Source organism: Parabacteroides sp. TM07-1AC (assembly GCF_003480915.1).
Classification (GTDB): domain Bacteria; phylum Bacteroidota; class Bacteroidia; order Bacteroidales; family Tannerellaceae; genus Parabacteroides; species Parabacteroides chongii.
The window spans coordinates 326,244-383,914 of sequence record NZ_QUKD01000004.1 but is presented as its reverse complement, the minus strand read 5'-3'; the positions used below and the strand labels follow the sequence as shown (position 1 = coordinate 383,914).

At 43.7% G+C, this 57,671-nt stretch carries 51 protein-coding genes and 1 tRNA gene (2 of these 52 cut by a window edge); 30 read left to right on the top strand and 22 right to left on the bottom strand.

The window, feature by feature from the left end:
- The 7 genes from DXD68_RS11470 to DXD68_RS11440 all read right to left on the bottom strand — a co-directional run.
- On the bottom strand, positions 1-2,310 hold the 5' portion of the coding sequence (locus tag DXD68_RS11470; protein WP_122361628.1) for a family 16 glycoside hydrolase. Its footprint begins 1,152 nt before the window's first position; the window shows 2,310 of its 3,462 coding nt (coding positions 1-2,310); it begins with the start codon at positions 2,308-2,310; its stop codon lies beyond the left edge, outside the window.
- 60 nt (positions 2,311-2,370) lie between these two features.
- Positions 2,371-3,627, bottom strand: coding sequence for a Gfo/Idh/MocA family oxidoreductase (locus DXD68_RS11465; RefSeq protein WP_122361627.1), 1,257 nt, complete (start codon positions 3,625-3,627; stop codon positions 2,371-2,373).
- 100 nt (positions 3,628-3,727) lie between these two features.
- Entirely contained in the window at positions 3,728-4,618 is an 891-nt protein-coding gene (locus tag DXD68_RS11460; protein WP_122361626.1) for a sugar phosphate isomerase/epimerase family protein, read from the bottom strand.
- Between the two features lie 84 nt (positions 4,619-4,702).
- Positions 4,703-6,496 (bottom strand): RagB/SusD family nutrient uptake outer membrane protein, encoded by a 1,794-nt coding sequence (locus DXD68_RS11455; protein WP_122361625.1) that lies wholly within the window; start codon positions 6,494-6,496, stop codon positions 4,703-4,705.
- 20 nt (positions 6,497-6,516) lie between these two features.
- Positions 6,517-10,041, bottom strand: coding sequence for a TonB-dependent receptor (locus DXD68_RS11450; protein ID WP_199715632.1), 3,525 nt, complete (start codon positions 10,039-10,041; stop codon positions 6,517-6,519).
- Positions 10,042-10,138: 97 nt separating this feature from the next.
- Entirely contained in the window at positions 10,139-11,119 is a 981-nt protein-coding gene (locus DXD68_RS11445; RefSeq protein ID WP_122361624.1) for a FecR family protein, read from the bottom strand.
- A 57-nt stretch (positions 11,120-11,176) separates the two neighbouring features.
- Positions 11,177-11,788, bottom strand: a complete 612-nt coding sequence (locus tag DXD68_RS11440; RefSeq protein WP_122361623.1) for an RNA polymerase sigma-70 factor — start codon at positions 11,786-11,788, stop codon at positions 11,177-11,179.
- A gap of 726 nt (positions 11,789-12,514) precedes the next feature.
- Here DXD68_RS11440 and prmA point away from each other — a divergent pair.
- The 7 genes from prmA to kdsA all read left to right on the top strand — a co-directional run bounded on the left by prmA (position 12,515) and on the right by kdsA (position 17,463).
- A complete protein-coding gene (prmA, locus tag DXD68_RS11435) occupies positions 12,515-13,366 on the top strand; it encodes a 50S ribosomal protein L11 methyltransferase (RefSeq protein ID WP_122361622.1) in 852 nt (283 codons plus the stop codon).
- A gap of 88 nt (positions 13,367-13,454) precedes the next feature.
- The gene (locus DXD68_RS11430) at positions 13,455-13,676 is read left to right on the top strand and encodes a YtxH domain-containing protein (protein ID WP_007652933.1); all 222 of its coding nucleotides are present in this window, start codon (positions 13,455-13,457) and stop codon (positions 13,674-13,676) included.
- Between the two features lie 6 nt (positions 13,677-13,682).
- Entirely contained in the window at positions 13,683-14,093 is a 411-nt protein-coding gene (locus DXD68_RS11425) for a phage holin family protein (protein ID WP_122361621.1), read from the top strand.
- Positions 14,038-14,424, top strand: a complete 387-nt coding sequence (locus DXD68_RS11420) for a hypothetical protein (RefSeq protein WP_122361620.1) — start codon at positions 14,038-14,040, stop codon at positions 14,422-14,424. Before DXD68_RS11425 ends, DXD68_RS11420 begins: the two co-directional genes overlap by 56 nt.
- A 236-nt stretch (positions 14,425-14,660) precedes the next feature.
- On the top strand, positions 14,661-15,662 hold the full coding sequence (gap, locus tag DXD68_RS11415; RefSeq protein ID WP_007652928.1) for a type I glyceraldehyde-3-phosphate dehydrogenase: 1,002 nt from the start codon (positions 14,661-14,663) through the stop codon (positions 15,660-15,662).
- A 69-nt stretch (positions 15,663-15,731) separates the two neighbouring features.
- Positions 15,732-16,673 (top strand): tRNA (adenosine(37)-N6)-dimethylallyltransferase MiaA, encoded by a 942-nt coding sequence (gene miaA, locus DXD68_RS11410; RefSeq protein ID WP_122361704.1) that lies wholly within the window; start codon positions 15,732-15,734, stop codon positions 16,671-16,673.
- Positions 16,660-17,463, top strand: coding sequence for a 3-deoxy-8-phosphooctulonate synthase (gene kdsA, locus DXD68_RS11405; protein ID WP_122361619.1), 804 nt, complete (start codon positions 16,660-16,662; stop codon positions 17,461-17,463). Before miaA ends, kdsA begins: the two co-directional genes overlap by 14 nt.
- A gap of 116 nt (positions 17,464-17,579) precedes the next feature.
- Here the strand turns inward: kdsA and DXD68_RS11400 are convergent, their stop codons facing one another.
- Positions 17,580-18,281 (bottom strand): Crp/Fnr family transcriptional regulator, encoded by a 702-nt coding sequence (locus tag DXD68_RS11400; protein WP_122361618.1) that lies wholly within the window; start codon positions 18,279-18,281, stop codon positions 17,580-17,582.
- Positions 18,282-18,443: 162 nt separating this feature from the next.
- Here DXD68_RS11400 and DXD68_RS11395 point away from each other — a divergent pair, with 162 nt between their 5' ends.
- Positions 18,444-20,624 carry a DUF5686 family protein gene (locus tag DXD68_RS11395; RefSeq protein WP_199715648.1) on the top strand — a complete coding sequence of 727 codons (2,181 nt, stop codon included), beginning with the start codon at positions 18,444-18,446 and terminating at the stop codon, positions 20,622-20,624.
- On the opposite strand, the gene DXD68_RS11390 is transcribed toward DXD68_RS11395, so the two are convergent.
- The 5 genes from DXD68_RS11390 to DXD68_RS11370 all read right to left on the bottom strand — a co-directional run bounded on the left by DXD68_RS11390 (position 20,618) and on the right by DXD68_RS11370 (position 27,403).
- A complete protein-coding gene (locus DXD68_RS11390; protein ID WP_122361616.1) occupies positions 20,618-21,478 on the bottom strand; it encodes an N-acetylmuramoyl-L-alanine amidase-like domain-containing protein in 861 nt (286 codons plus the stop codon). The genes DXD68_RS11395 and DXD68_RS11390 overlap by 7 nt on opposite strands.
- 226 nt (positions 21,479-21,704) lie before the next feature.
- Positions 21,705-23,726, bottom strand: a complete 2,022-nt coding sequence (gene uvrB / locus DXD68_RS11385) for an excinuclease ABC subunit UvrB (protein WP_122361615.1) — start codon at positions 23,724-23,726, stop codon at positions 21,705-21,707.
- Complete coding sequence (locus DXD68_RS11380; RefSeq protein WP_122354091.1) at positions 23,726-23,929, bottom strand: PspC domain-containing protein; 204 nt, start codon at positions 23,927-23,929, stop codon at positions 23,726-23,728. Before DXD68_RS11380 ends, uvrB begins: the two co-directional genes overlap by 1 nt.
- Before the next feature lie 64 nt (positions 23,930-23,993).
- Positions 23,994-26,657 carry a DUF5916 domain-containing protein gene (locus tag DXD68_RS11375; protein WP_122361614.1) on the bottom strand — a complete coding sequence of 888 codons (2,664 nt, stop codon included), beginning with the start codon at positions 26,655-26,657 and terminating at the stop codon, positions 23,994-23,996.
- Positions 26,658-26,665: 8 nt separating this feature from the next.
- A complete protein-coding gene (locus DXD68_RS11370) occupies positions 26,666-27,403 on the bottom strand; it encodes a copper homeostasis protein CutC (RefSeq protein WP_122361613.1) in 738 nt (245 codons plus the stop codon).
- 139 nt (positions 27,404-27,542) lie between these two features.
- Here DXD68_RS11370 and DXD68_RS11365 point away from each other — a divergent pair, with 139 nt between their 5' ends.
- From DXD68_RS11365 to thrC, 9 genes are all read left to right on the top strand, one after another.
- The gene (locus DXD68_RS11365; protein ID WP_122361612.1) at positions 27,543-28,499 is read left to right on the top strand and encodes a DMT family transporter; all 957 of its coding nucleotides are present in this window, start codon (positions 27,543-27,545) and stop codon (positions 28,497-28,499) included.
- Between the two features lie 2 nt (positions 28,500-28,501).
- The gene (gene bla, locus DXD68_RS11360; RefSeq protein ID WP_122361611.1) at positions 28,502-29,569 is read left to right on the top strand and encodes a subclass B1 metallo-beta-lactamase, long type; all 1,068 of its coding nucleotides are present in this window, start codon (positions 28,502-28,504) and stop codon (positions 29,567-29,569) included.
- A 40-nt stretch (positions 29,570-29,609) separates the two neighbouring features.
- The gene (locus DXD68_RS11355) at positions 29,610-29,801 is read left to right on the top strand and encodes an alpha/beta hydrolase family protein (protein WP_122361610.1); all 192 of its coding nucleotides are present in this window, start codon (positions 29,610-29,612) and stop codon (positions 29,799-29,801) included.
- Positions 29,802-29,868: 67 nt separating this feature from the next.
- Positions 29,869-30,894 carry an HlyD family secretion protein gene (locus tag DXD68_RS11350; RefSeq protein WP_122361609.1) on the top strand — a complete coding sequence of 342 codons (1,026 nt, stop codon included), beginning with the start codon at positions 29,869-29,871 and terminating at the stop codon, positions 30,892-30,894.
- Positions 30,894-32,444 (top strand): DHA2 family efflux MFS transporter permease subunit, encoded by a 1,551-nt coding sequence (locus DXD68_RS11345; RefSeq protein WP_122361608.1) that lies wholly within the window; start codon positions 30,894-30,896, stop codon positions 32,442-32,444. The genes DXD68_RS11350 and DXD68_RS11345 overlap by 1 nt, the downstream gene beginning before the upstream one ends.
- 69 nt (positions 32,445-32,513) lie before the next feature.
- The gene (locus DXD68_RS11340; protein ID WP_122361607.1) at positions 32,514-32,807 is read left to right on the top strand and encodes a nucleotidyltransferase family protein; all 294 of its coding nucleotides are present in this window, start codon (positions 32,514-32,516) and stop codon (positions 32,805-32,807) included.
- 362 nt (positions 32,808-33,169) lie between these two features.
- A complete protein-coding gene (gene thrA / locus DXD68_RS11335) occupies positions 33,170-35,611 on the top strand; it encodes a bifunctional aspartate kinase/homoserine dehydrogenase I (protein ID WP_122361606.1) in 2,442 nt (813 codons plus the stop codon).
- Between the two features lie 104 nt (positions 35,612-35,715).
- The gene (locus DXD68_RS11330; RefSeq protein ID WP_122361605.1) at positions 35,716-36,918 is read left to right on the top strand and encodes a cofactor-independent phosphoglycerate mutase; all 1,203 of its coding nucleotides are present in this window, start codon (positions 35,716-35,718) and stop codon (positions 36,916-36,918) included.
- Positions 36,915-38,228 carry a threonine synthase gene (gene thrC / locus DXD68_RS11325; protein WP_122361604.1) on the top strand — a complete coding sequence of 438 codons (1,314 nt, stop codon included), beginning with the start codon at positions 36,915-36,917 and terminating at the stop codon, positions 38,226-38,228. Before DXD68_RS11330 ends, thrC begins: the two co-directional genes overlap by 4 nt.
- A gap of 113 nt (positions 38,229-38,341) precedes the next feature.
- On the opposite strand, the gene DXD68_RS11320 is transcribed toward thrC, so the two are convergent.
- Positions 38,342-38,698 (bottom strand): DUF488 domain-containing protein, encoded by a 357-nt coding sequence (locus tag DXD68_RS11320; protein WP_122361603.1) that lies wholly within the window; start codon positions 38,696-38,698, stop codon positions 38,342-38,344.
- Between the two features lie 147 nt (positions 38,699-38,845).
- Between DXD68_RS11320 and DXD68_RS11315 the strand changes: the two genes are divergently transcribed.
- Positions 38,846-39,253, top strand: coding sequence for a DUF5856 family protein (locus DXD68_RS11315; protein WP_122361602.1), 408 nt, complete (start codon positions 38,846-38,848; stop codon positions 39,251-39,253).
- Positions 39,254-39,357: 104 nt separating this feature from the next.
- Here the strand turns inward: DXD68_RS11315 and DXD68_RS11310 are convergent, their stop codons facing one another.
- From DXD68_RS11310 to DXD68_RS11280, 6 genes are all read right to left on the bottom strand, one after another.
- Entirely contained in the window at positions 39,358-39,795 is a 438-nt protein-coding gene (locus DXD68_RS11310; protein ID WP_122361601.1) for a DUF695 domain-containing protein, read from the bottom strand.
- Positions 39,796-39,909: 114 nt separating this feature from the next.
- Complete coding sequence (locus DXD68_RS11305; RefSeq protein WP_122361600.1) at positions 39,910-40,863, bottom strand: transporter; 954 nt, start codon at positions 40,861-40,863, stop codon at positions 39,910-39,912.
- Positions 40,864-40,961: 98 nt separating this feature from the next.
- Entirely contained in the window at positions 40,962-41,486 is a 525-nt protein-coding gene (locus DXD68_RS11300) for a GNAT family N-acetyltransferase (RefSeq protein ID WP_122361599.1), read from the bottom strand.
- A gap of 78 nt (positions 41,487-41,564) precedes the next feature.
- Complete coding sequence (gene gcvT / locus DXD68_RS11295) at positions 41,565-42,650, bottom strand: glycine cleavage system aminomethyltransferase GcvT (protein WP_122361598.1); 1,086 nt, start codon at positions 42,648-42,650, stop codon at positions 41,565-41,567.
- A gap of 14 nt (positions 42,651-42,664) precedes the next feature.
- Positions 42,665-43,885 carry a peptidase T gene (gene pepT / locus DXD68_RS11290; RefSeq protein WP_122361597.1) on the bottom strand — a complete coding sequence of 407 codons (1,221 nt, stop codon included), beginning with the start codon at positions 43,883-43,885 and terminating at the stop codon, positions 42,665-42,667.
- Positions 43,886-44,144: 259 nt separating this feature from the next.
- Positions 44,145-45,548 carry an amidophosphoribosyltransferase gene (locus DXD68_RS11280; protein WP_122361595.1) on the bottom strand — a complete coding sequence of 468 codons (1,404 nt, stop codon included), beginning with the start codon at positions 45,546-45,548 and terminating at the stop codon, positions 44,145-44,147.
- Positions 45,549-46,174: 626 nt separating this feature from the next.
- Here DXD68_RS11280 and DXD68_RS11270 point away from each other — a divergent pair.
- The 7 genes from DXD68_RS11270 to DXD68_RS11240 all read left to right on the top strand — a co-directional run bounded on the left by DXD68_RS11270 (position 46,175) and on the right by DXD68_RS11240 (position 51,657).
- Positions 46,175-46,248: transfer RNA gene (locus DXD68_RS11270), tRNA-Thr, on the top strand.
- 111 nt (positions 46,249-46,359) lie between these two features.
- The gene (locus tag DXD68_RS11265) at positions 46,360-46,890 is read left to right on the top strand and encodes a DUF4199 domain-containing protein (protein ID WP_122361593.1); all 531 of its coding nucleotides are present in this window, start codon (positions 46,360-46,362) and stop codon (positions 46,888-46,890) included.
- A gap of 17 nt (positions 46,891-46,907) precedes the next feature.
- Positions 46,908-47,858 (top strand): glycosyltransferase family 2 protein, encoded by a 951-nt coding sequence (locus DXD68_RS11260; RefSeq protein WP_122361592.1) that lies wholly within the window; start codon positions 46,908-46,910, stop codon positions 47,856-47,858.
- A gap of 20 nt (positions 47,859-47,878) precedes the next feature.
- On the top strand, positions 47,879-48,442 hold the full coding sequence (locus tag DXD68_RS11255; protein WP_122361591.1) for a manganese efflux pump MntP family protein: 564 nt from the start codon (positions 47,879-47,881) through the stop codon (positions 48,440-48,442).
- Between the two features lie 11 nt (positions 48,443-48,453).
- A complete protein-coding gene (ilvD, locus tag DXD68_RS11250) occupies positions 48,454-50,199 on the top strand; it encodes a dihydroxy-acid dehydratase (RefSeq protein ID WP_122361590.1) in 1,746 nt (581 codons plus the stop codon).
- 45 nt (positions 50,200-50,244) lie between these two features.
- A complete protein-coding gene (locus tag DXD68_RS11245; RefSeq protein WP_122361589.1) occupies positions 50,245-51,270 on the top strand; it encodes an FAD:protein FMN transferase in 1,026 nt (341 codons plus the stop codon).
- Positions 51,271-51,279: 9 nt separating this feature from the next.
- On the top strand, positions 51,280-51,657 hold the full coding sequence (locus DXD68_RS11240; protein ID WP_122361588.1) for a hypothetical protein: 378 nt from the start codon (positions 51,280-51,282) through the stop codon (positions 51,655-51,657).
- Positions 51,658-51,684: 27 nt separating this feature from the next.
- Here the strand turns inward: DXD68_RS11240 and DXD68_RS11235 are convergent, their stop codons facing one another.
- Entirely contained in the window at positions 51,685-52,938 is a 1,254-nt protein-coding gene (locus DXD68_RS11235) for a hypothetical protein (RefSeq protein ID WP_122361587.1), read from the bottom strand.
- 105 nt (positions 52,939-53,043) lie between these two features.
- Complete coding sequence (locus DXD68_RS11230; protein ID WP_122361586.1) at positions 53,044-53,289, bottom strand: RNA recognition motif domain-containing protein; 246 nt, start codon at positions 53,287-53,289, stop codon at positions 53,044-53,046.
- Positions 53,290-53,722: 433 nt separating this feature from the next.
- On the opposite strand from DXD68_RS11230, the gene DXD68_RS11225 reads away from it, so the two are divergent.
- The 5 genes from DXD68_RS11225 to DXD68_RS11205 all read left to right on the top strand — a co-directional run.
- Positions 53,723-55,015 (top strand): inositol-3-phosphate synthase, encoded by a 1,293-nt coding sequence (locus DXD68_RS11225; protein ID WP_122361585.1) that lies wholly within the window; start codon positions 53,723-53,725, stop codon positions 55,013-55,015.
- 113 nt (positions 55,016-55,128) lie between these two features.
- On the top strand, positions 55,129-55,830 hold the full coding sequence (locus DXD68_RS11220) for an NTP transferase domain-containing protein (protein ID WP_122361584.1): 702 nt from the start codon (positions 55,129-55,131) through the stop codon (positions 55,828-55,830).
- Positions 55,831-55,833: 3 nt separating this feature from the next.
- Positions 55,834-56,691, top strand: coding sequence for a hypothetical protein (locus DXD68_RS11215; RefSeq protein ID WP_122361583.1), 858 nt, complete (start codon positions 55,834-55,836; stop codon positions 56,689-56,691).
- Positions 56,691-57,605 carry a CDP-alcohol phosphatidyltransferase family protein gene (locus DXD68_RS11210; protein ID WP_122361582.1) on the top strand — a complete coding sequence of 305 codons (915 nt, stop codon included), beginning with the start codon at positions 56,691-56,693 and terminating at the stop codon, positions 57,603-57,605. The genes DXD68_RS11215 and DXD68_RS11210 overlap by 1 nt, the downstream gene beginning before the upstream one ends.
- A gap of 7 nt (positions 57,606-57,612) precedes the next feature.
- Positions 57,613-57,671, top strand: the start of a protein-coding gene (locus DXD68_RS11205) for an HAD family hydrolase (RefSeq protein ID WP_122361581.1). The gene runs 664 nt beyond the window's last position; 59 of the gene's 723 nt are visible here — the first part of the coding sequence; the start codon lies at positions 57,613-57,615; the stop codon falls past the right edge of the window.

Sequence of the window (57,671 nt, the reverse complement as noted above, 5' to 3'; positions counted from 1 at the left end):
CATCTTCGCGCGGGCAATCGGATTCTTTACCAAGCCTTTCCAGCCTGTCAGGTCTTTGCCGTTGAAGATAGAAACGAAGCCCACTTCATCCGGCATTTCAGCCAGATGCTTTTTCAATGCATCGATATCGTAACGGGCATCTTCTCCATCGAGCATAGGCAATATGCGGTTCAGGATCGCTTTCACATTTTCACCTCTGTATTCCGGATGATTGCGTGCAATATTCCAAATGGCATACACGGCAGCCGAGCGAACTTTCGCATCTTTCGCATCCAAAAACTCAGAAGCATACATCATAGACAAGAACGTATCCGCCCGCTGGATCTGACGCAGAATCAGTACTTTCTGTTCAGCCGTCTTGGCAATATCCATCATCTTACGCAAACTCAGCAAACGATTTTCAGCAGTAAAAGAAGGATTGGAAACCAACTGCACATAACGCTTCAACGCCCGGTCGAACTGTTGTTCGGAAGAAGCAGACTGGCAAACTGCAAATAATTCATCCACAGCCTCCATACCTTTCCATGCCAGCAAAGCATCGAATGCCGCCTCTTTGGTTGCCCCCGAGCCTTCATGCAATCCTTTCACGATCGTAGCCAGTGCATCCTTCTCGCCGGTCGTAGCCAGTACGATATAATACAAATGCTTCTTGCTGTCGCCTGCCTGCAACATACGGCGGCTGATCGTTTCCATCTGTTTCGCGGGAGACATGGAAGAGATGGCAGAGATCACAGCCTGCTGGAGCGGAGCTACGGCAGACGCATCGGCAGTCTCCAGCATTCCGCAGAGATTCACCAGGTCGCCTTCCGAAACGACATCCTTCAAAGCCGTATAAGCCGCTTTCTTCACTTCCGGTGAGCCGGACTTGATCAGTTCGAGCACCGTCGTCAGGTTAGCCGTCGCCTTACGCATAGCCAGCAACTCAGCACCGGCAATCTTTCCTGCATCCGTAGCAGACGGAATCACGCGTGCCACAGCCTGGTCGATATCGCCGCCGAAAGCAGCCAGCGCATCCTGTCCCAGCAGGATTATATCTTTATTATCGCTTGTCAGCAAATCGGCCAATGCCGGGATTGCCTGCTTGTCACCGATCTTCACCAGCGTCCAGGCAGTAGCCTGCTTCACATCGAAATTCGCGTCTTTCAGCTGAGCCAGCAGCACCTGCATAGCCGTCAGGTCGAAACGGAGTTCGAGATTCTTAACCACATCGTGTTTAGACGGACATTTGGCTTCGCGGCCGATCCAGTTGGTGACATCCACCTTCACCTCCGGTTTTGCCTTCTGCATCGCCTTCATCACTTCGATATAGACTTCCTTATTAGCAAAATCAGATGCATAATTCAAAGCCGCATTACGATATTCCTTGTTACCGTCTTTCAAAGCAGAAAGCAGTAATTTGGTACTTTTTTCCTTATTCAGCGATAACAATATCTGCAGGGCAGCGTCGCGAGTCTGCGTCTGTCCGGCTTTGGTCGCTTTCTTCAACAGGTCGTTGGCAGCCTTTTCCACTTCCTTCACATCACCCTGTGCAGCCACCCGCTTCAACAACGCGATATATGCTTCGTTCGCATTCGTCTTCGTCATTGTATATCCGGAAGCCGCCGCAGCATCAGCCAGTTCCTTGATGGAAGCCTTGCTACCCACACGGCTTAATGCGTGAAGGACAGCCTTCTGCATATTTTCATCCCCCGAACCCAGCAAAGCCTTCAGAAGGTCTTCCGCACCTTCCACCTGTGCTTCACCGATCGCCACGATGATATCTTTTTGTGTCTTCGGAGTACCCATACGACGCATCAAAGCCGCTTTCAGCGCTTTGCCTGCATTCTCGCTGCCATTCGCAGCCAGCGCACGTGCAGCCGGTCCGCTCAGGCTCTCATCGCCCAGATAAGCCGACAGCGCATCGATACACTCATCCTGTCCGATGATCTGAAGCTGGCGGATGATGAACGCCTTTGTTTCCCGTTCAGTCACCAGGTCGAGCGCTTTCAGATAGGCATTCGCAGTTGCCAGGCGGGCACTTTCTTCGCCTTTCGCCATCACATAATGCGTCAGGCCGCTCAAGGCGTAATCCACCTGCGCATTGCTTCCCTTTCCGGGAGCGTTTATCATGTTGACCAACATCAGGACACCCTCTTCGCCGGTCCCTTTCAGGTCATTGATCAGTTTATTATATTCAGCCTGTTTCTCAGCAGGCATCTGGGCCAGTACATCTGCCGCAGTTGTTTTAGCTGTACGGTTTGCCGGAGACTGAGCCATCAGTACGCTGCCGAATAATAGCAAGCTGGCAATCGATATATATGCTTTTCTCATTTTATTCTCTTTTATGTAATTCCCTTAATTTTCAATTGTCAATTCTCAATTTTCAATTAACTAAATGTTCCAGGGCGCACGCATCGGCTGATCGAGCAGACGGTTGGCGGCCTCATCGTTCACAAACTCCAGTTTCACAGGATCGAATTCCAGCGTACGGTTCAGACGCAGTGCCACCGCACCCATATTCACGATCGTAGACGAGCGGAATCCGTTTCGTTCATTCAAGGCAAAAGGCTGGCGTGTCTTTACACATTCGATAAAGTCGGTCACCTGTGGTTCAGGTTCCGGGAAATCTGCCAGTTTCTTTTCCCAATCAGGGATATCACATACAAAATTCTTATATACATTACCGTTCGGACCGGAGATATACGGCGTGTTCGGATCACCGAAGTCGCCACCCCAAAGGACGATCTGACAACCGTCGTCATAAGTATAGGTAATAGAGCGCCATGTCCCTACGGCATCCGGATGCTGTTGCGGAGCATCCACTTCCACTTTCACAGGGCTGGTGTTATCTTTTCCGAGGAAATACTGTACAGGGTCGATATAATGCTGTCCCATGTCACCCAATCCGCCGCCGTCATAGTCCCAGTATCCGCGGAAAGTCTGGTGAACGCGGTGCGCGTTATAAGGTTTATAAGGAGCCGGGCCTAACCACATGTCATAATCCAGTTCGGAAGGAACCGTCTGCGGTTCGAGATATTCTTTGCCCACCCAGTAGAATTTCCAGTCGAAACCGGTATGCTTGCTGATCGTCACCTTCAACGGCCAGCCCAGCAGACCGCTCTGAACCAATTTCTTCAACGGCTTCACCGGCGTGCCCAGTCCGTAGAACGGATCGGCGAAACGGAACCAGGTATTCAATCGGAACATACGTCCGTTCTGTTTCACCGCTTCCATCACCCGCTTGCCTTCACCGATGGTACGTGTCATCGGCTTTTCGCACCAGATATCTTTTCCGGCTTTAGCGGCTTCGACCGACATGATGCCATGCCAGTGCGGCGGTGTCGCGATGTGTACGATATCTACGTTCGGATCGAGTATCAGATCACGGAAATCGTGATAAGCGGCAATTTTATCTTTCACCAGTTGTTTGCCCAGTTCAAGATGCTTCTTGTCGACGTCGCAAACGGCCACCAGGCGTGTTCCGGCATAGTCCACATGACCGCGTCCCATCCCGCCTGTACCGATAATACCTTTCGTCAACTGGTCGCTCGGAGCGATAAATCCATTCCCAAGCACGTGGCGCGGCACAATCGTAAAGGCCGCAATTCCTCCAAGGGTTTTAAGGAAGTCCCTTCTGTTTGTTCTCATAGTACAAATTAATGTATAATATTGATTAGCAATTGTAATTTTTTCCGTATTAAAAAAGACGTTAGAAAGCAAAATGTCCCTCTAACGTCTCACAAAGATATTATTTATCCAATAACTCTTGCAAATATTTACGAGTTTTTATGACATAATCATGCTGTGAACCGTTCAGTTCGCATTCGATAGTGACCGCTCCCTGAAAACCCTGTTTCTTCAATTCGGCGATGACTGCCGGGAAATTAACCTCTCCGGTCGGGATCGGCACTTCCGCCCCCAGTTCATAAGGGTTGTTGGGGTCCGGATATTTCCCGTCTTTGGCATGAAACTCCTTGATAAGGGGACCAAACAGCTTCACGGCATCCAGGGAGTTAGACTTTCCGTACATCAGCAGGTTAGCCAGGTCACAATTAATGAAGACATTCCCGGTTCCTATATCCTTTATCGCACGGATCAAGGTGGTCGGCGTCTCCTGCCCTGTTTCAAAATAGATCAGGACATTGCGTTCTTTCGCATAATTCGCCAGGTCCTGCATGACCTTGATAAAATCTTTATATTGTTCAGAGGAGGGATCTTCCGGGATAAACCCGAAATGGGAATGCATCGCCGGGATATCCGCCATTGCACAGAAATCAATCATTTCATGGTATACTCTGATCTTTTCAGCCCGTTCTTCGGTAGGCACCAGCCCGATCGTTGCCGGTCCTTTCCGGAAGTTCCACGTACTTTTGCTACCCGGTACACCGACCAAGGTTGTCACTTTGATATCATACTTCTTCGAAGCTTCTTTCACCTTTTCGGCAAAATCTTTCGTCAGCGTATTTTTCCGGTAATTGATCTCGCACGAACCGAATCCCTGCTCATGCAAGTCTTTGAAACTTTTATCGATATCAGTCAGGTCATACTGGATGACACCGATCGTGATTTTATCAGCGGCGTGTGCCGTTGTAAGGGCAAACAACAAAGCTGCTGCCACCAAACAATGCTTTACTTTCATAATGTAGAAATTTATTTTAGTCCGTACAAAGATAAGACGGAAAATCCTTTTCGTATTTTCCGTCTTAAATATTATTAGGATTAATTATTCCATGGTCGGATTAAACATTCCACCCCAGTTATTATTCTGTTCCAAATTTGGATTTTCATCCAAATTAACTTTCTGAATCGGGAAAAAGTAAAAAGATTCTTCAATCACAAACTCTCTTTCAGCCGATTCTGTATAAGGAACCTGATGAATTACATAACGGAAGTCGCCCGTAGTCAGTTCATTTTTGCTGATCTTTTCTCTCGCTTCATTCAAACTCATATCTGTTCCATCCGGATTAATCGCAATAGCCTCAAGACCATGCTTTGTCCAGCCATTCAGATGCATCATATTACGCGTACGACGCAAATCCCAAAAACGATGACCTTCAAAGCACAACTCAATGTTACGCTCATTCAGAATAGCCTGACGGATTTCTTCACGATTATTAACCTTCAAACCATACAATCCATCGCTACCAGCTTCGATACCAGCACGCTGACGGATCTGTTTCAGCATCTCTACTGCCACATCCGAATGTCCAGTTTCATTAGCAGCCTCAGCATAAATAAACATGACCTCAGCAAAACGCATCAGAATATAATCTATATCATACGTCATTACCTTTTCCTGTGTTAATGTCAGATCTGCCCCTTTATAAATATAAAAACCGGAGAAAATATCATTATTCACAGCATTTGTATGAGCGGCCGGATTCACACCATACTGATCATCCGGACTACTTACGCCCAGTGCATTATATTGTCTATAATCCGCAGATTTTCCAGCCACCGGATATTCACGACCATTATATAAACACACATTGTTAAAACGCGGATCTCTATTCTGCCAAAAAGATTTTAGAAAAGCCTCTTCATTCTCTACATAATATTTACCAGTCGGATCATCGTAGCGCTTACCGTCCATCATCGGAAATTCCTTTACAAATTCCCAAGTCGGGTTATAATAAGACTTATCGCGACTAACTGATGCCGGACGAGTCGTATATTCCCAAGATGATATTTTATTCGGATTTGAGTTTACTACAGGAAATACAACTTCTGGTCCCTGCTCCTCTATCCATATATTTCCATACTCAGGAGTTAGAGCAATTCCTTTAGCTATACAGAAATCGTACGCCTCTTTAGCGGCAATATAGGCTTCATCCCAATAAGCGTTTCCATAAGGATTGCTAGGATTAAACTGCGGAGAAGCTTTCAACAATAAAGTTTTTGCTTTCCATGCCTTAGCAAAACACTGATCAATACGACCGTAATCAGCAGAACTGCCAGCAATCTTTTCAGGCAGCAACGTAATAGCGTGATCCAAATCCTCAATCATGAACTGGAAACACTCCGGTGTAGAGTTACGCTTTACAAACAAATCATCCTGATCTTTATCCTGAGGAACTTTAATATAAGGAACACCGCCATGATGCAGAACCATCCAATAATAGGTATAAGCACGCATAAAATAGGCTTGGCCCAGCAGCCCAGCTGCTGTTTTGCTATCCAGTAAACCTTCCTCCAAGCGCTTGATGGCTTCATTGATATGACGGACCTTTGTATAATCCCATTTCTTATAAGCACTTCCGGTCTCAGTTATAGTACCTAAATACCAAGGCATACCTGTCACCTGCTCTGAATTATTATCCGCAGCCGAACTCCAATTAGTAAAGCATTCTGAATAAAGATTGTTTACATAAGCTGTGGCCAGATTGACATCGTGCCATACCATAGATTCGTCATAGCTGTCTAGGTTATCGATATCCAGTGTATTACAACTGGTCGTTATTCCACCTAAAACGAAAGCAGCACCTATAATTGTATATTTTATTTTATTCATTTTCATAATTCTTTCAGATTTAAAATTTAGAATGAGAAATTAAGACCAAAAGAGAATGTTTTCATCAATGGATATGAATCATAATATTCTTGTTCAGGATCCAAGAACTCTGTTACTGCTGAAAGACAGAACAGGTTGGTCGCATTAGCAAATACTTGTGCATGAGAAATACCCAGCGGACGAAGAATTGCTTTTGGCAAATCATAACCGATATTCAGATTCTTCAAACGAAGATAAGCTCCGTTACGCAGCCAGTAGCTCGTATTTCCTGTTCCCGATTCATACCAGTTTGAACCTGTGATACGCGGATAAACACCATCCGGATTATATTCTGGATCATATACTTTGTCGCTTGTCCAGATCGGGAAATAAGGACGAACAGCACCACCATGCTGGTTAAAACCACCATCTACACCACCAACAAAGCGATCATATTTACCTACACCTTGGAAATGAACATCCACGGTGATACCCTTCCACTTAATGCTTCCACCAAAGCCATAATTGATACGCGGAGTGCTATTTTCACTCAACAAATTATATGCGTCATTCGAATCAATACGTCCATCCGGACCTTCTGAATAACCGTCGCCACGTGTATCTTTATACAAAATACCACCCAAATACGGATCACGTCCATATTGCTTAAATCCCTGTGCTTTCAGCGCATCTACCTCAGCCTGGTCTGTCAACAAATGATCTGCAATCAGACCTGTCAAAATACCCTCAGGCTTTCCTACAGGAGACAACGCATAGAGAGCTCCACCCTCTTTATAAGTAGCAGCCACATCCAACACATCCCATCTATCACGTGCAAAACCTAAATTGACATACGCAGAATAATCAATGGATCCATTAGCAGCCTTATCCATCCAGGTAAGAGCCAACTCGCCACCTCTCCATGAACGTTCTGCATAATTCTCAGGAGCCAATGTCTGTCCATAAGTGCTCGGGATGGTCACCGTACGTGGTCCCAGAATATCTACCTCTTTACGATAGAAAGCATCAAAAGTACCTGATAAACGGTTATTGAAGAAACCAAAGTCAATACCACCATTATAAGTCGTAGAAGTAGCCCAAGTCAATGTCGGGTTAGGCGTAGCACCCGGTGTAATCGTACTACCCAAATTGCTGCCAAAGATATAGGCTTCACCCGTATTATACTTTTGTAAATAAGAAAAAGCAGTAATCTTATCAATCGGATCTTTACTCAAATCCAAGTCATTACCTGTTGTACCATAAGAGGCACGCAACTTCAAATTGCTCAACCAGCTGGAAGCTTTTTCCATAAACGGTTCCTGGCTGATTCTCCATGCAGCAGATACAGACGGGAAGAATCCCCAACGATGTCCATCCGGGAACAGCGTATTTCCATCATAACGGAAAGAGAATTCTGCTATATACTTCTGGTCGAACGTATAATTGAAACGACCAATCCATGACAGACGTCCTCCCGTATATTCTTCAGCATCTCCAAAACAACGTTCGGCATCTTGTGAATAATTGAACATCTGATCAAGATTACTCAACGGCTGTTCGGCTTTAGCCTGTGTCCATTCTCCTCCATTGGCAGCTTGTTCAAATACAATCATACCGCCTACGTCATGTTTTCCAAATGTATTTGCATAGTTTACAAACCAGTTAAACTGTTCTGTCCACAACTGCTTCATACGATAATCCAAATTCTCATAATTCTGAGAAAAGTTGAATGTATTATATTCATTCAGGTTCAGCGGAGCCGGTAAAAAGCGGTTTCCTTCAGGATCAGCCTGCTGAAACTTATAGTTCTTCTGGAAAGTCATAAATCTTTTACGAGAATAATCGTGACCAATATAGCTACCCATGATTTTCGTACTCAAACCTTTCGTGATAAAATCAAGATTAAAATCAAACGAAACAATGCCATTCATATTACGACGACGCGTTTTCAAATAACGATTGCCCACTACTTGATCTACCGGGTTCCATCCCTGCCATGATCCATAATCCTGATAAATAGGATAATCTGTAATAGTAGCAGAAGGAGTTCCATCCAAGTTAGAATAAAACGGGGTCGTCTTCATCGCATTGAATGTACAACGATACAAATCATATACAGCCTGGTCATCATCATCAGAGAACGGCCAATAGAAACGTCTGTCGTTAGACTGATTTGCATCCAGGTTTACATTCATTTTGATATATTTACTCAACTCGACGGTCAAGTTCGAACGCAAAGAGAACTTCTTGTTTTCCAAAGAGACATAAGAACCTTCTTCTGCCAGGAAAGATCCCATCACATAATATTGTACCTTTTCGCTACCTCCTGTTACACTCAAAGAATGTTTCGTATTCCAAGGATTCTGCCAAATATAATCGTTTACATTATAATTGATGTTGTTGTCGCGGAAATACGCATATTCAGCTTCGCCATTAGGTTCTTTCGTTCCCTGGAAACGGGCTACGGCATTCTGATAGTTCAAGTCATCAATCGCTGTCCATCGGTCGGCAAACAACTCCTGAGTCGATTTACTAAATGCGTAAGATCCTTGATAGTTGAACACCGGCTTCGAGTTCTTTGTACCACCTTTCGTGGTTACCAGCACAACCCCGTTACCGGCAGCCGATCCGTAAATAGAAGCCGAAGCGGCATCTTTCAGAAAACTCAACTGGTCAATTTCGTAGGGTTCCAAATTATCAAATGCCTCTTTATCGCGGATCACTCCATCGATAACAAACAAAGGATCGCCAAAACCACCACGCAGGCGGATTTCAGAAGAAGCTCCCATCAACCCTGAGTTACCTCTGATCGTAGCTCCTGGAGCACGTCCAGCCAGGGAGTTGGATAAGTTGGTATTCGGAATAACCGACAATTCATCAGCCTTCACATTGGAGATTGAACCGGTCATATTCACCTTCTTTTGTACACCATATCCTACCACCACCACTTCGTCCAGCTTTTGTGTATCTTCATGTAATGTGATCTGATAGGCCTTTTTATCATTTGTTATCAAAACCGATTGTTCAATATAACCGATATAAGTAACCAACAAAGTAGCTCCATCGGGGACATTATCCAACTGAAAATTCCCATCTATATCTGTTATCGTTCCTATATCTGTGCTACCTTTCACCACAATATTTGCACCAATAACGGGCAAACCTGTATTGTCGATAACAACACCTGTTACTGATTTTTTCTGTTGAGAAACTTCACCCCCAACAGCCCCAACAGGCTGAGCCGATTTTCTCGTTTCATCCTTCAGAAAAACACGATTGTTGACAATCTTATATGAAATACCTGTATTCCTGAAAACCTCTTTCAACACATTCTCGATATGTGTATTTTCCATGTTGACAGAAACTTTAGAGATCTTCCTCCCTAATAAACTTTCATCATAAGAAAACTCATATCCAGTTTGTTTACTAATACTTTGTATAACAGCACCGACCGTAGTCCGATTAAGCGTCAATGCCAAATTCACATACAAAGATTCAGCATCGTTTGTTGCCGTCATGGACGATGCAGCCAAAAACATTGCTAATGTAGCAATAGAAACTTTTTTAATCATACACGTGATTTGATAATGTTAGTATTTTTTTCTCAGTTAAAAAATTGCATTGTATAGTCTTTTTTTCACTCCCAATTATTTTATCATAGGCATTCTTTTATTTAGTTCGTTCATATATAAAAACTTCCTTACCTTCCACCTTATAACGGATCGGAGCCAGATATTCCAACAGATTCAGAATATCGACCAGCTCCTCGTCTTCATTGATCACACAGCGAAATTTACGTTGTGCAAGAGCTGAAGATTCGATATTAATGTTTACATTAAATTTTACGGATAACTTATTTACGATTTCGCGCAGAGTCGTATTCTCAAAAACAAACTGCCTTAACCTCCAAGCCGTCTGGATATTTATATCTACCGCCTCTGTCGTATATTCATTTTCATTGTAACTATACGTTACTTTTTCACCCGGAGAGACATCCATCACTTTATTCCGTTCCATATCCAACATTTCTATTCGTCCACTAACTAGAATCGTTTCAACTGTCTTATTTTTTTCATCCACCTTGACATCAAATGAAGTTCCTCTTACCTGAATCGTATTATAATCGGTAAAAACATTAAACAACGCCTGGGTTTTCATATTCTTCGTCACTTCAAAGAAAGCTTCTCCCTGCAAAGAAACTTGACGACTTTCGTTTGAAAAGGATTTCGGATATTTCAACGTTGATCCGCCTTTCAGCCAAACAGATGTTCCATCAGCAAGTACAACTTTTTTGATGTCAATACCCGGCTTAACGACGATGCTTATAGGTGTCTCAGACTTGAAATATTTATAACCTCCATAAGAGGAGAAAAACAAAAACAAAAGTACTGCTGCATATTGCATAACCTTATGCAGAAGCCGTTTACGACTTAAACCATCAATCTTTTTGTTAACTTCCATCAAAGCCTGATCGACAAAGGCTGTATCTTTATAACGGATTGTATCCCATGAAACATGCAAGCGCATCACTTCCGAAAATATCTTTTTATTTTCAGAAGACAAATTGCTCCAATCGATCACCTCTTCCATTTCATCGGAAGAGATATCACCTGCTAAATATTTTGCCAAAAGTCCGTAATCAAATGTCATTCGTCAATTTCTCTTTTTATAAGCGAAACGAACGAACGGGAAAAACTACGGAGATAATCAGGAAATATTTTTCAGAATCATTCCTTCTGTAAGTAGTAAAATATACAACAGGTAAAAGTCTTTTTTAGACATCTTTCCCTTCAAATATTTAAGAGTCAGATAAATGTGACTTTCCACTGTTCTTTGTGGTATTTGAGTTTGTGTAGCAACATCTTTTGTTTTCATTCCATTTATATAAGTCAGAATAAAGACTTTACGTCGCTGAGCAGGCAGTTGATCTAACAAATCATACAACCGTTTATAAAAATCTTTCGAATATAAATCTTCCATAACAGAAGATTCTACCTTAAATAATTCGTTATACTCCTTCAAATAAGCCTCTTCTACATGTAGACTGTATTTTCCTACCGATTGTTGTTTCTTTAGATGATCCAGACAACGCGTATAAGCCGATTGAAATAAGTAGGAATGAAAACCCTCTCCCGCATATAACTTCCTGCGATTTTCCCATACATATAAAAAAACATCCTGAACGATATCTTCAGCAACCTCTTGTTCCACCATAGCAGCAGTATACGCCATAACACGGGGATAATAATAACGAAAAAGACTATTAAAAGCTTCCCGGTTTCCTTCTTTTATCTGGTCTAACAAAGAAACATCAAACATAAGTGTATAATTTAGAGAGAAAGCGTAGGAGCTATTGATATTATTACATTTGAGGCTCTGGACGGCCCATCACACTATAATATACAATAGCCCCACGCTTATGATTGTATATAGATTCCTTCTTGAGGTAAGTATATAACAACATAGGCGTAGGAGCATCTTGGATATTATCCAGTGTGATGAAATTGTCCAGATTTCAAATATAGGATAATATTTAACGCTTCTACGTTTTTTCAGTATGTATGGCAAAGATACGTATCAAAAAATATAAATACAAAAATTACAGAAAAATATACTTATTGATACTGGCAATTATTTTTCTTACAGTGGAGTTTTCACGAAGACCGATCGCCCTATTCTCACGTTTTTGTGTATTTTTGTAATATTAAGCACGGAAACGGGGTAGCTCTATTTTTTATATCAAATCGAAGCTAATTCGATAATTATCAACAATATAATACATACAGGTCAATCAGGGAACCCAAATCTCGTTTTAAACGAGCGAAAACTTGTTTTAAACGAGCTTAAAATCCGTTTTAAACGAAAAAAAACTCGTTTTAAACGAAATGCGGGTTCGTTTTAAACGAGTTTTTGGAGAAACAATATAACCAACCTCGTAGGAGTAGGTTCCAAACCTGCTCTTATAACAGAATTGATCCGGCGAACAACCAACGATTTAAATATATTCGATACCTTTGTCCCCGCAAATGATTAAAGAATAGAAATATGAACTATTACGAACTGAGATTTACATACGAATCGCCTATCGAAACGACGGTCATCAGCGATGTGCTGGCATCCGAACTGGGAGAGATCGGTTTTGAAAGTTTCACTGAAAACGAAGACGGCCTGCAGGCTTATATCTCCGATCAATTATATAATGTAAAGGCATTGGACGACAAACTGAAAGAGTTCCCTCTGGAAAACGTGACGATCCGTTACACCGAACAACTTATCGAAAGCAAGGACTGGAACGAGGAATGGGAAAAGAATTACTTCAAGCCCATCCGCATCGGCAACGAATGCATCATCCGCGCCTCTTTCCACGAACCGGAACCAGGCTATACATATAATATTATAATAGACCCCAAAATGGCTTTCGGGACAGGTAACCACGAGACGACTTTCCTGATGATCAGTGAAATGCTGAAGCTGGACCTCGAAGGTAAAGACCTGCTCGATATGGGTTGCGGAACGGCTGTTCTCGCCATCCTTGCCAAAATGAAAAAAGCCGGCAAGGTGGTCGGTATCGATATCGACGAATGGGCTTACAACAATGCGCTGGAGAATGTCCGCCTGAACAATACCGAAAACATACAGGTCGCATTGGGCGGAGCCGAACAAATCCCGGCTTTCGGAACATTCGATATCGTCTTTGCCAACATAAACCGCAATATACTTTTGAACGATATACAACACTATACCAGCTGTATGAAGCCTGGAGCACTACTTTTTATGAGCGGGTTCTACACACAGGACATTCCCGCCATCGAAGACGAATGCAAACGAAACGGATTGAATCTCATCTCCCATACAGAAAAAAACAACTGGGTGGCAGTCAAAACGCAGAAACAGTAACTTTATTTAACATTAAAAGTTAATGCTGAAGTAAACTATCATCCAAAGAAAAGCGTTACTTTAGTAGACACATTTAAATGTAAGAGTTATGAAAAATGTAGATTCTAAATTATTACTAGGTTTGGTAGTTGGAGCTGCAGTAGGTGCAGCAGTCGGATATCTGGCAGCTACCGATAAGAGAGAACAGTTACTGGAAGAATTGAACGGTGTAGTTGGAAAAGTAAAAGAAGGCTTTAATTCCGCTCTCGCCAAGTACAAAGAAGGTAAGACTGAAGTTGTAAAGGCTACAGAAGAAATCGTAGCTGAATAATCATTTATGGAAAAAGATTCAGGAAAAATCTTTCGTGAGCTGAAAGAAGACGTTTCAACTTACGTAGAGTTAAAGCTTGAACTTTTAAAGTTAAGCACATACGAGAGAAGCGGGCAGTTGATCGCGGTTCTTTCGTATGGCTTAATCTTATTGTTTCTGGCTTTCTTTGCCATCCTGTTCATATTCCTGGCACTAGGGTTCTTCATGGGAGACGTTTTCGGTTCGATGGGAACCGGGTTTGCTTTCGTAGCAGTGCTGTATCTTCTCCTGATCGGACTCATTATAATGAACAAACAAAGAATCTGCAACACCGTTCTCAACGTTGTGATTGCAGCATTAAACGGTAACGACGAAAAAGACGATGCAACAACAGAGACAAAACAAGCCGCTGACACCGCTGGAGAAGCTGATTTTTGACAAAGAACAGATCCGGAGGCAATGTGTCGTACAGGAACAAAAACTGAATGACGATTTTTTGTATATCCAGGAAAATGCAGGCAGTCTGTTGATTTCCGGCTTTACCGGCTTACTCTTTCCAAACACTAAATCGAAAAAAACAGAATCGTCCGACGCTATTGCCGCCACAAACGACCAGCCGGCAACCCCGATCGGTTTCGCCGATTATCTGAGCATAGCACAAGGACTGCTCCCGGTTGCCTGGGATGTTGTCAGACCCTTTTTGCTGACATGGGGAATCCGAAAGGCCCAAAGCTGGTTCACGAATCTTCTGTTTAAGAAAAAGAAATAACTCCTAACATTTAATTTATGTTAGAGGACATATTTTTCTCCTTTTTATAAAGGAAGAATAAAAAAATAGGACTAAATTTGCAGTCGTTAAAAACAAGGATAAAAATGAAACATAATTTGATTCTCTTTATGGCATTCACCGCAATGCTGACGATATTGGCTTCATGTGCAACTCCTTGTGGCTGTTAATTGGATTTTATGTAATATTTTTAATAAACCCATAAAAGTTTTATTACAATGATTAAAGTAGGTATTAACGGTTTCGGCCGTATCGGACGTATGGTGTTCCGCGCTGCAGTTAAGAACTTCGGCAATGATATTCAGATCGTAGGTATCAACGACTTGTTGGATGCTGATTACTTGGCATACATGCTGAAATATGACTCAGTACACGGTCGTTTCGATGGTACAGTTGCTGTAGAAGGTAACAACCTGGTAGTAAACGGTAACAAAATCCGTTTGACTGCAGAAATGGATCCTGCTAACCTGAAATGGGACGAAGTTGGTGCTGAAGTTGTTGTTGAATCAACAGGTTTCTTCCTGACTGACGAAACAGCTCGCAAACATATCCAGGCTGGTGCTAAGAAAGTTATCATGTCTGCTCCTTCTAAGGATGCTACTCCTATGTTCGTTTATGGTGTTAACCACACAACTTACGCAGGTCAGGACATCATCTCTAACGCTTCTTGTACTACTAACTGCTTGGCTCCTATCGCTAAAGTATTGAACGACAAGTTCGGTATCGTTAAAGGTTTGATGACTACAGTTCACGCTGCTACTGCTACTCAGAAAACAGTAGACGGTCCTTCTAAGAAAGACTGGAGAGGTGGCCGTGGTATCCTTGAAAATATCATCCCTTCTTCTACAGGTGCTGCTAAGGCTGTAGGTAAAGTTCTGCCGGTATTGAACGGTAAACTGACTGGTATGGCTTTCCGCGTTCCGACTTCTGACGTTTCTGTTGTTGACCTGACAGTAGTTCTGGAAAAGGCTGCTACAATGGACGACATCAAGGCTGCTATGAAGGAAGCTTCTGAAGGCGAATTGAAAGGTGTACTGGGTTACACAGAAGATGCAGTTGTTTCAACTGACTTCCGTGGCTGCTCTAACACTTCTATCTTCGACGCTAAAGCTGGTATCTCTTTGGATGACAACTTCGCTAAGATCGTTTCTTGGTATGACAACGAATGGGGTTATTCAAACAAAGTTTGTGAAATGGCTCGCGTTATCGCTGGTAAGTAATCAAATACAAATCAGTATATGGAAGCCGTCCTCTGCAAAGGGGACGGCTTTTTTTGTATCTTTGTTCCCATGAGAACAACATATCAACTTATAACGATACTTGGACCGACGGCTTCCGGCAAAACACCTTTTGCAGCAGCATTGGCCGACCGACTGGATACGGAGATTATCAGCGCCGATTCCCGTCAGATTTATCGCGGCATGGATATCGGAACGGGTAAAGACCTGGCTGATTATACCGTAAACGGCAAACTAATCCCCTATCACTTAATCGACATCTGTGATCCGGGATATAAATATAATGTATTCGAATATCAGCATGATTTTTTCCGCGCTTATCAGGCGATACAGGAAAAAGGGAAACTGCCGATCCTTTGCGGAGGAACAGGGATGTATATCGAAGCGGTATTGAAAGGATACAAACTGCTGGATGTTCCGCAGAATCCGGAGTTAAGGGAATCGTTGAAGAATAAATCGCTGGCTGAACTGGAAGAGATTCTGGCGACTTACAAGGTGTTGCACAACAAGACGGATGTCGATTCGGCACAGAGGGCGATCCGTGCCATCGAGATTGAAGAATATTACAAAACACAGGCTCCGGATGCGAACGAGTATGATCCGATAGACAGTCTGATCATCGGCATAGATATCGACAGGGAGCTGCGGAGGGAGAAAATATCCAGGCGACTGCGTGCCCGCCTCGACGAGGGCATGGTGGATGAAGTGAAAGGTATCATTGCTTCGGGTGTCAAGCCGGAAGACCTTATTTATTACGGTCTGGAATATAAATACCTTACATTATATATTATAGGTGAACTTTCTTACGAAGAAATGGTTTCTCAGTTAGAGATAGCTATTCATCAGTTTGCCAAACGGCAAATGACCTGGTTCCGGGGAATGGAACGCCGGGGATGCACCATCCATTGGATCGATGCGACCCTGCCGACAGAAGAGAAAATCGAAAGGACATTGGAGTTATTAAAACAACATAACAATTATGATAACAGTTAACGATTTTAAGAATAAAGACAACTTCTTCCTGATGGCCGGTCCGTGTGTGATCGAAGGGGAAGATATGGCTCTGCGCATTGCAGAAAAGGTTGTGGGCATCACCGAAAAGCTGAATATCCCTTACATCTTTAAAGGTTCATACCGCAAGGCTAACCGCTCCCGCCTGGACTCATTTACCGGGATCGGCGATGAGAAAGCCTTGAAGATCTTACGCAAGGTCAGCGAAACTTTCAACGTTCCGACCGTTACGGATATCCATGAAACACACGAAGCAGCCATGGCTGCCGAATATGTCGATGTCCTTCAGATCCCGGCTTTCCTCTGCCGTCAGACCGACCTGTTGGTTGCCGCAGCGAAGACCGGAAAGATTGTCAATATCAAAAAAGGCCAGTTCCTTTCTCCGGGAGCCATGCAGTTTGCCGTACAGAAAGTGGCCGATGCAGGAAATGACAACGTTATGATCACCGAACGAGGCACAACATTCGGCTACACAGACCTGGTTGTCGACTATCGCGGAATCCCTCAGATGCAGGAATTCGGTTATCCGGTCATCATGGATGTCACCCATTCCTTACAACAACCCAACCAGACATCGGGTGTCACAGGAGGTCTGCCCGCCCTGATCGAGACAATAGCGAAAGCAGCCATTGCCGTAGGAACCGACGGACTATTCATCGAAACTCACCCGGAGCCTGCTAAAGCAAAATCCGACGGAGCGAACATGTTACAGTTAGACTTGCTGGAAGGTCTGTTAACCCGGTTAGTACGTATCCGGGAAGCGGTTAGATAATTGAAAATCGAGAGTTGAAAATTGAAAATTAATAGAAAATAAAAATGGATAATTGAAAAACAGAGACTACAATCTCTTCATTTTCAATTATCCATTTTCAATTTTCAATTATTCTATTATCCCATTTTACTGATCTTCCTCAGCTTATCCTCATCTATCAGCTTGATCTTCCGACCGTCGATAGCGATGATACGCTCAGCCACAAAAGTAGATAAAGTACGGATCGCATTGGAAGTGGTCATATTCGACAAATTTGCCAAATCTTCACGCGACAGGTAAATACTCAAAGTAGCCCCGTCCTCTTCCAATCCATAACTATCTTTCAGGAATAACAAAGATTCTGCCAGACGCCCCCGGATATGCTTCTGCGTCAGGTTAACGGTACGTTCGTCCGCAACCCCCAGGTCAAACGATAACTGGCGAATAAAGAACATGGCCAAGTTCGGGTTACCCATCAACAGCTCAGTAACAACCGTCATTGGTATCAGACAAACAACAGATGCCTCAAATGCAGATGCATTCGTCAGATAGTTTTCCTGAGCAAAGTTAGCACGATAACCAAAATACTGTACAGGCTTGATCATCCGGATGATCTGGCTACGACCGCCGACACCTTCCTTAAAGATTTTCACTTTGCCTTTCAGTAAGCACATCATGTCCCTTGGTTCGTCGCCCTCGCAATAGATCAACTCGTTACGTTTGAAATGCTGGATCGTCGAATTATTACGGAGAATGTCCCGTTCCTTTTCGGTCAGAACTCTCCATACTTCTGCTAAACTGGCCGACAGATCGACCTCTTCTTTTTGTTGCTTAACCACGACTGTTTTATAACATACTTATGAAGCACAAATGTACAACTTTTCTTTTGAAATAGTAAAATATTTGATACTATAAATTGTGTTACCGGATACATTTTACTTTCTTTTGCTACTCATTTCAATTTTATTCGTTACGTTTGCATCAAAAGGGGTGATAATTTGTTGAAAAGATACGTTTTGATATTTACTCTGATTTTACTGACTATAGATGCTCTCGCCAAAGTTGAAAGCAATTATAGGAATAAGGTATTGCCCGACTTGAAGGAGAAAAAAGAATCGTCGATAAAAGCCGATTCCATTATGGAAGAGGTCATTAAAAACGCTGAAAAATACCAGCATGTCCTTTCCCGGTACGAAGCGGAAATATATATAAAGGGACGGACGGAAATACTCAAGCAAAACTTTCTGATGCGTTTTGCCCATCATATTTTCCCCGTAGACCGGAAAAACAAGGATATGATCTTCGAAATGATCAGCGATTCCAAATTCAATGCCCCCAACAATTTCCTCCATAACTTCCGGGCAGTAAACGGGAATAGCATTCCCAACAACAAGAAACAGCAGGAAGCCCTGGGCTTCCTCAACATGAATGTATATTCTTCCACTATTTATAATGAAGGGATCATCACGCCCATGACCAACCAGGCATTTAAATTCTATACTTTCGACCTGGAAAGCGTGAGTGACAGCAGCGGACTAAAGATTTATAAAATACGTTTCATGCCGAAGTTATGGAGCCAAAAACTAATCTGCGGTGACCTGTATATCCGTGACCAGTCCTGGATCATCGACAAGATAGACGTGAACGGCCGCTTCGACTTTGCCGAATTCAACCTGATCATGACGTTCGGGCGCGACTACCGCCGTTTTATCCTTCCGGATAAAGCCAGCCTGTATTTGCGCTATCATGTTTTGGGGAATGCCATTGCCACCAGCTACCATTCCTCTTTCACCTATAAAGCAGTGGAATGGGTAGAAGAAGACAATGAAACGAAGCAAAAGAGATCGCTGGACCTGACCGGATATTATAAGTTATCTTCAGACACAGTCCCTATCATCACAGACACCGCTTTCTGGAACAAAGAGCGGGATCTTCCCTTAACGAAGGAAGAAGAATCACTATATCATGTAGACAACGACAACAATGAACAGAAAATAGATTCAACGAATATCACCAAATATCTGAAGTTGACGGAGAAGTTCACGAATACGATCAGCATGGACTACAAGACGACCCGTCTCAAATATTCGGGCATATTCAACCCTTTCCAGTTAGGATATTCGGGGCATAACGGAATCACATATCGCCAGCGCCTGCGTATCAGCAAGACTTTCGACAAGGACCGGCAGATCCGTTTCCGTCCGGATATCGGTTTCGTATTCAAGCGAAAGGAGATATTCTTCACCCTGTCAGGCGACTGGGAGTACCTGCCGGAGAAAAAAGGAATAGTGAGTCTCTCGATCGGTAACGGGAACCAAAGTTATTCTTCGACTATCATGAAAGAGATCAATGAACAGCTGAAAGACTCCACGTTCAATTTCGATGATTTGAATCTGGAATACTTCAAACACTATTATGCGGAAATACGTAATAATATAGAACTGTTCAACGGCTTCCAGGTGTGGGGAGGAGTTTCTTACCACCGCCGCATTCCGGTAAAGAAAAAGAGTGAGATATCGAATCCGGGAGAAGGAGTCGAAGAGATCATCAATGAGAACTATCATGATTTTACTCCTGTCATCGGTTTTTCATATACGCCGCGCCAATATTACTGGATGGACGGATATCGTAAAGAGTATCTGTATTCTTATTATCCGACTATTTCAGTCGAATTTGCCCGGGCAATTCCGGGAGTAGGCAAAAGTTCCGGTGACTACGGACGGATCGAGGCGGATATTCACCAAAGCATTGCGCTCGGTTTGTCCAGGAAACTCAATTATCATCTCAGCGGAGGTGTGTATCTGAATCCCAAGTCTATCTACTTTGCCGATTTCCGTTATTTTTCACGACGTCAGTTCCCGGAATCATGGGGAGATGAATTTGGCGGAGTGTTCAATCAGCTAAAAAGTTTCTGGTACAATGCGTCCGACAAATATGTGCAGGGACATATCATGTATGAAAGTCCCTTCATCCTGTCACAGCTTTTCAAGAAAAAAACATCCAAGTATATTTTGTCCGAGCGGTTTTACTTCAGCCAGCTATGGACTCCGGTTCTGCCGAGTTATACAGAAGTAGGATATGGTTTCGGTAACCATATTTTCAATATAGCCGCCTTTGCCGGATTCGACAGATGGAAATATCAGAACATCGGCATCAAGTTCGCCTTCGAGTTATTTCAATGATGCATTTGCGGGCGGACGATCATTATACCGCTATTCCGCTTGATACTTTCTACGTATTCCTGTAAAGGAGCTTCGTTGACTATCACTTTCTTTTGTGTAGTAGAAGCATGGATAAAGGTCAGCTCATCCCCTACCCGGCAAACGACACCGACATGAGAAATATCCAGTCCTTTGATGGTTGTAACGAAGCAGACAATATCCCCCTCCTTTATTCCTTCCGCCAGTTGGTCGATCTCCGATTCAGGAATATAGTAATAGGGACGGGCGTTGATCTCTTTTTCTTTGGCTGCGATCCGGGCGACCCGTTCCGGATGGTCTTTCAAAGGTTTGTAGCTGTCCGGATGCGCAGACATAAAAGATACATCGACCGGCAGGGAGATCCCTCCTATTTCGTGGGTAACGTCTTTTACGATTCCTTTTCGCTGGTTCTCAAAAATCCAGTCGGTCGTATAATGCAGACGGTCGGTATAATCATGGATTTCCCCGTTACGATAACGAATTGTTTGCAGGTTCTTACAAAACTCGTCAAAAGAGGGGGTGGCAGACTGCATCGTTCTCGTTAAAGCAACGACGTTCTCGACCAATGTCATACAATCCATTTCCCGAAGATTGATCACCAAGCCTTCAGGCTCTTTCTCCAAAGTGGCTGCCACATAAGGCGCATTCAGAAAGAAGCGGGCAGTTTGAACCATCAGTTCTCCGGTTGGCAACGACTTCTTCGGAATCATTTCGGAAAGATAACGGTCAAAGATGGCACGGTCGGCATCAGTATAGTATAGTTTATCTGCAGCCTGTCCCTGGAAAAAAACCAGACAGGTAAAAAGCAGGATCCAAAAGCTCTTCCTATTGTTCATCGTTTTTTTGTTTTAAATCGTTTGTCTTCCCTATCCTTTCCGGTTCAAACCGGTTAATAAGGAGAGGATTCATGCCATGCTAACGGGACTGCCATCCTATTGGCAGAGTCTTGCCATGCCTGTGGCAGAGTTCTGCCATAACCGTGGCAAAGCTCTGCCACAAGCATGGCACTAGTCTGTCATCGTCATGACATTCCTGTACTATAAGCAGATAATACAAGTTTCTTTATACCTTTGTTTTCAGTAACTCCTCCAACTTAATCAATTCGTCCCTAAACTGGGCCGCTTCGATAAAGTCGAGTTTCTTAGCAGCTTCCGTCATTTGCTTCTTCGTACGGTCGATCGCTTTTTCAAGCTGCGGACGAGTCATATACTTCACCACCGGATCGGCAACCAGGTTTGGTTCCGGTTCGACATACGCATAAGGTTCGGCTGTTGCCGGTTGCTTTTCACCCAACAAAGAAACAGAGGTCTTGATAACCTGTCTCGGGGTAATGCCATGCTTTTCATTGTAGGCAAGCTGTTTCTCCCTGCGACGGGTCGTCTCATCCATGGTCAGTTGCATACTGGCTGTTATCTTATCTGCATAAAAGATTACTTTTCCGTTCACATTACGGGCGGCACGTCCGGCTGTCTGTGTCAGGGACCGGTGGGAACGAAGGAAACCTTCCTTATCCGCATCCAGGATAGCGACCAAAGAGACTTCCGGCAAATCCAGCCCTTCACGAAGCAAGTTCACCCCGATCAGCACATCGAACAACCCCTTCCGCAGATCGTCCATGATCTGGATACGCTCCAGGGTGTCTACATCGCTATGGATATAATTACAACGTATTCCCATCCGGGTCAGATAAGCGGTCAGTTCTTCCGCCATGCGTTTGGTCAGGGTCGTTACCAAAACGCGTTCATCTTTGGCTGAACGCTGCGTGATCTCTTCCATCAGGTCGTCGATCTGATTCAATGTCGGACGAACCTCAATGACCGGATCGAGCAATCCGGTCGGACGGATCACCTGGTCGACAACAATTCCCTCACTCTTCTCCAACTCATAATCAGCCGGTGTCGCACTGACATAAATGGCCAGCGGAGTCAGCGATTCGAACTCATCGAACATAAGCGGACGGTTATCCATCGCCGCCGGCAAGCGGAAACCATATTCCACCAAATTCTTCTTTCGGGAATAATCACCTCCGTACATAGCACGTATCTGAGGTATCGTCACATGGCTTTCATCGACCACCAACAGAAAGTCTTTCGGGAAATAATCGAGCAGGCAATAAGGGCGCTCACCAGCCATACGTCCGTCGAAATAGCGGGAGTAATTCTCGATACCCGAACAATGCCCCAGTTCGCGGATCATCTCCAGGTCGAAAGTGACACGTTCGTACAAGCGCTTCGCTTCATAGTGCTTGCCGATCTCTTTCAGGAAATTCACCTGCGTACCGAGGTCGACATCGATCTGCCCGATCGCCGCATTGATGCGCTCCTGTGTAGTAACAAACAGATTGGTCGGATAGATATTCAGTTCATCCTGTTCATCTATCTCCTGCCCTGTCTTCGGGTCGAAAGAAGACAAACGGTCAATCTCATCTCCCCAAAACTCGATGCGATAAGCCACACCGTCAAACGATTCGATGGCGGGGAAAATATCGACCGTATCGCCGTTCACACGAAAACAACCGCTGTTAAACTCCAGTTTGTTGTTCACATATAAAGCGTCCACAAACCGGCGCAACAGTTTGTCGCGGTCGATCTGCATCCCCTTTTCCAGATGCGTCACCTTCTCGGCAAATGCTGTCGGGTCCGCCATACCGTACAGGCAGGAGACAGAAGAGACCACGATCACATCTTTCCGTCCCGACAACAAAGAAGCGGTGGTACGGAGACGCAGTTTGTCTATCTCTTCGTTGATCTGCAAATCCTTTTCGATATAGGTATCCGTAGAAGGCAGGTAGGCCTCCGGTTGGTAATAATCGTAATAGGAAACGAAATACTCTACGGCATTATTCGGAAAAAAGGCTTTGAACTCGCTATATAGCTGCGCGGCAAGTGTTTTGTTATGACTTAGGATCAGAGTCGGTTTCTGCACCTCCTTGATCACATTGGCAATAGTAAATGTCTTTCCCGAACCTGTCACTCCAAGCAGTGTCTGGAAAGGCACACCACTCTGAATGCCTTCCGAAAGAGCCGCTATTGCTTCCGGCTGATCCCCCGTCGGGCTGAATGGTGAAGATAACTCGAAATTCATTATTCGTATAGTCCTTTTTTAGGTATAACTATCCAAAGTATCAGATAAGCGATTACCCCGGAAAACACAGTAAATATACTCAACAGGATATAACCGACACGTACCAGTGTCGGATCCCAGCCAAAGTAATCGGCTATGCCACCGCATACTCCGGCAATCATTCCGTTATTCGAACGATAAAGTCTTCTTGGTGCTTCTTCCATGATGCTCTATTTTATTTTGTTTTTGTAAAGATACTATTTAATCTGTATAGCTGAAAAAATCGGGTTATAAATTGAACCAGTAATTCATCTTCAGCATAAATGTATTGGTAGCCGGAAGTCCGAACATACGATCCAGGTTATTCCCCCAGCCTCCTATCCTACGGCTCTCCTGATTGGACATGCGGTGTTCCCAGACAAAATACAAGGTAGAACCCGGCAAGTATTCCCAGCGCGCCACCAGGTTGGAACGGAATTCGTTAAAGCTGAAATCGGGATTTTTAAAGGAAGCCTCACGACCTTCTCTCTTTATATGATAGGTTCCGTCAGCAAAACTAAGTTCATCTCCTGAAAAGACATGGAAACGTTTGTCATAAGTAGAAGACTTCGTATCGGCAGCCTCTTTAAAATCACTGAACTTCGCTGTCGAAGTAAACGGCGAACCGTAGAACTGAATAGATATATCCGGTGTCACGTTCACCTGTAAACGCATCGTTACCCCGTATGTCTTCTGATCCATATGCCCCATCAGATAGACCGGTGAAGAATTATGCCGGTCAGATGAAGCAGCCGACGATTTCAATGTACCGACATACTGCATATCGTCCGTATTCCAGGCATAATCCACCTGTCCCGACAAATAGACATGGTTGCCTAAACGGAAAGTAAGGCTCGGCATCAGTGTATTAAAACGATTATAGCCGTCCAGGTTGTGATTTCCTTCATATTTCAGCATGAACATCATCCGCTGGGCTTTGTCCGTATTCACTTTGACCGAAGTCTGAAAATAAGGGTTCAGCCGCATGTCGGGACCACCACGAAGCAGACGGCTGTCCAGGCGGTTCCAGACGAATGTTTCCTTCATATCCACCTCATAACGTTTCATCGTCATGCTTTGCCAACGGAGGGCCACATCATTACTGAAAGGCGTTCCGCCATAATTCCACTGATTCTTCTGCGTCAGCGTAAACGCATTATACCGAAAATGTTTCCAAATATCCGTCTGCCGGAAAACGATCTCGGTTTCATTCGTCCGGTTATCGGCTTCCTTCATATATCCCATATCATTCAGGTCGAAACCGGGAGACGACCAGCTGAATGTTTCGGAAAAAGCCCATTTGGCATTTCCTTTACGACCGGCTTTCACATAGCCGCCCGTACCGTTCAGGGAGCGGCGGTTCGGATCTACTCCCAAATAATCTGAGGCGGATTCCCGCTGATAATAATGAACAGGGTTCATTTGCAGAATGGAGATCGCCTCCTTGCTGCCGTTCAGAGAACTGAACATTCCCTTTACATCTATATAATAAAGACGGTTATTGAAATACTGCGTAAAATCGATCCCGGCTGTAAACGCATTGCGAACCATAAAATCTTCCAAATAAGGTTGATCGAGCGCACGATTGACTGAAGTCAGCATTCCGCCCAGCAAGCTATTGCCTTTCCAGTTCTTCTGGACACGTGCCACCGTATAATTGGTCAGGGGCTCCACGACTTCGACATCCTCCAGTCCGTTACGGGTCACTTTCGCAGAAGAGCGGGCTGTTACACTTTGGACGACACCCAAAGTCACTCCATGCCTGTTCGTTCCCGTCAGTTTCAAAGCACCTATAATCGGCACATTGTCTTTAGTGTCAGCGAAACTGTTTATATTATCAATTCCTTGCGGAGTATAAGACGGTGCGGCACCGATACGACGGGTATAGAACATCATATCGCTTCCGTTGGCGAAATCCAGGATATGTTTTCCCTCCAGGAAGAAAGGACGCTTTTCGTCATAAAAGGTTTCATAAGCGGTCAGATTCATCACTGACGGGTCCAGTTCCACCTGTCCGTAATCAGGATTGATCGTCAGGTCCAACGTGAAATCGGAAAGGGCAAATTTGGCATCCAACCCGACGTTTCCTCCCCAACTATGTCCTTTCTGATAAGGACTGCCGGGGATCTTCGGTTCATTCCGGTATTTGCCCATGACATAAGGAAGAAATTCTATTCCGCGCGGTTTCGGCAGATCAGTCATTCCGTGCATTTCGCCGAAAGAGAAGACATGACCGTTATTCTTCAACGGGATCATACTCCAGTTCTGCACTTCGTTGTTCCGGCGGATGATACGACGGACATGAAGTCCCCATATCCCATCGTCCGAAAGCTGGTTATAACGCAACTGGCTGAACGGGATACGCAACTCAGCCGTCCAGCTCGAATCCGGCAGGTTGATATGTGTCTTTCCTTCCCATACGGCATTCCAGCTCAGATTGACATTCAGTTTATCGGTAACGACCAGGTCAGTCTTGTTTCCACCCAGGTTGATATTAAATTCCGGGGCTGCCCGATAATCATGATAAGTATCGAAAGCCACACTGATAAGGTCTCCCATGCTATTATCGTCGCGGTTGCCGATAAAACGGATCATCTTTTCCGGATGGATATCTTTACAATAGACACCGACATAGATGTATTTATTATCGTAAAACAGTTTTACCCGGGTGGGAGAATCCGGTATTTTCCGTTCATAAGGAATGATCTGGACGAAACAATCGGACCATTCTCCCTGTTTCATCCAGAAATCTTCATCCAGGCGTCCGTCCATGACCGGCTTTGTCCCGGTCACCTTCGTTATATTGTAAACCCGTTTATAAGCCTTATCAAAGGGGACGATAGAATCCTGCTGTGCCTTACAAAAAGCACAGGAAAACAACATGAAGGCAACAAAGGACAATCGGTATTTCATTCTTCTATTTACAGGTAAGCTGATACTTTTTTACGATCCGTCTCCACTGTTTCAAATTCCGAAGAAACGATGCTGCTGCCCATCGGGACATTTTCATTCCGGTACTCCATCTTGCTATAGACAATGCTGCGGGCAGATGTATGAAATTCCTTCGCTCCGGTTTCCGCTTCAATCTGTGCGATGTTATTTTCACGCACACCGCAACCAGGCATAATAATTATACGTCCGTCGGCACGTTTTACCAGTTCGGCGATCAGAGGAATGCCTCTCACTGCATCCGACTGCTGGCCGGAAGTAAGGATACGGTCGCAGCCCAGTTCTATCAGTTGTTCCAAAGCGGCAAACGGATCACGGCATACATCAAAAGCACGGTGACAGGTTACAGACAACGGTTTGGCTGCTTCTATCAGTTTCCGCATCAGAGGGACATCGATATCTCCTTCTTTCGTCAGACACCCGAAAACAACGCCATGTACTTTCAGTTGTTTACACAGTTCGATATCCAGCAACATAGAGTCTATCTCTGCCGGAGTATACAGAAAGTCACCGCCACGCGGACGAATGATCACATTTATATCGATAGAAGAAGTTAATGCCTGTGCTGTCTTGATCTCACCATAGCTGGGAGTCGTTCCCCCTTCAGGTATTCCTGCACAAAGTTCCACACGTTTAGCGCCTCCGGCTTCTGCCTCTACACAACTTTGTGCCGAGTTGGCACAGATCTCGATTATTCGGGTCGGTTTCATATATATTCTTTATTATGTTTGTTTTTTATCAAACACAAAGATAAGGATTATATTTGAATCAAGATTTACAAATCATACGGACATGAGACAGTTGTGTAAGTATTATGACTACATTTGCGTTCACTAAAGCAGCAAGACGATGAACTCAGAAAAACTAAAAGGACATATACTGATTCTGATAGCGAATATATTGTTCGCTATCAATATGCCCATTTCAAAATATCTGTTACCGGCACATGTGCAGCCCGAAGCGCTCACCATCATGCGAATGGGGTCTGCCTGTCTGCTGTTTTGGGCAGCTTCCTTGTTTATGAAACGGGAGAAAGTCACGATGAAAGACCTCGGTATGCTTTTCGTCTGCGCTCTTTGCGGCGTAGGTTTCAATCAGGGATTATTTATTGTGGGACTGAACCGGACCTCTCCGGTCGATGCGTCCATCATTGCGACAGCCGTTCCGATCTTCGTCATGCTCCTAGCTGCCGTTATCCTAAAGGAACCGATCACGAAAATGAAGGCATTCGGCGTATTATTAGGATGTACAGGTGGCATCTCGCTGATCCTGGCTTCCACCCATGCAACCGGACAGGTCAGTAGTCTGGATGGTAACCTGATGATAATCACGAGTGGCATTATCTATTCTATCTATCTGGTTTTGTCGAAACCATTGAGTCTACGCTATTCCGCCGTGACCATGATGAAATGGATGTTCCTCTTCTCTACACTCGTTTTACTGCCTTTCACGTATCAGCATGTACTCGACACACCGGCTTTTCAGCGGGAAGTGTTCGACCTAAAAGAACTGGGAGCTATCAGTTTCGTACTGATCGGGGCTACGTTTATTCCTTATTTACTCATTCCCATGTCATTGAAACGCATCCGCCCTACCACGGTGAGTATGTATAATTATGTGCAACCGATCATCGCTTCGCTGATCGCCGTCATGGTGGGACAAGACACTTTCTCATTACAAAAAGGAGTATCGGCAGTCCTTGTTTTTGTCGGGGTTTACCTGGTTACACAAAGTAAAAGCCGGGCTGATTTGGAAAAAGTAGAATTCGTTAATAACAAAAATCTCAATCAAATTAACAACATTTGAAAATGAATACATACGGCTTATATCTAAAAATATTTTTACTGGGATGTATGTTGACCTTTTTACCCGATTGTTATGCTGACACAATTAGAGTAAGCAAGAAATTACATCTGATAGAATTAAACAAACACGTATATATACATACCGAGAATGGTAATAATGGCATTGTGTATGTAAACGACAAAAAGGCCGTAATTATCTCTACTCCTGAAAATGATGAAGAAACGAATAACCTAATAAACTATATCCGTAAAGATTTAAAAGCACAGATTATTGGTTGTATTGTCGACCGTTGGCATCCGGATGCTATGGGCGGATTAAAGACAATTAAAAAAGCGGGTATTCCTTCATATGCATACGAAGGAACCAGAACAATAGCACAACATAGAAATCTACCGATTCCTGAAAAAGGATTTAACCCCAGAATGGAACTGATAGTAGGAAAAGGTAAACTAATTTGTCATTATCTGGGAGAAGCACACACAAGCGATGGTATTGTCGTGTGGATACCGAACGAAAAAATTCTTTTTGGAGGTAATGAAGTACGAAGCAAAGGATGGTATGGAAACATAGAAGATGCCAACCTGCGAGAATGGTCTAATACTATCAAACGGGTAAAAGAATTATATGGAAGTGCCGAAATTGTTATCCCGGGACATGGAGAATCCAGCAATGCGGAATTACTGGATTACACCATTAATCTATACGAGCCTTCTTTATGGGGACGAATTTTAAAATGGAATAATGAACAGGTAAAACCGATATTCAATAATTGTGGTTCTCTATTTGAAATAGCCGAAAGCGATTTTACCGATAATAATGATAGACACTTGAATAATGCCACTGTATATGTACTTCAAGAGAAAAAGAATAGATATCTGAAAATACAATCTCCCGGGATCAGACATGATAACACAGAAAGTAAGATCATATCTTCAAAAAGTGGTCGATTGCAAATATATGATATAGAAACAAATATATTGACAGAAGATTTATATTTCAAAGATTTGACTATCATATTAGAAAATGACTATGTCGATGCATTAATCATATTGAAAGAAGCTATACGATAAGAATACCCCACGTTCAGAAAAAAGCCTAAAACATTTACGCATGAACAAACTATTCCACGGGACAGCAGATGATATGATCCCGATAAATGAAACAGAAAGGGTTGTAAGCAAACTCGAAACGTATGGCCATATCCAGTTCACCCGCTTACCCGGTGAAGGACATGGCATCCAATACCTTTATAAGGATAATAATATCTTTGACTGGCTGTTACAGCATCAGAAGAAAGAGTAGTCCACACGGCAAACCCTGAACCTTTGTATATTTTATTTGTTTTATGCAATAAATATACGTCAAAACTATGGATACAGTAAGTCCCTCTAAAAAAACATCGGGCAATAGTATGGTATGGCTTATCGTCATACTGATTGTTGCTGTTGGCATTGCTTTCCTTTGGTGGTGGAACTACCGCAAATATATCTCGACCGACGATGCAAACCTCGACAGTTTCCGGGTTAGCGTTGCGGCGCAAGTTATGGCTCCGATGCTTAAACAGTATGCCTGGGAAGGCGATACGGTGAAAGCCGGTACGATCCTGGCCGAACTGGATAGCAGCACGGTTGTTGCCCAATTGCAGGAAGCCGTTGCACGCCGGGAGGAAATGGTTGCCAACCTGAAACTGGATAAAGAGAATCTCAACACGGCGATCAAGAACCTGAGCCTGGCAGAGATCGACTATCATCAGGCTGAAGTAAACTACCGCCGCGACAAAAAGTTATACGGAAGTGATGCTGTTTCGCAAGAGACATTCCAAAATACGGAAGATACCTATAAAAGTGCCGCCATAAAAGTGGATGTTGCCAAAGATCAAATCAAGATATCGCAAGCACGGATCGCCGCCGGAGAAGCAGCTATCGTTTCGGCAAATGCCGCTATCGAGTCCACCCGCGTATCCCTGGGATATTACCGGATCACGGCTCCGGTCGACGGGGTGATAGCGAAACGCTGGTCGCTGCCCGGCGATATCATCCAACCGGGACAAACGCTTTTCACCATCAACGAAGGTAAAGACCTGTGGGTTGCCGTCTATCTCGAAGAGACTAAATTCGACCACATCAGGATGGGACAACCGGCAATCTTCACGCTCGATGCCTTCCCCGACCTGACCTTCTCCGGAAAGATCTTCTATATAGGTACGAATACGGCCTCGGAGTTTTCGCTTATCCCTCCCAACAATGCTTCGGGCAATTATACGAAAGTGGCACAACGTATCCCTCTGAAAATATCCATCGACAAGACCGTAGGGAAAAAAGACAAAGTAGAAAAGCCGAAACTTGTCTCCGGAATGTCTGCAACCGTTAAGATCGAAAAGGAAAAGTCAAAATGATGGACAAGACGGATAACACAAGCAACAGTTCGTATAAATGGCTGGTACTGGGCAATATTATGATCGGTACATTCATGGCTGTGCTCGACTCGACCGTTGTCAATACCGGACTGCCTGCCATTATGGGTACGCTCGGGGCAAGTATCAATACGGCCGAATGGGTGCTTACCGGTTATATGCTGGCAATCGCCAGTATCCTTCCGGCAGCTGCCTGGTTATCCGACCGCTTCGGATATAAAAAGATTTATTTCCTCTCCCTGTTGGTCTTCACTTTCGGCTCGTTCATGTGCGGCAACTCCACCTCTATCGAGGAATTAATCTTCTGGCGCGTGATCGAAGGACTCGGCTGCGGGGCTATCATGCCGGTGGGTATGGCTATCGTGAGCAATGTATTCCCTCCCGAACAACGAGGGATGGCACTGGGGTTTTGGGCGATCGCTTCGGCAGCATCGGTATCGTTCGGCCCGTCTATCGGGGGTAACCTGGTAGATAATATGAACTGGAACTATATATTTTATGTAAACGTTCCGGTCGGGGCACTGGCCTTGTTCTTTACGGCTATTTTGCAGAAAGAGTATAAAGCGCAGACGGTACAGCCTTTCGACATACCGGGATTTATTACATCAGCTATCTTCCTTCCTTTATTTATGTATGGCCTGTCGGAAGTCAACTCGTCGACCAACACACAGGGGTGGAACAGTCCGACAGTATTAGGTTCCATGTGGGTATCGGCTATCATGTTTATTCTGTTCATCTACTTCGAACTGACTGTGAAATACCCGCTTATCAACCTGCGTATATTTAAAGATCGTAATTTCGCACTCTCCAACCTGATGATGTTCATATTCGGTATCGGAATGTTCGGAAGTACGTTCCTGATCCCTCTTTATCTGCAAAACAACCTGGGATATTCGGCGTTTCAGGCCGGAATGTTCTTTATCCCAGTGGGGATCATCCAGGGTTTCTGTTCGCCCGCCGCCGGCGCCTTAGGACAGAAGATCAACCCGAAGATACTGATTGCCGCCGGACTGATCCTAATGTCACTCAGCTTCTATCTCAACTTTTACCTGTCTTTTCTTACGGAGAAATGGTATATCATGCTGAGTCTTTACCTGCGCGGCATCGGCATGGGAATACTTTTCACCCCATTATTAACCTTGTCGCTGGCCAAAATCGGAGTGGATATGATGGCACAGGCATCCAGCATCACCAATATCGTCCGCCAAATGGGTGGCAGCTTCGGCGTTGCAATCTTCAGCCACATGCTTACCGGGCGTACCAGTTATCATACCCAGCGCTACAGCGAAGCCTTGAACTATACCGGAAAAGTCTACCAGCAGACTATCGACAAGCTAAGTGCCTTCGCCTCACAAACCGCCGGAGCCACCGAACAGTCCGCCCGCTCCCTGGCCGAACAACTTATAACCAAACGACTCGAACTCGAAGCATACATCGGCGGTATCAACGACGATTTCTACATCGCATTCATCGTCACAATGATTTGTATCCTCCCGGTTTTCTGGCTTCGCAGGGTGAGAAAAACAAAGTGACTCTACTTGCTTTTATCCAAACTAAAACATATCTTTGTTTCCATATAAAGTAATAAAGAATATAGCCAAATGGAAACTACCCAGGAAATCCTCAATAAATTGCGCGACTATAAAGCCGCTTTTGCTGAGAAATACGGGATTGAACGTCTCGGCTTGTTCGGTAGTTGTGCCCGTGGAGAGCAGGATGACCGCAGTGATATTGATGTGGTTATAAAAATGCAGCAGCCTAGTTATTTCACACATTTCTATATCCGGGAAGACCTGGAGAATTTATTCAGAAACAAAGTCGATGTTATAACTTTACATGAAAACCAAACCGCCGCTTTTCGCCAAAATGTAGAACGAGATATAATCTATATCTGATATCTATTTAGTAATCCCTTACACCCTTTTTCCTGTCAACTTTCCACTATTTTATCACTTTCTACTGAAAAAATGCTTGCATTTGAAAAATAATGTGTAATATTGCCCCTGCAATAAGATATGAAAACTAGAAAAAGAAAAGAATGATTGCAGGTATAGCATATTATACATGGGCATTGATGACCCCTTGGGGGGTTAGAATTTACAAATAAACAAGCGCAGCGGCCACGTCCTGCATTGTTGCAATCATTTGTATTGCATCCTTTATGCCGGTTCCATCCGGTTCTTATTATCAATTAATTTAGTTACAAATAAATTGTCAATTGTCAACCGTCAATTGTCAACTAAAATAATACATACCGATGAAAGTATTGAAATTCGGCGGAACGTCCGTAGGTTCCGTGAATAGTATTCTGAGTGTAAAGAAGATAGTAGAGGCTATTGAAGAGCCTGTAATCGTTGTCGTTTCTGCTTTGGGCGGCATTACCGACAAACTGCTGGCAACATCTGCCATGGCAGCCAAAGGAGATGTTGGATACGAGAGAGAATTCTCCGAAATCATAACACGTCACCTGGACGTGATCCAGGGAGTTATTCCGGACAAGATGAAACGCATCGAGGTACAGAAGAAAGTGATGAGCCTGCTGGACGAACTGGGAAATATCTTCAAAGGTGTGTACCTGATCAATGATCTGTCGGTCAAGACATCCGATACGATCGTCAGCTATGGGGAACGCATCTCTTCTTTGATCGTATCCAATGTGATCGAAGATGCCAAATTGTTCGATTCACGGAAGTTCATTAAAACAGTCAAACAGTTCAACAAGCATACTGTAGATTTTGAGAAAACCAACCAATTGATCAAAGAGACATTCAATCCGCTGCCGAAAGTTTCGCTCGTACCCGGATTTATCTCTTCGAGCACGGAAAACGGAGAAGTAACAAATCTGGGACGCGGAGGTTCCGATTATACCGCTTCTATTCTGGCTACTGCCCTCGATGCTTCCGTCCTGGAAATCTGGACGGATGTGGACGGCTTTATGACAGCCGACCCGCGTGTGATCAGTTCGGCATACGTTATCGACCGGCTGACATTTACCGAAGCCATGGAGTTGTGTAACTTCGGTGCCAAAGTGATCTATCCGCCGACGATCTATCCGGTTTATCATAAAAATATACCTATCCGCATCCTGAATACATTTAATCCGGAAGCACCGGGTACTTATATTTCCAAAGAAAAAGTAAAGGAAGAAGGAAAAGCCATTATCAAAGGTATTTCTTCTATCAATGATACCTGTCTGATTACCGTACAAGGTTTGGGTATGGTCGGTGTGATCGGTGTCAACTACCGTATCTTTAAAACACTGGCTAAAAACGGTATCAGTGTATTTATGGTATCACAGGCTAGTTCTGAGAACAATACGACTTTCGCTGTCCGTAATGCGGATGCAGACCTGGCAGTAGAGGTTCTGAATGAGGAGTTTGCCCTCGAACGTGCCCAGGGAGATATGAATGATACGGTTGCCGAGAAAGACCTGGCAACAGTCGCTATCGTCGGAGAAAACATGAAACGTACACCTGGTATCGCCGGCAGACTGTTCGGTACACTGGGTAGTGCAGGTATCAGCGTAATCGCTTGTGCGCAGGGAGCTTCCGAAACAAATATATCTTTCGTTATCAAGCTCAAATATCTGCGTAAGGCGTTAAACTCTATCCACGACTCCTTTTTTCTGTCACAGTATAAGGTTTTGAACCTGTTTATTGCAGGAGTAGGAACAGTCGGTGGCAATCTGCTGGAACAGATACGTATCCAGCAACCTAAGCTAATGGAGCAAAACGGTCTAAAGCTGAATGTCGTAGGTATCGCCAACAGTAAACGGGCCCTTTTCCTGCGCGAAGGTCTGAATCTGGAAAACTGTATCGAAGAACTGAAAAAGAACGGCGAAGAAAGTTCACCCGAACATCTGAGAGACGAGATCGTAAAGATGAATATCTTTAACTCCGTATTCGTGGATTGTACGGCAACTCCGGCTGTATCCGACTTATATGAAACTTTGCTATATAATAACGTTTCAGTAGTCGCAGCCAATAAGATCGCAGCTTCTTCTTCTTATAGCAATTATATCAAACTAAAAGAAACAGCCCGTCATCGCGGTATCAAGTTCTTGTTTGAAACAAATGTGGGAGCCGGACTTCCTATCATTAACACGATGAACGACCTGAGAAACAGCGGTGACCATATCCTGAAGCTGGAAGCCGTGCTTTCGGGTACATTAAATTATATATTCAATACACTCAGTGCGGATATACCTTTCAGTAAAGCGATCCAGATGGCAAAAGAAGAAGGTTATTCGGAGCCGGATCCTCGCATCGACCTGAGTGGCAAGGATGTATTACGTAAATTGGTTATCCTGGCTCGTGAAGCCGGTTATAAAGTAGAACAGGAAGATGTAAAACGCAACCTGTTCGTTCCGGATAAATATTTCGCAGGTTCGCTTGACGATTTCTGGTGCAATGTAAAGGAACTGGATGCCGGATTTGAAAGTAAACGTCAGCAACTGGAAGCCGAAGGGAAACGTTTCCGTTTCGTTGCAAAGATGGAAAAAGGAGCCTGCGAAATCGGTTTGCAGGAAGTGAACAGCCACCATCCGTTCTATGAACTGGAAGGCAGCAACAACATTATTATGATCTCTACCGAAAGATACCACGAGTATCCTATGATAATAAAAGGCTATGGAGCCGGAGCCGATGTGACGGCGGCAGGCGTTTTCGCCGATATCATTTCCATAGCTAACATTCGATAAATCCGAAGATGATTAAATTATAGCCACATTCCGGTAACCTTATTAAACAAAGGTTATCGGAATAGGTTATTGTTTTTCCACACCTTCTTTAATTCTCAATAAAGATGAAAAGTATTATTATTTTAGGAGACGGAATGGCAGATGAGCCAATCGAGGCATTAGGAGGCAAAACCCCTATGCAATATGCAGACACTCCCTATATGGACAAACTGGCTGCCCTGGGAGTAACCGGACAAATGAAAACCGTCGCCGACGGATTCCACCCGGGAAGCGAAGTTGCCAATATGGCCGTACTCGGATACGACCTGCCTAAAGTATATGAAGGACGCGGCGTACTGGAAGCAGCAAGCATCGGCGTTACCTTACAACCGGGTGAGATGGCCATGCGTTGTAACCTTATTTGTGTTGAAGGAGAGATCCTGAAGAATCATTCCGCCGGACATATCTCTACAGAAGAAGCCGACGAACTAATCCAATGCCTCAACGAAAAGCTGGGTTCCGATAGAGTTAAGTTCTATACCGGCGTTTCATACCGTCACCTGCTGGTCATCAAGAATGGTGACAAACGATTGGATTGTACACCTCCTCATGATGTTCCCCTCCACCCTTTCCGTCCACTAATGATCCAGCCGGAAGTGCCGGAAGCAAAAGAGACAGCCGACCTGTTGAATGACCTGATTCTGAAATCGCAGGAGATACTGAAAGATCATCCGGTCAACCTGAAGCGTATAGCGGCAGGAAAAGATCCGGCAAACAGCATCTGGCCCTGGTCTCCCGGTTACCGCCCTGCCATGCAGACCATGCAGGAAATGTACGGATTCGGAAAAGGCTCCGTAATTTCGGCAGTGGACTTAATACGAGGTATCGGAGTTTATGCAGGTCTGGAAGTTATCACCGTAGAAGGTGCAACCGGTCTGTACGACACCAACTATGAAGGGAAAGCATATGCTGCCCTCGAAGCATTAAAAACAAATGATTTCGTTTATCTCCACGTGGAAGCGAGCGACGAAGCAGGCCACGAAGGAGATGTCGAACTGAAAATAAAAACAATCGAATATCTGGATAAACGGGCGATCCGCATCATCTACGAAGAACTACAGAAGTGGGATGAACCGGTAGCTATCGCCATACTCCCCGATCACCCGACTCCTTGTTCGATCCGTACCCATACCAATACTCCTGTCCCTTTCCTGATCTATAAACCCGGACAGGAACCGGATACTGTCACTCGTTTCGATGAGTTCAGCGTTCTGAACGGAAAATATGGCGTACTTGAAAAAGATGAATTTATAAGAGAATTATTATGAAATATTACAGCACAAACAAACAAGCTCCCCTGGCTACTCTCGAAGAAGCCGTTGTAAAAGGTCTCGCAGGAGACAAAGGGTTATATATGCCCGAGCGTATTGTCCGTCTGGATGAAGCGACAATCGACAATATGAAGAATCAGTCTTTTCACGAAATAGCCTGTACGGTAGCACAAGCTTTCTTCGGAGAAGATATCGAAACAGAAACATTGAACGAGATCGTAAAAGACACACTGGCATTCGATACACCGGTGGTAAACGTCTGTGAAAACATTTATAGCCTTGAACTGTTCCATGGTCCAACACTGGCCTTCAAAGATGTCGGCGGTCGTTTCATGGCACGTCTGCTGGGATATTTCATTAAGAAAGAGGGACTGAAGCAGGTCAATGTGTTGGTTGCCACTTCGGGAGATACCGGCAGTGCTGTAGCCAACGGATTCCTGGGCGTACCGGGTATCCATGTGTATGTGCTCTATCCGAAAGGAAAAGTAAGCCCGATCCAGGAATGCCAGTTCACAACTCTCGGGCAGAACATTACGGCACAGGAAATAGACGGTACTTTCGACGATTGCCAGGCATTGGTAAAATCAGCTTTTATGGATGATGAACTGAACCGCCACATGAAGCTGACCTCTGCCAATTCGATCAATGTGGCCCGCTTCCTTCCGCAATCATTTTACTATTTTAATGCGTATGCACAATTAGATAAAATAGGCAAAGCGGATAATCTAGTGATTTCCGTTCCCAGCGGAAACTTCGGGAATATCACTGCAGGTCTTTTTGCCAATTGGATGGGATTACCGGTAAAGCGCTTTATCGCAGCTAATAACCGCAACGACGTATTCCTCGAATACCTGAAAACCGGCGTTTACACTCCGCGTCCTTCTGTTGCAACCATAGCCAATGCTATGGATGTCGGCGATCCGAGTAATTTTGCCCGTATCATGGATCTATTCGATATCTATGGCGATAAACATCATGAAATATGCCAGCGTATCAGCGGATACCGTTTCACAGACGAAGAGATCGAACATACGATCCAGTATGTCTATAAAAACGATGGATATCTGCTCGACCCTCACGGAGCCTGTGGTTTCCAGGCTTTGATACAATATGCACTCGACACAGACGAGACCGGTCTTTTCCTGGAGACAGCTCATCCGGCAAAATTCAAAGGAACGGTTGACCGTATTCTCGGTGCAGATATAGAGATCCCGAAAAAGTTGCAAGCCTTCATGCAGGGAACGAAGCAAAGCATCGAGCTAAGCAGTGATTTTGAGACATTTAAGTCTTATCTATTGGCCCAATAAAAGCATGTAAAAAAAGACCGGTCTTTTGAAATCAAAAGTCCCTTATTTTGATTTCAAAAGTCAGGACTTAACATTTCAAAAGACCTATCTTTTTTTCTACATCTACCGGATGCCTACATTACATGCTCCAAATACGCTTTTAATACCAAAGCATGATTATGGTCCGGACTCTTCGCTGCATAAAGTAATGTCACTACCGGATACTTCTTTATCTCTTCAACAAACTTTTTTACCGCATCCGAACCACTCAGTTCTTTCTTATATAATGCGGCAAACTCTTCCCATCTTTCATCGGGTGACTGATGAAACCATCCGCGTAGTTCAGGAGAAGGTGTTATGTCTTTTTCCCACACATCGTAATGAACAGCTTCTTTTTTCATGCCTCTCGGCCATAAACGATCGACAAAGATTCTATAGCCGTCCGTACTTTCCGGATCTTCATATATCCGTTTTAATCTTATTTGCGTCATACTCATTTATTCATTACATCTTCTATAATAAACAATGTTTATCGACGTATTGTTAGCATAAATTACATTCCATATTTTCTGCATTTTTTCTAAACTTTACTGCGGTTCATGGTGTTTATTAAATGCAAAACATAAAACTAAAGCATTATGAGTACAACAGTAAAATCGGAACAAAAAGCAGCCCATACTTCAAATAAAGAGCTCGCAGCATTTATCGGAGAACTTTTCTCATTTAACAGCAGTCTCAAACTTTTCCATTGGAGCGTAACCGGAACAGGTAGTTATGCTAAACACATGGCATTGGATGAAGCGGTTGCTTCAGTACTCGATGTGATCGACCGAATTACAGAAACAACATACGCAATGGTAGGTGATCTGCAAATTACAATACCCGAAACAAAAACTCCGAAGGACATTGTGAAACATGCATCAGACTTCTACAACTACGTAGAAAAACACAGAGACTTATTCCCTGAAGCTTTCTCACAGTCTATCATCGACGACTATCAGGAAGCAATCCAACAGTTACTTTACAGATTGGTTAGATTGCAGTAAACTGAATTTGATCCTCTACAGTTATATTAAAGTTTATATAGAAAAAGGCCGTCTTCTTTAAAGGAGACAGCCTTTTCATATTTTATAGAATAACATTTACGCAATTAATCTAACGCCCACTGTTTCATCTCGTACATATCCAGATATTCTTCCCACTCCGGATCGACTTCCGTATAAATAGATATCGGAAGCAGTTCGAATGATGCCAGTGCTTCGTTCAACCGTTCACCGAAAACACGAACCGTACGGGTATAATAAACCCACACCCTCTCTCCTCCTCCGGTATAGACACCTGTCTGAATGGCTAATTTATCCTTTTCCATCGCTTTCTGCAATGTTTCCTGAACAGTTTCCATTTTCTCTGCCAGCTCTTCAGCCGGCATACCTTTATCATCCCCTTCATACTTCCAGGTAATCTCGACACGTTCTTTGAATTTACCCGACTGAATAAACTCCGTCAACTCATCACGCCCGCTAACTGTAACCAAATGACCGGCCTCGTCTTCCGAAAGCGCAGTAAACCATTCATTGCTTAATCGCATATATGTTCTTTTTATTGTTTACTAATCAAAAAAATCTAAAGCAGAACTTCACATACAAAGATAATAAAAGACTATCAACCACAAAGAAAGTTTAAAGGCTCTTTCCTTATAGTTTTATAGCATTTCTTCTTTCTTCCGCTTCTTCCACAACTGCCAGCTATTAAAAATATTCTGCCACAGAACATAGGAGCCCGGACCCACCGAGGAAACAGGATCCAGATAAGTATAAGCCATCCAAATAGCCAATACTGTATTCTTTTGTCCCAAAGCCTGACCGGCACTGATACGGTCTTTATAAATCGTTCCGATTCGTTTGCCCAGGTAGAACTGAAGGGCACAAGTAATAAAACCGGCTAAAGCAATCAGTATTTGTACACTTCCCGAAACGTCACTGGTCATTAAAGACTTCACCGTCTGTCCGGTAACAATAGCCAACGCCATACCCCACAAATAAAAAGCCAGATCATGAAAACCTAACAGGAAATGATGGACTTTCGGAAGAACATACCGGAAAAACAAGGCCAGGAAAAATGGAAACAGCAGTAAAGGGAATACTTTACCCAATATTTTCAGGAAAGCAGTAAAGAAAGTGATGTCCGCATGCGGTTCCACCAACGGAAATATTAAGGGGACGGCTATTGCCGCCAATATATTAGATAATAATGTATAGGTAGTCAGACTGGAAGCACTTCCGCCCAGTTTACCCGTAATGACAGCGGCAGCCGTTGCCGTCGGACAAATAAGACATACCATAGCCGCTTCAAACACCTCCCGATAAGAACCATCCATAGGAATAAAGATCAGTAAAGCTGCTAAAGCCGATGCCGATACGACCTGAAAAAGCAATAGCCATCCATGCCAGGGGGAAGGCATCAACTCGCGCCAGTCCACTTTACAGAAAGTAAGCAGCAGTTGTGCAAAGATCAGAAAAGGGGTAATATATGCAATGAACGTATTTACAAACGGTTTTGTCGGCTCCAGAAATGTGAAGTTGGCAAATACAAAATAACCTAACGCACCGGCAAGCATTGCAATAGGCAATGTCCAGTTTTTCAGAAAATTCAGCATGAGAACTATTCTATTTTATTCCGCTGCAAACTTACAAAACATCTGTTACTTTCAGACTATAATGTCGTCGAAATCCAACAAATGCATTCCGGAATAAACTAAAAACACATAACGATCCCTTTTAAATCCCTCGCAAACTGTTTATATTCATCCGGCGTTATTCCTCCCCCTGTTGTCAGGACAACCAGATCATGCCCGTGGAATCCTTTACGATACGGTGGATGGATATGAGGATATGGATTTGCAGAAAAGCCGTTCAATTTATAAAAATGAAGTCGTTTAGCCGAAACATCATCCGTGACCGGGTCTATTTCCAACAAAAGCCTTTTAGCACAACTATCCCGCAAAGTTTTCAGGACAACACTGCCATATCCTTTTCCTCTCAGATCCGGATGGATAGCAAAATGTTCGATATATAAATAATGGGTAAATACCCAATAGGCTATGAAACCGACAAACGTTCCATCCTCTACATAAATAGCTAAATGATAAGAAGACGAAGAGAAAGCCTGCATCTGCTGTTCCTCCGTCCGCTGTTCGAAGATTGGAAAACTAATCCGATATAACTGTTCAAAATCTGTATATAAGGGAGATTGCTTATTTGTTATTCTAATCTGTTTCATCAGTCCGGCTCATTTCTTTGATAAAAAATTAGCCGAATAATTCTATCCGGCTAACTTCTATGATTTATGATAGTCTTTTTATTTGCGGAACGGAGCTTTTACCACCTGCGCTTTCAGATTACGATTACGAACCTTTACAAAAAATTCAGAACCGACCTTCGCGTATTCAGGTTTCACATATCCCATACCGACACCTTTCTTCAAGACAGGAGACATGGTTCCGGATGTTACCACACCGATCACATTATCTTCTGCATCAACGATTTCATAGCCGTGACGAGGAATGCCTTTGTCTACCAATTCAAATGCACACAGTTTACGTGTCACGCCCTCTTTCTTCTGACGTTCCAGTTCTGCACGGTTGGTAAAGTCCTTGCCATCTACAAATTTAGTGATCCAACCCAAACCGGCTTCGATCGGAGATGTCGTATCATCCAGGTCATTACCATACAGGCAGAATCCCATTTCCAGACGAAGCGTATCGCGTGCACCCAGACCGATCGGTTTGATACCTTCCGGCTTACCGGCTTCAAAGATAGCATTCCAGATAGTCATGGCATCATCCAGGTAGAAATACAATTCGAAACCACCCGCACCGGTATAACCCGTATTGGAAATAATCACATTCTTACAACCGGCAAATTCACCTGTTACAAAAGAATAATAAGGGATAGAAGAAAGATCGACCGGAGTCAGACGCTGAAGTACTTCAACTGCTTTCGGTCCCTGTATAGCGAGCTGGGCGGTACGGTCGGAAGAGTTTTCCAGTTCTGCTCCTACTGTGTTATGGCTAACGCACCAATCCCAGTCTTTTGCGATATTACCGGCATTTACTACCAGTAAATACTTTTCCGGTTCAAAGTGGTAAACCAACAGGTCATCCACAATACCTCCTTTATCGTTCGGGAAGCAAGTATACTGTGCTTTGCCTAAAGGTAAAACAGATGCGTCGTTGGAAGTAATACTCTGGATAAAAGCCAAAGCGTTCGGACCTTTCACCCAAAATTCGCCCATGTGAGATACGTCGAATACACCTACGCCATTCACAACGGTCATGTGTTCATCAATGATGCCGGTATACTCGATTGGCATGTTATAGCCGGCAAATTCGTGCATTTTTGCTCCCAATGCGATATGCACATCGGTAAACGGAGTCGTCTTCATGTTATTAATTTCGTTTAAGATTTTTGAGCTGACAGCTCGGTTATTTTTATGATTGTTTGCATACTTTTTTCCAGCGAGTTGACCGGAAGGAACTCATAACGTCCGTGGAAATTCAGACCGCCCGCAAATATATTCGGACAAGGCAATCCCATAAACGACAGACGTGCTCCGTCCGTACCGCCACGAATCGGTTTAACCAACGGTTTGACACCGACTGCTTCCATCGCTTCGAATGCCAGGTCCACGATATGCTTCTTCGGTTCAACCACTTCACGCATATTATAATACTGGTCACGCAGTTCCAGACTCGTACTGCCCGGATGAATTTCGTTCATACGTTTCACCCACATTTCCAGCTGTTTTTTCTTCTCTTCGAACAAGGTACGTACGTGATCACGGATAATATAAGATAAAGAAGCCTCTTCTACCGTGCCCGACATATTGGTCAGATGATAGAAACCTTCATATCCTTGTGTATGTTCTGGACGTTGTGAAGCAGGCAACCAGGAAGCGAACTCAATAGCCAGCAGTGAAGCATTCAGCATCTTGTTCTTTGCATAACCCGGATGGACATTCAGCCCTTTGAAAGTGATTTTGGCAACAGCAGCATTGAAGTTTTCATATTCCAGTTCACCGATCTGTCCGCCGTCAATCGTATAGGCCCATTCGCAACCGAACTTCTCTACATCAAAATGATTGGCACCCTCTCCTATCTCTTCATCGGGAGTAAAGCCGATGCGAATCTTTCCGTGCTCAATCTCCGGATGTTCTTTCAGATACTGGATTGCTCCGATAATGGCTGCTACTCCAGCTTTATCGTCTGCTCCCAACAGGGTTTTACCGTTGGTTACAATAATATCCTGGTCCTTATAATCATTCAGTTCAGGGAACATAAGCGGAGAAAGAACGACATTTTCTTCGGCACACAATACAATATCGCCGCCTTTATAATTAACGATACGCGGAGTCACATCCTTTCCCGACATATCCGGACTGGTATCCAAATGGGCTATAAAACCGATGGTCGGTATTTTTTTATCCGTATTGGCAGGAAGGGTGGCCATCAGATAACTATTGTCATCCAAAGAAATATCTTCCAGACCTAACTCTTCCAGTTCTTTTACTAATGCTTCTGCAAATACTCGCTGTCCCGGAGTACTCGGTGTTGTACGTGTCTCTTCGTCCGATTGGGTTTCGAACGTGACATACTTCAGAAATCTATCTAATACTGTCATAAGTTATACTTTTATATTTAAAGCATAAAAGTAGATAAAGAGCAACGAATAACAAAATAAATTGAATGTTACTTTTGGCTTGATCCAAAAGTAACCAAAAGATCAAGGCTACACCCGCGGAGGAAAAAGACGAAGCGGTAAAAAAAATCCGTTGTCTGAGCGCAGCGAGTTTCGGATTTTTCAGCATAGTCTTTCACCGTAGCAGCGAAGCCGGTGCAGCCTTGATCTTTTGCCTACTTTTCCATCAAGGGAAAAGTAGTTAAAAACAACCATTACCATTATAGCAATGTGTACAAACACATTCCTTCGGCAAGCCGATCGAGGCGATCAAGTCTTCAACCGTATTGAATTTCAATGTTGTAATATTCAGCTTTTCACGGATACGTTCTACCAGCTGGTTATACTGTTCGGTTCCGGTTGTTGCATATTTATCCAAATCCTTTGCATCATCCCCTTCCAGTTCTTTGACAATCCGGCGGGCAATCAGTTCGAGATGTGACTTGGAAGCAGAGAAACCGACAAACGGACAAGCGTGCAGGATTGGAGGACATCCGATTCTCATATGTACCTCTTTCGCACCATATCCATACAGTATATTCACATTATCGCGAAGCTGCGTCCCACGAACAATCGAGTCATCACAGAAAATAACACGCTTGCCATTCAAAAGATGACGATTCGGGATCAACTTCATCTTAGCTACCAAATCACGGACAGCCTGGTTAGCCGGAGTAAAACTACGTGGCCAGGTCGGTGTATATTTAACGATAGCACGACGGTAAGGAATGCCTTTTCCTTCAGCATATCCCAAAGCCATACCGATACCGGAATCAGGAATGCCAGAAACAAAATCAGCATCCACCTCATCCTTTTTTGCCATAGCCAAACCGCTTGCATAACGGGATGCATCTACATTTACTCCCTCATACTCAGACACCGGATAACCGTAATAAACCCACAGGAACGAACAAACCTGCATCTTATCGTTCGGTTTACGCAACTGTGTCATCTTATCGGCAGTAAGCATTACGATCTCACCCGGTCCTACATTATATTCTATCTCGTAACCCAGGTTCGGGAAACTACAAGGTTCGCTCGATGCGGCATATGCCCCTTCCTTCTTTCCGATCAGCACCGGAGTACGTCCCCATTTATCACGTGCTGCAATAATACCTTCCTCTGTCAGGATCAGCATCGAACAGGAGCCTTTTATTTTTTCGAATACAATTTCTATACCTTCAACAAATGTCTTTCCCTGGGAAACAAGTAAGGATATCAACTCTGTCTGATTGATCTGTCCGGAACTCATTTCAGAGAAGTGACAACCTTTATCCAACAGTTCATTCTGCAGTTCTTCGAGGTTATTCACCTTAGCGACCGTTACAACTGCATATTTACCTAAATGAGAATTAATGAAGATAGGTTGAGGATCAGTATCACTAATGATACCTATACCGGAATTTCCCAAAAATTTTTCCAGTTCACTTTCAAAACGAGTACGGAAATAAGAATTTTCGAGGTTATGGATCGAACGTTTGAATACGCCTTCGTGAAGAGTTGCCATACCGCCTCGGCGGGTTCCCAAATGGGAATTATAGTCTGTGCCGTAAAATAAATCGGTGGCACAGGCTGAGTTAGAAATAGTTCCGAAAAAACCACCCATTGTCCTTAGTGTTTTTGATTTTTGAATTTGGGCACAAAGTTACAAGAATATTTATACATATACCAGAGTAGATCATAATCTATCAAAAAATATGACTGCCCCACGCTTTTTCGCAAGCCGACAACCTTATCCTTTGCTCTCACTTGGACAGTCTAAACAGTACAACCTAAATACAGTTTCACAAATTACGAAACTTTAATTCCATATATTGTGAAACATTAGTTCCATATATTATGAAACTCTATCTAATTGTAGTTTAACGATTTTAGTTGACTACTTCCAGTCTATATATAAAAGAGGTTGACTTAGGTTCATGCTTAGTAATAAAAAGGGTTATCCCTTCTGTTGTGCTTTGATAAACCAGGTTTACTCTCAAATTTATTTGCAGACAAAAAACAGCGAGGAACTACTTAAACATTTTTTAACCACACAGAAAACAAAAGGATTACAGTCACTTAGAAACAAATATCACTTACCAGAGAGGAAAACGCTTGTTTTGTAAAAAATAATATCTACTTTTGCACCCGGGTAAGTCCTACACGGCATGCTCCCTCGGAATCCCCCAGGGCTTGACCGCAGCAAGGGTACTTGGTTGTAGCGGCGCGATGTAGTAAGCTTACCCACTTGCCTCTTTAGCTCAGTTGGCCAGAGCACGTGATTTGTAATCTCGGGGTCGTTGGTTCGAATCCGACAAGAGGCTCAGAAATGAGGAAGTTTATTCAAATAAGCTTCCTCTTTTTTTATTGTTATACATTGTATATTATAACAAAAGGATTAATTTTGCTGATAGAAACTTTAAAACAGCAATATAATGGAAGAAAATAAAGGTCTACTATTAAAAAGCGCGATGACTTATGGATTAGCCATGGGAATTTTCTGGGTGATAAAATACTTGTTCTTTATTTTCAGTAACACGGTTCCTGCGCTAAACATTATATATATAGTGCTTACTCTGACAGTACCATTCATCGCTTACTATCTGACAAAACGATACAAACAGGATATCGGCGGAAAGATCAGTTTCTTTCATGCCTGGCGTTTCGGAACAATGCTGTATTTTTTCGCAGCCCTGATCGTAGCTTTGGAACATTTCGTATTTTTCCAGTTCATCGCACCTGCTGATTTTCTGGCAAACTCCGTGAGTCAGATGATGGATATCCTGAAAGATTCGCAGGTCAGTACCGAAGTAATGGAAACGATCGGAAAAACCAACTTCACTCCTATCCACATGGCTATTCAAGGTATTTTCAATAATATATTCTATGGAATCATACTATCGATACCGGTAGCAGCCATTTTGTGCAGGAACAATGAAACCGGTGCAATCAGACAAGAACAATAAGGAGAAACAATACAATAATGGATATATCAGTAGTTATTCCGTTGTACAACGAAGCCGAGTCTCTACCAGAATTGGAAGCATGGATAGAGCGGGTAATGAAAGAACATAACTTTACTTACGAAATTATATTTGTAAACGACGGCAGCACAGACAATTCATGGGAAGTGATCCAGGAGTTACAACAAAAGAACTCTTGTATCAGAGCGATCAAATTCCGCCGGAATTACGGCAAATCTCCCGGATTGCATTGCGGTTTCCAACGTGCAAAAGGAGATGTCGTCATCACCATGGATGCCGATCTGCAGGACAGTCCGGACGAGATACCCGAACTATACCGCATGATCAAGGAAGATGGATACGATCTTGTTTCCGGATGGAAGAAGAAACGCTACGACCCGCTATCCAAGACAATCCCGACCAAACTGTTCAATGCGACTGCGCGCAAATTCTCTGGCATAAACAACCTGCACGATTTCAACTGCGGACTGAAAGCCTACAAGAGTGTCGTAATAAAAAATATCGAGGTGTATAATGATATGCACCGGTATATTCCCTATCTAGCGAAGATTGCCGGATTCCATAAGATAGGCGAAAAAGTAGTACAGCACCAGGCACGCAAATACGGAACAACCAAATTCGGGCTGAACCGTTTTGTGAATGGTTATCTCGACCTGATCACCTTATGGTTCACTTCCAAATTCGGAAAGAAACCGATGCATTTCTTCGGACTATGGGGGAGCGTGATGTTCTTTATCGGTTTCATCGCGCTGGTTTTCGTATTGACCATGAAACTTATATCCATGTTCTCCGGTGATCTGCGCCCATTGGTAACTAATTCCCCGTATTTCTATATTTCGCTTACTGCAATGATCCTGGGAACCCAGATGTTCCTGGCAGGATTCATCGGTGAACTGATTTCCCGAAATTCGTCAAACAGAAACAATTATAAGATAGAATCAGAAATATGAACACACTACTCTTTTAATTTATGTCAATTATAGAAATAGTGTTACTAGCCATCGGACTGTCGATGGATAGTTTAGCCGTGTCTGTAACCGGAGGTGCCGTTATCCGAAACTGCACTGTTTGCAATATGGTGAAGATCGGTTCTTTTATGGGTATCACACAGGCCACAATGACGGTTTTAGGGTATTTAGCGGGTGTCGGATTCCAGAAATACATCACAGCCTTCGACCACTGGATCGCATTTATCCTGTTACTTTATCTGGGCGGTAAAATGATTTACGACAGCACGCAGGAAGAAGATGAAGATTGCAAAACGAATCCGCTTTGTAACAAGACACTGTTCGGACTATCCATAGCCACCAGCATCGATGCGTTGGCTATCGGTATCTCGCTGGCAATTCTGAAATCAGATATCATCATCCAGGCTTCACTGATCGGGATCGTCACATTCCTGATGTCGGTTTCCGGCGTTTATTTCGGGAGTCGCTTCGGGCGCAAAGTGGATTTAAAACTCGACCTGATCGGCGGATTGATCCTGATCGGTATCGGAGCAAAAATACTAATAGAACATCTGTTCTTCGGTTAATAAAGAAATATATGAAAAGTCAGGAATTACGTAAGCTGGCACCGGAGCTCGATTCACTTCGTCTCGGTAGCGGCTGGAGCATCGAAGAGCTCAGCAAACCACAGGTCATCGTTGAAAGCAGTTATGGACAGAGCCATCCAGGAAGTGCCCATCTGAACAAGCTGGTAGACGAAGTCGGTAAAGGCATCAACGATGCCGGCGGACGGCCTGCCAATTATTACGTTACTGACATTTGTGACGGTGAAGCGCAAGGGCATGACGGCATGAATTATTCACTGGTATCGCGCGACCTGATGACAGCCATGATGGAGATACACGTCAAAGCAACCCCTTTCGATGCAGGAGTATTCATTACTAGTTGCGACAAATCGGTTCCTGCTCATCTGATGGCTATCGCACGCTTGAATATGCCGGCACTTCTCCTGCCCGGAGGTATAATGAAAGCCGGCCCCAACCTGCTGACATTGGAACAAATCGGAACATACAGTGCCCGGTATGAGCGAAAAGAAATTAGCGAAGAGCAATTCTTCGCCTACAAAAAAGACGCTTGCCCGACTTGCGGAGCCTGCTCGTTTATGGGAACCGCCTCTACCATGCAGGTCATGGCGGAAGCATTAGGTCTCGCATTGCCGGGCTCTGCTTTGATCCCCACGCATATACATTATTTAAAAGAGATATCCCGAAATGCCGGTCAACGTTCCGTCGAACTGGCAAAAGAGGAATTAATGCCATCCGACATTCTGACAATCGACGCTTTCAGAAATGCAATTATGGTACATGCCGCCATTGCCGGTTCCAGTAACAGCCTGTTGCATTTACCGGCTGTTGCACATGAATTAGGCATCGAACTTCCTGCCGAACTATTCGACGAGATCCACAGAGAGATTCCATTTTTATTGAATATTCGCCCCAGCGGTTTCTGGCCCGGCGAATATTTTTGGTATGCCGGAGGTGTTCCAGCTATTATGGAGAAACTGAAAGGTGTACTAAACCTGGATGTCCGGACGGTAACCGGCAAATGCCTGGGAGAGAATCTGGAAACACTACAAAGAAATGGCTTTTACGAAGGATGTCACAAATACCTGTCCCCGTTGGGCGTAAAAGTCGGAGATATCATCAAGCCCTTTGATAAGCCGATCCGGAAACAGGGAGCGATCGCCATATTAAAAGGGAATCTCGCACCGGAAGGGGCCGTAGTAAAACATGCAGCCATCTCTCCCAACCTGATGCAGGCAACTCTGACAGCTCGCGTATTCAACAGCGAAGAAGAGGCCTTACAAGCCGTATTACAAAAAAACATCCATCCGGGAGATGCCGTATTTATTCGTTATGAGGGTCCGAAAGGCAGTGGCATGCCCGAAATGTTCTATACGACGGAAGCCATCGCCTCCGATCCCGAACTGGCGGAAAGCATCGCCCTTATTACCGACGGACGTTTTTCCGGAGCTACACGCGGCCCTGCCATCGGACATGTCTCGCCGGAAGCCTATGAAGGCGGACCTATTGCACTGGTTGAAGACAACGACCTGATCCGTATCGATATACCCGCCCGCAAGCTTGAAATTATAGGAATAAACGGACAGCCATTGCTTCCGGAAGAAATCGACCGTGTTCTGTCTGAACGCCGCAAACGGTGGAAACAACCGGCATCCCGTCATACTCGCGGCATTTTGGATATTTTCACTCATAACTGCGCATCTCCCATGAAAGGCGCTTATATGGAAAACAAAAAAGGCTTAACCATTGACTTTAGTTGAATTACAATAAAATTTCGTATCTTTGCAGCGCTAAAAATTAAAGAGATGTGCAAGAAGATAAGTTTAGTGGCTTGCTTATGGATACTCATTTTCACAGCCTGTACAAAACAGAAACAATATTTTGAAGAAAGTGGTTCCGTTTTCCATACAATCTATCATATCAAATATGAAGGTTCTGAATTATTAACAGAGAAGATCGATGCTGAATTTCAAAAATTCAATCTTTCGTTGAATCCGTTCAACCCGAACTCTATCATTTCGAAAGTAAACCAAAATGAGCCTGTCGAGGTTGACGACTGGTTCATGGAGGTATTCAACAAAGCGAAAGACGTATCCGACCATTCGGAAGGAGTCTTCGATATCACCTGTGCCCCGCTCGTTAATCTTTGGGGATTCGGTTTCAGCAAAATGGACAGCGTAACACCTCAGATGATCGACAGCATCAAACAATTTGTCGGCTACCAGAAGGTCAGGCTGGACGGACGCAAGATCGTAAAAGATGATCCCCGTATCCTGTTGAACTGTTCAGCCATCGCCAAAGGCTACGCCAGCGATGTGATAGCACGTTTGCTTGAACGCGAAGGCATCGAAAACTATATGGTCGAAATTGGCGGCGAAGTCACAATGAAAGGCGTTAATCAAAATGGGAAATGTTGGCGTATAGGCATTAACAAACCGGAAGACGATTCAACCGGTATAAAGAATGATGTAGGAGAAGTGGTCGAATTATGCAAAAAAGGAGGTGTAGCGACTTCCGGTAATTATCGTAATTTTTATATCAAAGACGGTAAGAAGTATGCACACACCATTGATCCGCGAACCGGATATCCATCCGAACAAAGCATATTAAGCGCAACGATCGTAGCGGAAGACTGTATTACTGCAGATGCCTATGCTACAGCTTTTATGGCCATGGGACTTGAAAAGGCCCGCGAAGCCGCTAAAAACATTCCCGGAATCGAATACTATGTTATCTACACCGATGAAAACGGTAAACATCAGATAGAATACTCTGACGGCATGCTCCAATACCTTCCCAACAGGAAGATTGAGGCAATGCTCAATGAGTAGCAATTTTTTATGAAGAATTTTATTAATCAATTTGAGTGTAAAGAAGTAAAAGCCGGCGAAGTTGTATATGACACAGAACAAATGGGAAACATATTACTTTTTGTTACAGCCGGTAAACTTCTTATCTGTTCGATAGCAACAACTCCGGTAGTAGAAGTAAATGAAGGTTATTTCGTCTTGTTGCCGGCTGAAAAACGTCATATAATAACCGCTATCACAGATGCGCAAACGGTACTTATGCATGCAGGAACTTTATCTACGATGATTACAGAAGATCCGGAATGGAATCCGGAAAACCCGGTAGTCCTTCCTACCTTTCCATCATTGGCAAAAACACTTTTCCTGCTTGAATCCTATCAGAAAGAAAGAAGGTCTAATTTAAATTAGACCTTTATTTACTTTCCATATTATTTATCAGAAACTTTTTATCAGGAATGACGGATTGATTCGGAAATAAATTCCTGCAGAGAAACTGGTCGCGCTACCGGATTTGCTCACCTCTCCTATGTCCGGTCCGAACTTATCCACAGATAAATGATGATACACATCCACATCTACCCCCATAGAAAATCCTTTCCCGAAGCTTTTTGAATATTCCAGCCCCAGATAAACCATATTTTGCCCGTCGAAAGTGATCCCGTCGTTGGACGTAGACACTGCTCCGTAAAACGGACTTCCAAACATAGAGATGAATTTATCACTATTCCAGTAAGATGTTTTCACCCTAAAGTCATAAATATCGGCAGAAGCCCGAACATAGAAACCGGAACCGCTGTCATAAGGCCACAACTTGCCAGCCTGCTGATAATACCCTGTCACGTCAAACTCCAGATTCACATTCCGAAAGATCGGATTACCTGTATTCCAGACTGTACCAACACCCACAGAACCATTCATCAACGTTTGTACCGAATTAGTATATATCGTATCAATTTCTCCGCCCCGATGTTGAGCCAGGCCTTGTACCGGCGCATAGAAATGGAAACGGGCTTCCGGATCATTCAATTTATAACGTCCCGACAGACCAACAGTAAAAGCTTCCTGATGCGTATCTTCATGAAAAATAAAACTTTCCCAGTTCACCCATACATCCAGATCAAACCGGCGGGAATCATATAATAGCTGAAGTCCGGCTTCCGGATCGGCAGTCAGGTTCAGTTCCGGATTATACAACGGCTCGATCAAATTATGATTTGCTCCGCCGTAAATGTCCCCCAGCACAATATTCACATGATCGGACAAGGCTATCTGTGCACGAAAAAAAGGAAGCACATGAAAGCCATGCTGAAACTGGTCACCTTTCCATTTGGCAATATCCTGATAGGCAAAAGCCGGATATTTTTTAGCTCCCCAATAACGCAACATATGCGCTCCCAGTTCAAGCTTGATATTACTTAAAGGATAAAAAACAGCTTTGGGCTGTATCCAAAAACCCGGTAATGAATATCCTTTCATGATAGAACCCGAATACTCATTATCTTTAAAAAAACTTATATTGTCCAGTTCGACAAACAACTGTCCTTTCTTTTCCGGATCGATATGATGATCCGACTTAAAAACCTGATCGGATATCTGGGCCCGTACCGGAGATAGAACAAACAAATTGACAAACAGAAAGCAGATGCCTGACAGAAGGAGGCGTGCAGGTTTCACAAGAAAAGTTTTCATTTATTTCAAAATTTGCAGCAAACGTAAGAAATTATCAGTAATAAAAAAAGGGACACAGATGTTTAATTCCTGTATCCCTTTCTTATGCTATTCGTTAAAACTATCTCAACGTCTCGGAGTAGCTTCTTTAACAACCATCTGACGACCTTCGTATTCAGCACCGTTCAGTTCGTTGATAGCATTTCTTCCTTCACTTTCGTTAGTAAATTCAGCAAATGCAAATCCTTTAGATCTGTTTGTGTCGCGATCAATGATCAACTTAACTGATTCTACAACGCCATACTCTTCCAAAACCTGCTGTAAGTCAGATTCTCTAACCCGATAGTTCAGGTTACCAATGTAAATATTCATACAAAAAATGATATAAAATAATTAATAAAAAAAACTGTAACAAATAATCTTGGAAAGGTCGATTACTACAAAATAAATTCATTGTTGAATATTACATCGGAGATAAAAGAACTATTTCTGAAAACTATGTTGTTCACATGGCACAAAGGAAACTCTTTTTATTCGATAATCAACTATATTCATCCAAATTATTTGTCAATCGAATCTATTTTTATATTTTTGTAACAAATAACCGAAGCAAGAAATATTTTTTCATCCCTCAGAAGGCTCAAAAAACAAGCCTTTAGGACTAAATACGGAGGCTATTTACTTTAAAAATTGGCGAGTTATTGAAAATTATAGTATTTTTGACCAATTATATCGCATATTTCTCCTTTTTAATCTAATTAAGAAGGGCTAAATTTGCACAATTATTTTTTGAACTTAAATTGACATGGAAAAAATCGAAGTAAAAGAAGCTAAAGGTAAACTTGGCATTCTCGTTGTGGGTGTAGGTGGTGCAGTATCAACCACCATGATTACAGGTACTCTGGCAGCTCGTAAAGGGGTAGCGAAACCAATCGGCTCGATCGCACAGATGGCGACAATGCGTTTGGAGAACGGGGAAGAGAAAGCAATCAAAGACATTGTGCCTTTGGCTGATCTGAACGATATTGTATTCGGCGGCTGGGATATATTCCCCGATAATGCATACGAGGCTGCCATGTATGCTGAAGTACTGAAAGAAAAAGATTTGAACAACGTGAAAGAGGAATTGCAGGCTATCAAACCGATGCCGGCCGCATTCGATCACAATTGGGCAAAACGCTTAAACGGAACGCACGTCAAACAAGCTGCCACCCGTTGGGAAATGGTAGAACAACTGCGTCAGGACATCCGCGACTTTAAAGCCGCAAACAACTGCGAACGTATGGCAGTTCTGTGGGCTGCAAGCACGGAAATTTATATTCCGCTGTCAGAAGAACACATGTCGCTTGCAGCATTGGAAAAAGCAATGAAGGAAAACAACACCGAAGCTGTTTCTCCAAGTATGTGTTATGCTTACGCTGCTATCGCAGAAGGTGCTCCGTTCATCATGGGTGCTCCTAACCTGTGCGTAGATACGCCTGCTATGTGGGAATTCTCCAAACAGATGAACGTTCCTATCTCCGGTAAGGACTTCAAGAGCGGACAGACATTGATGAAGACCGTACTGGCTCCGATGTTCAAAACACGTATGCTGGGTGTAAGCGGTTGGTTCTCTACCAACATCTTAGGTAACCGCGACGGTGAAGTATTGGATGATCCTGCAAACTTCAAGACAAAAGAAGTTAGTAAACTGTCAGTGATCGACAACATCTTCGAACCTGAAAAATACCCGGATCTGTATGGTGACGTATATCATAAGGTACGTATCAACTACTATCCGCCCCGTAAAGACAATAAAGAAGCATGGGATAACATCGATATCTTCGGATGGATGGGTTATCCGATGGAAATCAAGGTAAACTTCCTTTGCCGCGACTCTATCCTTGCTGCTCCTATCGCTCTTGACCTGGTATTGTTCAGTGATCTTGCTATGCGTGCCGGTATGTCCGGTATCCAAACCTGGTTGTCATTCTTCTGCAAGAGCCCGATGCATGACTTCGAACACCAGCCTGTTCACGACCTGTTCCAGCAGTGGAGAATGGTTAAACAGACACTGCGTGATATGATCGGAGAAAAAGCACCTAGCTATCTGGATTGATACACACATATAAAAGAAAGATTTCTTCTATCCGTTCAAATACAATTTCCACGGATAGAAGAAATTCTTGTTCATATATCAATCTTCTTTATTCAAATAGTTTCTGATAAAATATGGATTATGCAATCATTGCAGCAGGCGAAGGTTCCCGATTGGTGCAAGAAGGAGTAAAATGCCCCAAACCGCTGGTGCAATTAAACGGTATGACGCTAATAGACCGGTTGATCAATGTTTTTCTGAAAAACAATGCCACATCTATCAGCATTATCGTCAATGAAGAAATGACGGAAGTGCAGGAACACCTGCGAAAAATGGAACTACCGGTTCCTTTCTATCTGCTGGTTAAATCCACTCCCAGTTCGATGCATAGTTTTTACGAGCTAAGTCACCATCTGGATAGCGACAATATCTGCCTTACCACCGTCGACACCATCTTCAGGGAAGAAGAATTCGGCGGATACATCCAGGAGTTCCTGAAAGACAGCCGGCTGGACGGCTTGATGGCTGTAACAGATTTCATCGATGATGAAAAGCCGTTATATGTAGATACAGACAAAGATTTAATGATCCGCGGCTTTCTGGACAAACAGGGAGAACCGGCATGCACCTACATCTCCGGCGGAATATATTGCTTACGACGCTCCGGATTGAAAGTGCTGAACAATGCCATCGAACAAGGAATGTCGCGCATGCGTAATTACCAACGTCAGCTTATAGTCGAAGGATTAACGTTAAGGGCTTATCCGTTCAGTAAGATCGTAGACGTAGATCATGCAGAAGATATCAAAAAAGCCGAAGAGTTTTTAAAACAATAAGTAATGAGCAAACTAACTATAGCAGGTATTCGTCGGGAAAATCAGTTTTCCCCTAATCATATCGGAAACGATGCCGCCATCTTTTCCCTCACAGTTCAGCATTTGCGCAATTTGGGATGCGAAGTAAACGAATACATAGAATCAGACCTGATAGTCCGTGATTTTACCGAACCGGCTATTTTTAACATGGTAAGAAACTGGACTTCCATTCATAAGCTACAACAAATGGAAGACCAGGGTTATACGGTTATCAACTCCGGCTATGGAATTGAAAATTGTACACGCGAGAAAATGACTCGCCTGTTAATGTCAAACAATATCTCACATCCGGCCAGCCTGATCCTTCCGACCGATGAAGACCCGACCGAAGCGCTTGAAAAGGCCGGATTTTTTAATAGCTGGATCAAACGGGGTGACTTTCACGCTATCCACAGGGAAGACGTCACCTACGTCAGAAATCCGGAAGAAGCCAAAACGATACTGAAAGAATATGCTATCCGTGGCATCAAAACAGCCGTGATTAATGAACACCTCGTTGGTGACCTGGTTAAGTTTTACGGTGTGACCGGTACCGATTTCTTTTATTGGTTCTACCCGTCAAACCAACATCACAGTAAGTTCGGTTTAGAGCAAATAAACGGAACGGCCAAAGGCATTCCGTTTGACAGTCCAAAGCTGCAACAGCTTTGCAGCCAGGCCGCGGAAGTACTGAATATACATATTTACGGAGGCGACTGTATTATCTCCGACGACGGTTCGATCCGTCTGATAGACTTTAATGACTGGCCAAGCTTTGCTCCCTGTCGGGACGATGCTGCTCCCCACATTGCCCGCCGTATATATAATTTAATCAGCAAATAATGGAAGAAACAACAAAGAGACCCAATATAGAATCTACTCTCAAATCTTTGGACACCGAAGAGTTCATCGATATTCATTTCTATCGCCCGATCGGTTACCGTTGGGCATTATTCTTTAATAAACTGGGAGTATCACCCAATGCGATCACAGTCGCCAGCATCTTTATCGGTATTGCAGCCGGTATCTGTTTTTATTATCAGAGCCTGACTATTAATATCATAGGAATGCTGCTGCTTATTTGGGCAAACTCATACGACAGTGCTGACGGACAGCTGGCACGCATGACCGGCAAAAAGACTCCCCTGGGACGTATCCTGGATGGGACAGCCGGTGACTGTTGGTTTATCGCCATCTACGCAGCCATCTGTCTTCGACTGACACCGGAATGGGGTATCTGGATCTGGATACTGGCAGCCACCACGGGTTTTTTCCATAGCAAACAAGCAGCGATGGCGGATTATTACCGGAACATCCATCTGCTCTTTCTGAAAGGAAAGGCTGGCAGCGAACTCTCCCACTCCCCTGTCCTGAAAGAGAAATACAAAACAATGAGCTGGAAAAAGGATTTCATCTACAAGCTTTTTGAAACATTTTATATCAACTATACAGTCGGACAGGAATCGCTGTCACCGAAGTTTCAGAAGATGATGCATGTGATCCGGACCAAATATCACGACGAAGCACCGGAATGGTTCCGGAAAGCTTTCCGTGAAAAGAGCCTCCCGTTGATGAAGTATACCAATATGCTGTCATTCAATACACGTGTCATTGCTTTATTTGTCAGTCTTTTTATCGACATGCCGTGGTTATATTTCGTATTCGAAATGACGGTACTGAATATCATGCTGGCATATATGATCGTTACACACGAGCGCATCTGCACAGTATTCACCCAAGAGCTTGAATCAAAATAATAAATATATGTTCGAACCAGACAAGATAAAAGGAATCATATTCGATTACGGCGGCACCATCGACAG

What these genes read in the sequence shown, in the direction of transcription:
- DXD68_RS11465 (WP_122361627.1), bottom strand. Translation starts at nt 3,627, where the DNA reads ATGAGAACAAACAGAAGGGACTTCCTTAAAACCCTTGGAGGAATTGCG.
- DXD68_RS11460 (WP_122361626.1), bottom strand. Translation starts at nt 4,618, where the DNA reads ATGAAAGTAAAGCATTGTTTGGTGGCAGCAGCTTTGTTGTTTGCCCTT.
- DXD68_RS11455 (WP_122361625.1), bottom strand. Translation starts at nt 6,496, where the DNA reads ATGAAAATGAATAAAATAAAATATACAATTATAGGTGCTGCTTTCGTT.
- DXD68_RS11450 (WP_199715632.1), bottom strand. Translation starts at nt 10,041, where the DNA reads ATGATTAAAAAAGTTTCTATTGCTACATTAGCAATGTTTTTGGCTGCA.
- DXD68_RS11445 (WP_122361624.1), bottom strand. Translation starts at nt 11,119, where the DNA reads ATGACATTTGATTACGGACTTTTGGCAAAATATTTAGCAGGTGATATC.
- DXD68_RS11440 (WP_122361623.1), bottom strand. Translation starts at nt 11,788, where the DNA reads ATGTTTGATGTTTCTTTGTTAGACCAGATAAAAGAAGGAAACCGGGAA.
- prmA (WP_122361622.1), top strand. Translation starts at nt 12,515, where the DNA reads ATGAACTATTACGAACTGAGATTTACATACGAATCGCCTATCGAAACG.
- DXD68_RS11430 (WP_007652933.1), top strand. Translation starts at nt 13,455, where the DNA reads ATGAAAAATGTAGATTCTAAATTATTACTAGGTTTGGTAGTTGGAGCT.
- DXD68_RS11425 (WP_122361621.1), top strand. Translation starts at nt 13,683, where the DNA reads ATGGAAAAAGATTCAGGAAAAATCTTTCGTGAGCTGAAAGAAGACGTT.
- DXD68_RS11420 (WP_122361620.1), top strand. Translation starts at nt 14,038, where the DNA reads ATGCAACAACAGAGACAAAACAAGCCGCTGACACCGCTGGAGAAGCTG.
- gap (WP_007652928.1), top strand. Translation starts at nt 14,661, where the DNA reads ATGATTAAAGTAGGTATTAACGGTTTCGGCCGTATCGGACGTATGGTG.
- miaA (WP_122361704.1), top strand. Translation starts at nt 15,732, where the DNA reads ATGAGAACAACATATCAACTTATAACGATACTTGGACCGACGGCTTCC.
- kdsA (WP_122361619.1), top strand. Translation starts at nt 16,660, where the DNA reads ATGATAACAGTTAACGATTTTAAGAATAAAGACAACTTCTTCCTGATG.
- DXD68_RS11390 (WP_122361616.1), bottom strand. Translation starts at nt 21,478, where the DNA reads ATGAACAATAGGAAGAGCTTTTGGATCCTGCTTTTTACCTGTCTGGTT.
- uvrB (WP_122361615.1), bottom strand. Translation starts at nt 23,726, where the DNA reads ATGAATTTCGAGTTATCTTCACCATTCAGCCCGACGGGGGATCAGCCG.
- DXD68_RS11380 (WP_122354091.1), bottom strand. Translation starts at nt 23,929, where the DNA reads ATGGAAGAAGCACCAAGAAGACTTTATCGTTCGAATAACGGAATGATT.
- DXD68_RS11375 (WP_122361614.1), bottom strand. Translation starts at nt 26,657, where the DNA reads ATGAAATACCGATTGTCCTTTGTTGCCTTCATGTTGTTTTCCTGTGCT.
- DXD68_RS11370 (WP_122361613.1), bottom strand. Translation starts at nt 27,403, where the DNA reads ATGAAACCGACCCGAATAATCGAGATCTGTGCCAACTCGGCACAAAGT.
- DXD68_RS11365 (WP_122361612.1), top strand. Translation starts at nt 27,543, where the DNA reads ATGAACTCAGAAAAACTAAAAGGACATATACTGATTCTGATAGCGAAT.
- bla (WP_122361611.1), top strand. Translation starts at nt 28,502, where the DNA reads ATGAATACATACGGCTTATATCTAAAAATATTTTTACTGGGATGTATG.
- DXD68_RS11355 (WP_122361610.1), top strand. Translation starts at nt 29,610, where the DNA reads ATGAACAAACTATTCCACGGGACAGCAGATGATATGATCCCGATAAAT.
- DXD68_RS11350 (WP_122361609.1), top strand. Translation starts at nt 29,869, where the DNA reads ATGGATACAGTAAGTCCCTCTAAAAAAACATCGGGCAATAGTATGGTA.
- DXD68_RS11345 (WP_122361608.1), top strand. Translation starts at nt 30,894, where the DNA reads ATGGACAAGACGGATAACACAAGCAACAGTTCGTATAAATGGCTGGTA.
- DXD68_RS11340 (WP_122361607.1), top strand. Translation starts at nt 32,514, where the DNA reads ATGGAAACTACCCAGGAAATCCTCAATAAATTGCGCGACTATAAAGCC.
- thrA (WP_122361606.1), top strand. Translation starts at nt 33,170, where the DNA reads ATGAAAGTATTGAAATTCGGCGGAACGTCCGTAGGTTCCGTGAATAGT.
- DXD68_RS11330 (WP_122361605.1), top strand. Translation starts at nt 35,716, where the DNA reads ATGAAAAGTATTATTATTTTAGGAGACGGAATGGCAGATGAGCCAATC.
- thrC (WP_122361604.1), top strand. Translation starts at nt 36,915, where the DNA reads ATGAAATATTACAGCACAAACAAACAAGCTCCCCTGGCTACTCTCGAA.
- DXD68_RS11320 (WP_122361603.1), bottom strand. Translation starts at nt 38,698, where the DNA reads ATGACGCAAATAAGATTAAAACGGATATATGAAGATCCGGAAAGTACG.
- DXD68_RS11315 (WP_122361602.1), top strand. Translation starts at nt 38,846, where the DNA reads ATGAGTACAACAGTAAAATCGGAACAAAAAGCAGCCCATACTTCAAAT.
- DXD68_RS11310 (WP_122361601.1), bottom strand. Translation starts at nt 39,795, where the DNA reads ATGCGATTAAGCAATGAATGGTTTACTGCGCTTTCGGAAGACGAGGCC.
- DXD68_RS11305 (WP_122361600.1), bottom strand. Translation starts at nt 40,863, where the DNA reads ATGCTGAATTTTCTGAAAAACTGGACATTGCCTATTGCAATGCTTGCC.
- DXD68_RS11300 (WP_122361599.1), bottom strand. Translation starts at nt 41,486, where the DNA reads ATGAAACAGATTAGAATAACAAATAAGCAATCTCCCTTATATACAGAT.
- gcvT (WP_122361598.1), bottom strand. Translation starts at nt 42,650, where the DNA reads ATGAAGACGACTCCGTTTACCGATGTGCATATCGCATTGGGAGCAAAA.
- pepT (WP_122361597.1), bottom strand. Translation starts at nt 43,885, where the DNA reads ATGACAGTATTAGATAGATTTCTGAAGTATGTCACGTTCGAAACCCAA.
- DXD68_RS11280 (WP_122361595.1), bottom strand. Translation starts at nt 45,548, where the DNA reads ATGGGTGGTTTTTTCGGAACTATTTCTAACTCAGCCTGTGCCACCGAT.
- DXD68_RS11265 (WP_122361593.1), top strand. Translation starts at nt 46,360, where the DNA reads ATGGAAGAAAATAAAGGTCTACTATTAAAAAGCGCGATGACTTATGGA.
- DXD68_RS11260 (WP_122361592.1), top strand. Translation starts at nt 46,908, where the DNA reads ATGGATATATCAGTAGTTATTCCGTTGTACAACGAAGCCGAGTCTCTA.
- DXD68_RS11255 (WP_122361591.1), top strand. Translation starts at nt 47,879, where the DNA reads ATGTCAATTATAGAAATAGTGTTACTAGCCATCGGACTGTCGATGGAT.
- ilvD (WP_122361590.1), top strand. Translation starts at nt 48,454, where the DNA reads ATGAAAAGTCAGGAATTACGTAAGCTGGCACCGGAGCTCGATTCACTT.
- DXD68_RS11245 (WP_122361589.1), top strand. Translation starts at nt 50,245, where the DNA reads ATGTGCAAGAAGATAAGTTTAGTGGCTTGCTTATGGATACTCATTTTC.
- DXD68_RS11240 (WP_122361588.1), top strand. Translation starts at nt 51,280, where the DNA reads ATGAAGAATTTTATTAATCAATTTGAGTGTAAAGAAGTAAAAGCCGGC.
- DXD68_RS11235 (WP_122361587.1), bottom strand. Translation starts at nt 52,938, where the DNA reads ATGAAAACTTTTCTTGTGAAACCTGCACGCCTCCTTCTGTCAGGCATC.
- DXD68_RS11230 (WP_122361586.1), bottom strand. Translation starts at nt 53,289, where the DNA reads ATGAATATTTACATTGGTAACCTGAACTATCGGGTTAGAGAATCTGAC.
- DXD68_RS11225 (WP_122361585.1), top strand. Translation starts at nt 53,723, where the DNA reads ATGGAAAAAATCGAAGTAAAAGAAGCTAAAGGTAAACTTGGCATTCTC.
- DXD68_RS11220 (WP_122361584.1), top strand. Translation starts at nt 55,129, where the DNA reads ATGGATTATGCAATCATTGCAGCAGGCGAAGGTTCCCGATTGGTGCAA.
- DXD68_RS11215 (WP_122361583.1), top strand. Translation starts at nt 55,834, where the DNA reads ATGAGCAAACTAACTATAGCAGGTATTCGTCGGGAAAATCAGTTTTCC.
- DXD68_RS11210 (WP_122361582.1), top strand. Translation starts at nt 56,691, where the DNA reads ATGGAAGAAACAACAAAGAGACCCAATATAGAATCTACTCTCAAATCT.